The 46,475-nt window shown below is 33.9% G+C and carries 37 protein-coding genes and 1 other RNA gene; 28 read left to right on the forward strand and 10 right to left on the reverse strand.

The features are described 5' to 3' along the window. The first annotated feature begins 125 nt into the window (after positions 1-125). The 6 genes from CP368_RS02395 to CP368_RS02420 are packed head-to-tail and all read left to right on the forward strand — an operon-like array spanning position 126 to position 5,094. Positions 126-491 (forward strand): GntR family transcriptional regulator, encoded by a 366-nt coding sequence (locus CP368_RS02395; protein WP_025005650.1) that lies wholly within the window; start codon positions 126-128, stop codon positions 489-491. Between the two features lies 1 nt (position 492). Next, the gene (locus tag CP368_RS02400; protein ID WP_098043994.1) at positions 493-1,200 is read left to right on the forward strand and encodes an ATP-binding cassette domain-containing protein; all 708 of its coding nucleotides are present in this window, start codon (positions 493-495) and stop codon (positions 1,198-1,200) included. Continuing rightward, positions 1,200-2,045, forward strand: coding sequence for a hypothetical protein (locus CP368_RS02405; RefSeq protein WP_025005652.1), 846 nt, complete (start codon positions 1,200-1,202; stop codon positions 2,043-2,045). Before CP368_RS02400 ends, CP368_RS02405 begins: the two co-directional genes overlap by 1 nt. Before the next feature lie 10 nt (positions 2,046-2,055). Further along, positions 2,056-2,883: an ABC transporter permease gene (locus CP368_RS02410; protein WP_087176067.1), complete on the forward strand. Its 828-nt coding sequence runs from the start codon at positions 2,056-2,058 to the stop codon at positions 2,881-2,883. Positions 2,884-2,896: 13 nt separating this feature from the next. Beyond that, the gene (locus tag CP368_RS02415; protein WP_233185788.1) at positions 2,897-3,709 is read left to right on the forward strand and encodes a hypothetical protein; all 813 of its coding nucleotides are present in this window, start codon (positions 2,897-2,899) and stop codon (positions 3,707-3,709) included. 59 nt (positions 3,710-3,768) lie between these two features. Next, positions 3,769-5,094 (forward strand): replication-associated recombination protein A, encoded by a 1,326-nt coding sequence (locus tag CP368_RS02420; protein ID WP_098045725.1) that lies wholly within the window; start codon positions 3,769-3,771, stop codon positions 5,092-5,094. A 48-nt stretch (positions 5,095-5,142) separates the two neighbouring features. Here CP368_RS02420 and CP368_RS02425 read toward each other — a convergent pair whose 3' ends face one another. Both CP368_RS02425 and lepB read right to left on the reverse strand, forming a co-directional pair. Further along, a complete protein-coding gene (locus CP368_RS02425) occupies positions 5,143-5,334 on the reverse strand; it encodes an LBP_cg2779 family protein (protein ID WP_003627439.1) in 192 nt (63 codons plus the stop codon). Between the two features lie 62 nt (positions 5,335-5,396). Further along, positions 5,397-5,966 carry a signal peptidase I gene (gene lepB, locus CP368_RS02430; protein ID WP_025005655.1) on the reverse strand — a complete coding sequence of 190 codons (570 nt, stop codon included), beginning with the start codon at positions 5,964-5,966 and terminating at the stop codon, positions 5,397-5,399. 85 nt (positions 5,967-6,051) lie between these two features. Here lepB and CP368_RS02435 point away from each other — a divergent pair, with 85 nt between their 5' ends. From CP368_RS02435 to CP368_RS02445, 3 genes are read left to right on the forward strand one after another with little or no spacing between them, the layout of a single operon-like run. Then, positions 6,052-6,804 carry an SAM-dependent methyltransferase gene (locus CP368_RS02435; protein ID WP_098045726.1) on the forward strand — a complete coding sequence of 251 codons (753 nt, stop codon included), beginning with the start codon at positions 6,052-6,054 and terminating at the stop codon, positions 6,802-6,804. Next, on the forward strand, positions 6,794-7,771 hold the full coding sequence (locus CP368_RS02440) for a hypothetical protein (protein WP_098045727.1): 978 nt from the start codon (positions 6,794-6,796) through the stop codon (positions 7,769-7,771). Before CP368_RS02435 ends, CP368_RS02440 begins: the two co-directional genes overlap by 11 nt. After that, complete coding sequence (locus CP368_RS02445) at positions 7,752-9,134, forward strand: RsmB/NOP family class I SAM-dependent RNA methyltransferase (RefSeq protein ID WP_098043968.1); 1,383 nt, start codon at positions 7,752-7,754, stop codon at positions 9,132-9,134. Before CP368_RS02440 ends, CP368_RS02445 begins: the two co-directional genes overlap by 20 nt. A gap of 234 nt (positions 9,135-9,368) precedes the next feature. Here CP368_RS02445 and fni read toward each other — a convergent pair whose 3' ends face one another. The 4 genes from fni to mvk are packed head-to-tail and all read right to left on the reverse strand — an operon-like array spanning position 9,369 to position 13,395. After that, positions 9,369-10,385: a type 2 isopentenyl-diphosphate Delta-isomerase gene (gene fni, locus CP368_RS02450; RefSeq protein WP_098045728.1), complete on the reverse strand. Its 1,017-nt coding sequence runs from the start codon at positions 10,383-10,385 to the stop codon at positions 9,369-9,371. 13 nt (positions 10,386-10,398) lie between these two features. Further along, positions 10,399-11,481, reverse strand: a complete 1,083-nt coding sequence (locus CP368_RS02455) for a phosphomevalonate kinase (RefSeq protein WP_098045729.1) — start codon at positions 11,479-11,481, stop codon at positions 10,399-10,401. Positions 11,482-11,524: 43 nt separating this feature from the next. After that, positions 11,525-12,487: a diphosphomevalonate decarboxylase gene (gene mvaD / locus CP368_RS02460; protein ID WP_025005660.1), complete on the reverse strand. Its 963-nt coding sequence runs from the start codon at positions 12,485-12,487 to the stop codon at positions 11,525-11,527. Then, positions 12,487-13,395, reverse strand: a complete 909-nt coding sequence (mvk, locus tag CP368_RS02465; RefSeq protein ID WP_098045730.1) for a mevalonate kinase — start codon at positions 13,393-13,395, stop codon at positions 12,487-12,489. Before mvk ends, mvaD begins: the two co-directional genes overlap by 1 nt. Positions 13,396-13,476: 81 nt before the next feature. On the opposite strand from mvk, the gene CP368_RS02470 reads away from it, so the two are divergent. The 7 genes from CP368_RS02470 (at position 13,477) to nth (ending at position 26,579) form a co-directional block, all read left to right on the forward strand. Beyond that, positions 13,477-16,959, forward strand: coding sequence for a PD-(D/E)XK nuclease family protein (locus CP368_RS02470; protein WP_098045731.1), 3,483 nt, complete (start codon positions 13,477-13,479; stop codon positions 16,957-16,959). Positions 16,960-16,961: 2 nt separating this feature from the next. After that, positions 16,962-20,576, forward strand: coding sequence for a helicase-exonuclease AddAB subunit AddA (addA, locus tag CP368_RS02475; RefSeq protein ID WP_098045732.1), 3,615 nt, complete (start codon positions 16,962-16,964; stop codon positions 20,574-20,576). 18 nt (positions 20,577-20,594) lie between these two features. Further along, positions 20,595-23,378 (forward strand): helicase C-terminal domain-containing protein, encoded by a 2,784-nt coding sequence (locus tag CP368_RS02480; protein ID WP_098043973.1) that lies wholly within the window; start codon positions 20,595-20,597, stop codon positions 23,376-23,378. Further along, the gene (locus CP368_RS02485; RefSeq protein WP_098043980.1) at positions 23,378-23,875 is read left to right on the forward strand and encodes a hypothetical protein; all 498 of its coding nucleotides are present in this window, start codon (positions 23,378-23,380) and stop codon (positions 23,873-23,875) included. The genes CP368_RS02480 and CP368_RS02485 overlap by 1 nt, the downstream gene beginning before the upstream one ends. Positions 23,876-23,928: 53 nt before the next feature. Then, positions 23,929-25,227, forward strand: a complete 1,299-nt coding sequence (gene asnS, locus CP368_RS02490) for an asparagine--tRNA ligase (RefSeq protein WP_098043974.1) — start codon at positions 23,929-23,931, stop codon at positions 25,225-25,227. A gap of 85 nt (positions 25,228-25,312) precedes the next feature. Next, a complete protein-coding gene (locus CP368_RS02495) occupies positions 25,313-25,957 on the forward strand; it encodes a DnaD domain protein (RefSeq protein ID WP_025005665.1) in 645 nt (214 codons plus the stop codon). Position 25,958: 1 nt separating this feature from the next. Further along, positions 25,959-26,579, forward strand: a complete 621-nt coding sequence (gene nth / locus CP368_RS02500; RefSeq protein ID WP_056945515.1) for an endonuclease III — start codon at positions 25,959-25,961, stop codon at positions 26,577-26,579. Positions 26,580-26,760: 181 nt separating this feature from the next. On the opposite strand, the gene CP368_RS02505 is transcribed toward nth, so the two are convergent. Beyond that, positions 26,761-29,034 carry a PBP1A family penicillin-binding protein gene (locus tag CP368_RS02505; RefSeq protein ID WP_087235527.1) on the reverse strand — a complete coding sequence of 758 codons (2,274 nt, stop codon included), beginning with the start codon at positions 29,032-29,034 and terminating at the stop codon, positions 26,761-26,763. Between the two features lie 2 nt (positions 29,035-29,036). Then, entirely contained in the window at positions 29,037-29,663 is a 627-nt protein-coding gene (gene recU, locus CP368_RS02510) for a Holliday junction resolvase RecU (protein WP_025005667.1), read from the reverse strand. A gap of 63 nt (positions 29,664-29,726) precedes the next feature. Between recU and CP368_RS02515 the strand changes: the two genes are divergently transcribed. From CP368_RS02515 to CP368_RS02565, 10 genes are all read left to right on the forward strand, one after another. Next, positions 29,727-30,296 carry a DUF1273 domain-containing protein gene (locus tag CP368_RS02515; RefSeq protein ID WP_087235528.1) on the forward strand — a complete coding sequence of 190 codons (570 nt, stop codon included), beginning with the start codon at positions 29,727-29,729 and terminating at the stop codon, positions 30,294-30,296. Between the two features lie 90 nt (positions 30,297-30,386). Then, the gene (locus CP368_RS02520) at positions 30,387-30,794 is read left to right on the forward strand and encodes a DivIVA domain-containing protein (RefSeq protein ID WP_098043975.1); all 408 of its coding nucleotides are present in this window, start codon (positions 30,387-30,389) and stop codon (positions 30,792-30,794) included. Positions 30,795-30,820: 26 nt separating this feature from the next. Then, an RNA gene (gene rnpB / locus CP368_RS02525) (RNase P RNA component class B) lies at positions 30,821-31,190 on the forward strand. Positions 31,191-31,257: 67 nt separating this feature from the next. After that, positions 31,258-32,382: a class I SAM-dependent RNA methyltransferase gene (locus tag CP368_RS02530; RefSeq protein WP_025005670.1), complete on the forward strand. Its 1,125-nt coding sequence runs from the start codon at positions 31,258-31,260 to the stop codon at positions 32,380-32,382. Positions 32,383-32,385: 3 nt separating this feature from the next. Beyond that, positions 32,386-33,618: a metallophosphoesterase gene (locus CP368_RS02535; protein WP_098043976.1), complete on the forward strand. Its 1,233-nt coding sequence runs from the start codon at positions 32,386-32,388 to the stop codon at positions 33,616-33,618. Between the two features lie 455 nt (positions 33,619-34,073). Continuing rightward, complete coding sequence (locus tag CP368_RS02545; RefSeq protein WP_025005673.1) at positions 34,074-35,750, forward strand: formate--tetrahydrofolate ligase; 1,677 nt, start codon at positions 34,074-34,076, stop codon at positions 35,748-35,750. 6 nt (positions 35,751-35,756) lie between these two features. Next, entirely contained in the window at positions 35,757-36,221 is a 465-nt protein-coding gene (gene lspA / locus CP368_RS02550) for a signal peptidase II (RefSeq protein WP_025005674.1), read from the forward strand. Further along, positions 36,214-37,125, forward strand: a complete 912-nt coding sequence (locus tag CP368_RS02555) for an RluA family pseudouridine synthase (protein ID WP_098043977.1) — start codon at positions 36,214-36,216, stop codon at positions 37,123-37,125. The genes lspA and CP368_RS02555 overlap by 8 nt, the downstream gene beginning before the upstream one ends. A gap of 2 nt (positions 37,126-37,127) precedes the next feature. Continuing rightward, complete coding sequence (locus tag CP368_RS02560; protein WP_098043978.1) at positions 37,128-38,183, forward strand: carbamoyl phosphate synthase small subunit; 1,056 nt, start codon at positions 37,128-37,130, stop codon at positions 38,181-38,183. 3 nt (positions 38,184-38,186) lie between these two features. Further along, positions 38,187-41,378: a carbamoyl phosphate synthase large subunit gene (locus tag CP368_RS02565; RefSeq protein WP_098045733.1), complete on the forward strand. Its 3,192-nt coding sequence runs from the start codon at positions 38,187-38,189 to the stop codon at positions 41,376-41,378. Positions 41,379-41,442: 64 nt separating this feature from the next. On the opposite strand, the gene CP368_RS02570 is transcribed toward CP368_RS02565, so the two are convergent. Beyond that, positions 41,443-43,137 carry an NFACT family protein gene (locus CP368_RS02570; RefSeq protein WP_025005678.1) on the reverse strand — a complete coding sequence of 565 codons (1,695 nt, stop codon included), beginning with the start codon at positions 43,135-43,137 and terminating at the stop codon, positions 41,443-41,445. Positions 43,138-43,431: 294 nt separating this feature from the next. On the opposite strand from CP368_RS02570, the gene CP368_RS02575 reads away from it, so the two are divergent. Beyond that, on the forward strand, positions 43,432-43,848 hold the full coding sequence (locus CP368_RS02575) for a MarR family transcriptional regulator (protein ID WP_087176357.1): 417 nt from the start codon (positions 43,432-43,434) through the stop codon (positions 43,846-43,848). 73 nt (positions 43,849-43,921) lie between these two features. Then, positions 43,922-44,803 carry a DegV family protein gene (locus CP368_RS02580; protein WP_098044371.1) on the forward strand — a complete coding sequence of 294 codons (882 nt, stop codon included), beginning with the start codon at positions 43,922-43,924 and terminating at the stop codon, positions 44,801-44,803. A 193-nt stretch (positions 44,804-44,996) separates the two neighbouring features. Here the strand turns inward: CP368_RS02580 and xerS are convergent, their stop codons facing one another. Further along, positions 44,997-46,079: a tyrosine recombinase XerS gene (gene xerS, locus CP368_RS02585; RefSeq protein ID WP_087235533.1), complete on the reverse strand. Its 1,083-nt coding sequence runs from the start codon at positions 46,077-46,079 to the stop codon at positions 44,997-44,999. Positions 46,080-46,475: the final 396 nt, after the last annotated feature.

The following is a 46,475-nucleotide window of genomic DNA, read 5'->3' on the forward strand; positions in this document are numbered from 1 at the left end:
GTGTAAGCTTTTTTTATTATTTTTCTAAATTGTGAAACAAATTTAATACTTGCATAAAGGCAAAAAGATAGTTATATTATTAGTGTAATAGATATGTAATACAGCTAAAAACAGAAGGTGAGTAAATGGAATTTAAAGATAATATTCCCATTTATCTTCAAATTGAACAATATTTATATCGTCAAATTGCTTTGGGAAAGATGAAAGCAGGAGAGAAAATCCCATCTGTAAGAAAGTTAGCACTTGAATTGACAGTTAACGTTAATACAGTTCAACGTGCTTTGCAACAGATGAACGATCAGGGCATTCTTTACACTAAGAGAGGCGAAGGTAATTTTGTTACTGAAGATATAGAATTATTAGCCAAAACTAAGCAAACATTGATTGATAATCAATTAGATGAGTTTGTTCAGAATATGGCTAAGTTAGGTGTTGAAAGAGATAGTTTAGTGACAGTTTTGGAAAAGTATTTAAAGGAAAGTGAGGAGTAAAATGTCAGATTTATTACAGGTCAAAGATTTATCTTATAAAAAGAATCAGAAGATGATTTTAAAAGATGTAAATTTAAATCTATCTTCAGGTAAAATCGTTGCTTTATTAGGTGAAAATGGTGCTGGTAAGACGACTCTGATGCGAATTATTGCCGGCGTCGCAAAGAATTATCGCGGTGAAGTCAATCTTGAAGGTTCAACTAAAGAAGCCGAGAGAAAGGCTAAATTGTCCTTTACTGATGGCTTAACTGGTTTCAGTGACTCCACTAAGATTAAGGACGTGGTTAAGTTTTATGCCATCATTTTTCAAGATTTTGATGAAAATGAATTTACTGAATTACGTAAGTTCATGAAGCTTGATCCAGAAATGAAACTCAGTCAATTATCACGTGGTATGAGAGAAAAGTTGATTATTGCATTGACCTTTGCACGCAAAGCTGATTTGTACTTACTTGATGAACCTTTTGGTGGAATTGATGCGATGGCACGTAAGAAGATCATCAACTCTATTATTCTTTGGAAAGAAGAAAAGGCCACAATTTTAATTTCAGATCACTTTGTCAACGAAATTTCATCATTGCTTGATGAAGTAGTTGTTGTAAAAGATCATACAGTTCTAGAACATAAATCAGCTGATGATATCCGTCAAAATCATAAGAGCATTGAACAATACTATGAAAGTTTTTATGCAGATGAGGATGATGAATAATGACTAGTTTCAATACTTTGTTCAACAGGATGTTTCAAGAAAAAAGTAGGGCAGTTTATCTAATTTATTTGATTCAAGCATTTTCAAGTTTGTGCTTTTCGCTTTGGATGATTTTTTCCATGAGAGGCGAACCCAATGTCATGATGATTAATGGTCATCGTGAGGTAACTAACCATTTGATTGCTTACTTATTGATCTTTGGTGTCATGATGTTTATCACATCATTTTTTGCAAACTTTGTCTACTGGATTATTTCATCCGTTAAGAATGAAAAGATTAACCGTAGTCAAACTTGGCGACTGATTCCTATTAATGATACTGAATTTTTGCTAAGTAATTTTGGGACTGCTTTTATTTCTTATCTGTGGTTAATCATCTTGGAAGGAATTACCGTAGCAGTTACTTGTTTACCTGTCTTAACGGTGAATGAAGTTAGAAAGAATTTGTCTGGTTTCTTTGAGGAAAGTCACCGCTTAGCTGTACAAGACTGGTGGAGTCTGCTTGGAGCTTTAGTTTTAGTAATATTACTCGGTTATGCTTGGTATGCCATTGTTAGCCTTATTAACTTAAGCAGCCGCAGTATTATGGACTTTTTGCCTAACGGTTCTAGCAAATTTATTATGTTTATCGTTAGAGTAGTAATTATTATTGCGATTATTTGGTTATTAAGTAAAGCAACTACAGTTGTTTTTGGTGCAATTAGTAATTTTATTCCATTCTTAGCTGATGGTAATAATGATTTGCAAATGAGTGGTACATTAGTAGCATTTTTACTCTTTGATGTGGTAGTAACCTTGATTGATATTTTGCTCTTGAACAAATTTGTCGAAGCAAAGCAAAATTAAGGAGGTACTTATGACTAGTTTTTCAGCCTTATTTAGGCAAATGTTTGTCCAGAAACGACGCTATGCTCATCTAGTATTATTGGTACAAACCTTTGCAGTGATTTTTATTTTTTTAATGGATCTGATCACTAGCAACAATTTTGCTAAAGGCTATTTGGTGTTTGGTCAAGGTTCACATCCTAGGTTTTGGGATGTTATTTTGGCCTTAGGAATAATGACTACTGCTATTGGTGATGTTGTTTTTCTTGGCTTACTTTGCTGGCAAAATGAAAAGATTAATTTGAGTCAGACTTGGCAGTTGATACCAGTATCAAGTATTAAGCTTTGGTGGATCAATATTTTTACCAGTTTGGTTGAATGCGCATATATCTTTGTCATTCAAGTTGTGCTGGGGATCATTGTCTTTGTAATTGATTGCCTTAGCTATGGCTATAATATAGTCAAAATTTTCAATCAAACCTCCGGCTTCAATTCATGGTCTGATTATGCAGGCTTTTTTGAATTGATCTTTTGGCTAATTGGATTGGTTTTAATCATCTTTTGTTTTGTTAGTTTTGCCAATTTTTTGACCAGAACTATTACAGATCAATTACTTGGTAAGAACTCAACTGTGATCAAGATTTTTGTTATGGCAATCTTGGTAATCGTAGGTGTCACCATTGCCTTTAGAATTAATGATCAAATAACTACGATGTATATCAATCATATGATGAAAAATCGAGCATACAGTGGTGATACATTCCCAATGATTACTATTGAATACTTTGTTGGTTCACTAATTTTAGGGATAGTTAACTCTTACTTAGTACAAAAATTCGTTGAACCCAAGATAAGATAGGAAAGTGAGAAACTTGACTAGTTTTTGGAATTTATTTAAACAGATGTGGTCACAAAAACAGCGTTATATTTATTTGCTGTTTGTAGTTAACATTTTTACAGTCATTTTTATGACCGTATTGAGAATAACCATGCCCAGTAACTTTTCAGTTAATTCAGGTTTAACAGGATACTGGGAAGATACTTACATGTGGCTGACCATCTATTTTGACATTGCCTTTTGTGCAGCGACCTGCTGGCAAAATGAAAAGATTAACTTGAGTCAGAGCTGGCATTTAGTAGCTGCTGATGAAAGAAAGACTTATCTAGCCAATGTGTCTACAAGCATGGTTGCCTGTGCTTTGTTCTTTTTCTTGCAACAAATTATTAATGGGATCTTGTTGCTGCCAGGTTACGGATTAAACAGTTTTATTCAAGTCTATCGAGATTTTCAGCTTTGGCCAGCACACTATGATTTAATGAGAGATGTTTTATTACATTGGCTCTTTATCATTATGATCATTTTACTTATTTATCTTTTTGTTAGTTTTGCTAACTTTGCTTCAAGGATGATCACAGATTTTCTTCCATTTAAAAGCACGTTGTGGATTAGATTACTAGTAATCGCAATCTTAGTAGTTGTTGCTGTGTATTCAGGTTTAATTATTTTCTCTCATTTAGAAACTTTGATCGATATTAAGCGCATGTCGCCTCACGCTAATATAATTTGGCAGTATGATCCAATGTGGTTGGACACATTGATTTTATTTATTGTTAATCTTATATTTGACAGTATTGATCTCTGGTTTGTTCATAGCTTTGTGGAACCTAAAATCGCAAATTATTAAAAAAGCAGTCATCATTAAGATGGCTGTTTTTCTTGTTATAATGATTTTGAGGTAAAGTTATGAAAGAAGAATCATTATTTTCTTTAGCAAATCAAAATAAAAATACGCCATTGGCAGACCGCGTGCGTCCACAATCCTTAGCAGATTTCGTTGGTCAAGATGATTTAATCGGTCCAGATAAGATCTTGCGTGAATTAATTGAGAAGGATGAGGTGCCCTCATTAATTCTATGTGGACCACCTGGCACAGGCAAGACAACTCTTGCTGAAATCATCGCTAAACGCACGAAGGCGCATTTTATCACCTTTAGTGCGGTTACTTCTTCAATCAAAGATATTCGGAAAATTATGGAAGAGGCAGAGCAAAATCGCCAATTTGGTGAGAGGACAATTGTCTTTATTGATGAAATTCACCGTTTTAATAAAGCTCAACAGGATGCTTTTTTGCCGTTTGTGGAGCAGGGGAGTATCACATTGATTGGTGCTACAACTGAAAATCCTTCTTTTGAAGTAAATTCGGCGCTTTTAAGTAGAGCGAAGGTATTCGTGTTGCACTCTTTGACTACCGATAATATCATTCAACTTTTAAAACAAGCGTTAAAGAATCCAAATGCTTTTCCTGAATTTAATATAAAAATCTCAGATGAGGCTTTACGTAAGATTGCAATCTTTGGTAATGGGGATGCACGTAGCAGTCTAAATACTCTTGAAATTGCCGTTTTGAATGGTAAAAAATCTGGTAAGACCGTTGTAGTTGATGATGATATTTTAAGTCAGTTAATTGATACTAAATCTTTACGTTATGACAAACATGGTGAAGAGCACTATAATTTAATTTCAGCTTTGCATAAATCAATGCGTAACAGTGATGTTGATGCAGCTGTTTACTGGATTAACCGTATGATTGAGGGCGGAGAGGATCCTTTATATATTGCTAGAAGACTAGTTCGTTTTGCTAGTGAAGATGTGGGTTTAGCAGATACCAATAGTTTAAATGTCGCAATTAATACTTTTCAAGCATGTAAATACATCGGTTTGCCAGAATGTGGAGTTCATTTAACAGAATGTGTGATTTACTTGGCCTCTACACCAAAATCTAATTCAGTTTATGTAGCACAAAAAAAGGCAAAGAAATTAATTAAGAAGACAGGGAATCTCCCAGTTCCATTGCAGATTAGGAATGCACCAACTAAGTTGATGAAGGATTTGCATTATGGTGAAGATTATCAATATGCTCAAGACAGTCCGGATAAATTGACCAATATGAAAACTATGCCGCCAGAGATAGAAGACGAGGTATTCTATCATCCTAGTGATCAGGGAAATGAGATTCGATTTAAGAAGAGGCTAGCTCAAATTAAGGCTTGGCATGAAAAACACGGATAAAAAAGGCTTCACTCAAATTAAGAGTGAAGCCTTTTTTATGATTACTAATTAAGCATTAGCAGACATATAGTCATAAAGTTGATTAATTTCTTCGTTGGTGAATTCCCCATCACCAGTTTTCATTGCATGCACCTTTTCAACAGATAGGTGACTAGCAAAAGCTAAATCAGTATCATTAACATGGTGTTTAACTTGAAAATCAATAATTGCGTTCGATAATTCTTCTTGTTGCTCATTCATAATAATCTCTCCTTACACTTTAATTTTAATCAAATTATATACAAAATAAAACTTTTAAATAATTAAAATGTTTTCCACTGAGTAAATGGCCAGTAGCGGAAGACAACTTTCCCAATAAGTGCACTCCGTTTAACAAAGCCAAAGTAACGAGAATCTTTAGAAACATCTCTATGATCACCCATGACGAAGTAGTGATTCTTAGGTACTTTTTCTTTTAATGTAAAATTGTTAGTATATAGTTCTCCTAAACGATGAGCTTGCTTTTCATACTTGTTATTCAAATATGGTTCAGCGATTTGCTTACCGTTAATGTAAAGCTTATCATTTTTTGAAGTAACCATATCGCCAGGTGTGCCAATTACACGCTTGATATATAAAGCGCCTTTTTGATCAGGAGCTTTTAAAATCACAATATCATTGCGCTTAGGCGTAAAATGACGAACGGCAATTAAACGATCACCATTTTCAAATGTTGGCTGCATTGAGGGGCCAGAAACTGTTTCATTTGAAAGGAAAAAGCTAAATACAAAATAGTAAATCCCCATCAAAATCGCAAACATAATGATTATATCGAGAACAAAATGACCTATGCTTTCTTCGTCTTCATTTTTCTTCTTAGTTTTTTCTCCCATAAACAATCTCCTTTTATTTGCTATTTTTATTATAACTGATTTCTATGACTTTGAATGGTAAAATCATTAGGTAAGGTAGGAAGATATGACGAATTATTTGCACAAATTAACCATGTTAGATGATGAAATTAATCATCCTCTGATACATGGTCAAGTAGAAGAAATAAAACAAATTGATCATTACGTTGGTAATGGTAAGCCGTTAAAAGCCGCACCAGATAAATTGGGATTATTACCAGATCAATTTGAAGATGTTTTAAAAGAAATCGGAAATAATCAAAAAAGAAAATTAACCGATATTAATAACTTATTTAATAATTTTCGGCAATACTTATCTTTGAAATATGGCATTTGGTCAATAGCCAATTTGAAAACGGCAGCTTTGATAAAAGATAAGATGCAGATTGATACTGCTTTGGAAATTATGGCTGGCAATGCTTATTGGTCAAGTACACTAGCAAATGTTGGAATTCAAACAATAAGTACGGATTCCTTAGAATGGGCTAAGACTTCATCAACAGGTGCGAAGCCATTTCATCCAGTTATTAATTTAGAAGCAGCGCAAGCAATAAAAAAGTATTCCGATGTGGATTTGATTCTTTGCTCTTGGTCACCCAATTTCGGTCAAAGTGATCTTGCGGCAATTGATGCATGGCAAAAATATAGTAATGCAAAGCATTTTATCTTCATTGGTGAAGAAGATGGGGCAACTAATTCGCCAGAATTCTGGCAACGTAATTGGTTTAAACGTACAGCAGCTTTGAATGAAATTAATAGTTCATTTCAAAGTTTTGATTTTATTGATGAACGGATATTTGAGATAGATAATGAATTTTAAAAGAATTTTTTTACTTTTAGTACCGTTAATTATGTTTTTGGGAATAGGCACCATGATTTCTAATATTCAATCTGATTATGCAGATGAAGTATTAGAAGCCCATGGGCTGACTAACAATACACGCTATTTTAGAACAGATAGCGATGAAAGCATTAGTTCTTTTTTACGTTACCTAAATAAGAACTATAAAAATCATCAGATTCAATTACACTTCGATAGTAATTATGAAAAAAAGCAAGTCTTAGTCTGGAGTAATCATGTGGTAAAAAGTTTGCCGACAGAAACAGGACGCTATTTTTCTCCAGATGATTTTGAAGGGAAAGTCTCATTTGCTGTATTAGGTCCTACCGCTAAGATCAATGTTTTAGAAGCACAAAATAATAAATATGTTGTTTTAGGACGAAATTATTATTCTGTAATTGGCACGTTTAAAAATTATCCTCAAGTTGAAATGGATAAATATTATCTGAGCACAGGAGTAAATCAGCCTACAGCACGAGATCAGTTAAGAAATTATAGGATAGTGATTGATAGTACTCCGTATGTAATTAGTAAGATAGCTAAACATTATCACGCTAAGCTTCATATTCCTCCATTTGTACAGGAACATCACCGTGACCGCTTGTCAGTATTGCCTAATATTTTAATGTTAGTAACTTACATGATACTAGGTGTGGTAACTAATATAGTACTTGCAATTTTAATGATGCGACAAGCTAAATTAACCCACCTTCATGGCGATTTATTCCGCAATTGGGTAATTAATCGTAGTGCTCGTACTTTAATGGTAGAAGGCGTTTGTGGACTTTTAGCATATATCTTTTTAAGATGGCATGCATTTTATTCAGTGGCTAGTGTGTTGAGCATAGTTTTACTTATGGCATGGCTAATGAATGTAGTGGCATTTTGTATCACGTTATATCACTTAATAAGAAAGGATAAAAAAGTTGTTAAAGCTACCCGTTGAATTTAAAGAAAAATACGAAAAATTATTAGGCGATAAAGAAGCGACAGCACTTTTTACGGCAATGAATGAAGAAAGCAAAAAAGCTTTTAGAATTAATACGTTAAAGAATCCGATCAAATTATCTTATGACTTAAATAAACCAATTCCTGATCTTAGGGATGCATATTATGGCGAAATAAGCGGTGAAGATCCTGAATGGGTAAGTGGATACGTTTATTCGCAAGATCCTGCTGCGATGTTTCCTGCTGCGTTGAGCGGTGTTAAGCCTGGAGACAGGGTATTAGATCTTTGTGCTGCTCCTGGTGGGAAAACAACTGAATTAGGAGAGCAGCTAGAAAACGAAGGACTGTTAGTTGCTAATGAAATCTCAGGTACTAGAGCTAAAGCCTTGAGAGAAAATATTGAGCGTTGGGGAATAAGCAATGCACTGATTACTAATGAAAGTCCAGAAGCATTATCACCAGTTTTTCCAGGATTTTTTGACGTAATTTTAGTTGATGCTCCATGTAGTGGGGAAGGGATGTTTAGAAAGAATCCTGAAGCAATTGATTATTGGTCTCAAGATTATGTTTTGACATGTCAAAGAAGACAAAAAGATATCTTGAACGAAGCAGTTAAGATGCTCAAGCCAAATGGACGCTTGATCTATTCGACTTGTACGTTTGCTCCAGAAGAAGATGAACAAATTGTTAGCTGGTTAGTTAATGAACACGATTTTAGTATTTTAGATACTGGAATCAAAGATGAAAGAATAAGTCTAGGTCATCCTGAGTGGAGTGATAATAATCCAGAATTAACCAAAACGCTTAGATTTTGGCCACAAGATGGAGTCGGTGAAGGTCAGTTTGCTGCTGTATTGCAGAAAAATGGTGGCAATGTAGAAGTTGTAACCAAAAAGAGTAAAAAGAAAAAGCAAAAAAAGAATCCATTGCGTTTGACTAAGAACGAGCAAGAACTAGTTGCAGAGGTGATTAATCAATTTAATTTGCCTACTAGTTTGAGTGATTGGTCTAAAAAAACAATGGTTAGAAATGATCATGTCTTTATTCCTGCGATTGTTTTACCTGAAAGGACTAAGCTGCACATTGTTAATAATGGTGTCGAATTAGGAATTCTAAAGAAAAAGAGATTCGAACCGGGTCATCAACTTGCAGAAGTATTAGGTCAATTGGAGCAGACATGTGTAGTTGATTTGGCAACCTTGGATGATTACCAAAAGTACTTACATGGAGAAACGATTAAGGTCCAAAGTGATTTGCGTGGTTTTGTGCTGGTTAGTTATAGTCAAATGATTTTTAGTTTTGGCAAAATTACTGGTAATGGAATTTTGAAAAATTTCTATCCTAAAGGACTTAGAAAATAATCGCGGCAGTTGCGGCTATAAAAGAAATTTTTCGACTGTTTCTCAATCTTCGGCTTGGACCGTAAGAAAAAGAACTAAATAAATATTAAAAGGATTAAGCGTTAGATCCGGGGATCAGGAATGCTTAATCCTTTTTCTTTCTACAATAAAAATAAAAGTAAGAAAGATATAGAGGCCAAAATAATAAAAATTATGTAAAATAAAAGCACTAGATTGTCTAGTGCTTTTTTGATATTAAATTAATTGATCTATTTGGTTCTTTAGTTGTAGATCATAGTATTTTTTTATTTGGGGTAGGGATGTCAAATCGTTTTTACCATAAATCGCAATTAAAGCAGCTAATTCATCTTTCCAATCGCTGATTAAGGTTTGAAGTCCCTCAAAACCATTCTTGTTGAATTCTTGCAAGAATACATTAGAAATACCAACAAATTGTCCACCTAAAGCTAGCCCTTTTAAAATATCTAGCGGGTTACATACACCACCTGAAACAATAAAATTAACGTTTTCTTTTTGTGCCATTAAGGCTGAAACAACAGTAGGTAATCCGATGTCTTCTAGATAAGAAACATCCCGTGAATTACGTGCATTTTCAATTTGAGCGAAATTTGTTCCCCCAGCACCTGCAATGTCAAAGTACTTAATGCCATTTTCTTTAAGCAGGTGAATGCTGTTTTGATCAAGACCAAATCCTACTTCCTTAATAATCACGGGGATGGAAATTTGATCGAGGATATTCTTGATTTTATTGAGCCAAATAAAGTCACGATCACCTTCTGGCATTGCAATTTCTTGGACTGTATTAAGGTGAATCTGTAATGCATCAGCTTGCAATTCATTTATTGTTTGTTTAATCGCACTAATGGGAGTTTCTGGATTAACATTGACAATTAAAACGCCATTTGGATCTTCATTGCGAGCAACATAAAAACTTTCTAATTGATCCTTTTCCTTAGCTAAAATGCTAGCAGAACCAAGAGCTAGAGCAATCTTTTCTTGATGTGCGATCTTTCCCAGAGCCTGATTAATTATTAAGGATTGCTTTGATCCACCTGTCATTGCATTGATAAAAAAAGGAGCAGAAACGCTTTTATTAAACATTTCTGTTGCCAAAACAGATTGATCAACCTTACTTTCTGGTAGAGCAGGGCGTAACAGATGCATTTGATCAAAACTATTATATTTTTCTTCATTAAAAAACATCTGAGCTAATTTCAGATGTTCTTCTTTTCTTTCAGATCTAATTGACATATTGATTCTCCAATTAGTGAGCAAGGCTAATTTGGTGAACTCTAAAGTTCAAAGGTAAAATCCCATTGCGGCGCCATTCACTCTCTAATGCATCAACATCAGTGTCAGCACCAGTAATTACAATACCGCAGTCACCATTACCAGCACCAGAAGTTTTAGCGGCACCACCAAAGTCTTCAGCAATTTTGATTAATTGAGTCAAACGTGGAATTTCAATGGCAATTTGGTTAATTTTAGCAAAATGTTGTAATAAATGACGATTAGCACGAATTTGCTTCTTTATTAATGGAATATCATTTGCCTCAAAGCCGGCAATCATCTTTAATACGCATTCTCTAGAAGCAGCTAAGAAGTTTTTGTATTCCATATTTAAAGCTGCCTTATTAGCGTTGGTTTCATCAACTAAACGAGAAGTTGATGCTGGCTTTTGACTCCAACCAATCATTAATTTCATATCGTGAGGTGGGGTTAGCAACTCAATCTTAAGTCCTGGCCAAGCTTCATTTATGACTTCTGATAAGGTTTTATTAGCTAATTCATATTGTAGCCATTTTTTATCGAAAGTTTGGTAGGCTAGCCAACCACCATAAACACTAGCTGCAATGTCACCAGCAGAACCATTACCTTGGACAGAATAATGGGAAATGGCAGATAATTTATATACTAGTTCATTGCTCATTTTGACACCATAGAAGTGTAAAATAGCTTTAACCGTAGCTACAGTGACAGCGGCACTTGAACCTAAACCATACTTTTTACCATCAGCAGAATCTAGATCTGAATTAACATGCAGATCGTAGACTTTCATCTTAATGTTTTGTTCAATACAATATTGTTCTGTGTAAGAAATTGCAGATAAAATGTATTCAAATGGGTTATCACGATTATCGATTACCATCTTAGAACCTTGACGGATCCAGTGAATAGAATCTTGTGAATATTGTTTAGAGTGGATTAAGCCCGTAGAAGTCTTGCTTTTAGTAATTGAAACACGTACAAATTGATTTACGGCAACTAAAACAGCAGGACAGTTTTGTTCTAAAACGGCGTATTCTCCAGCGATATATAATTTTCCGGGTGCTTTTTCTGTTATCAAAAGAATTAAATCCTCGAATCTAATTAACTTTCTATTACAACGATTAATCCAAGTAGGTAATACCAGGACCAAAATTTGCAATCACTATATTAACATTATTAAATACTGACTTAAAGCGTTCAACAATTTCTTTGCTATTTCTTAACCGGCAAAGAACTTTAATGTTTGGACCAGCATCTATAGTATAGTAGCATTCAATTCCTTCCTTGCGAAGATCTTCAGCTAATTTAATGGCGCGAATTGTATCTGGTTCAAAGTACGTAAATTCAGGTTGAGCGGTTAAATTGATGGCATGCATTTCATTAGCATTTAATTCTGCTAGTTCACCTAATGCGGTAAAGTCATTATTTTTAATGGCCGTAATCATTTGCTTTAGTTCACTTTCATTGCGTTCAAGCCAAGGCTTAAAGAAAGGAGAAGATTGTGCTTCTTTCATGCCGCTAGTAGAAGAAATCTTCTTTTGCTTAGTGTTTAATTCTACAGCCAAAAGGTGTAGATCCATTTGAGGATGTTCATCTAAAGCATATGCATAAGAACTTTCGTCGGAATCTCCCTTTTGCCAAACCGAGAACCCACCAAAAATAGAGCGACATGCGGAACCAGAACCGATTCGTGCTAAACGTGACAACTCTTTTTTGTCAACTTGGATATTATAGCATTGGCAAAAAGCAGCTGCCAATGCGGCGAAGGCTGAACTAGAAGAGGCGAGTCCAGCAGAGGTTGGAACATGATTAACAGATTTAACGATTAAGTTGTCATGAAAACCAAATTTATTTTGAAGTTTGGCCAAATATGAAAAAACTCGTTGGCTTTGTTTAGAATCTTGCTTTTTTCCATTTAAATAAAAAGCAGGATCATCGTTTGTTTTTTCGATTGTAGTATCGGTATAAAAAGCATCTAGCGTCATTGAGAGACTAGACATTAAGGGAAGTCTTAATTCCGCATTTGCTTTACCCCAATATTTAATTAAAGCGATATTTGTATGAGCACGTACTATTTTTGACATTAAATTTTCTCCACCCAGTAGTTACTAATTAGATCTTGACATTTATCCGCAATGTTTTTGGCGATTTCTTGGCTCTCGCATAGAGCAATAGTAATTCCGCCTAAGCCACCACCAGATAATTTGAAGCCAAGGGCACCATTATCTAGAGCAATTTTTTGTAATTGATCAATTTTGGTAGTTGAAATATTAAAAGAATGCAAAATCGTTTGTGCTTCATTAAAAATATTACCTACAGTTTTGATATCATGATCAATCCAGGCTTTTTTTGTCAGATCAGCTAATTCGCCTAAGCGTTTCATATTAACATTTGCCTCTTTTGATTCACTTAAAAGTTGACTTACTTGAGTAACAGCCTTCTTAGTATTGCCTAATTCTCCAGTGTCCATAATTAAAAGTGTAGCACCTAATTCAACTTGTAAAACTTTGGGTCCCATTTTTTTGTTAAAAAATACTAAGTAGTTGGAATTAACTGTGGCGGCATCAAGACCAGAAGCCTTGCCGTGATTAATCATTTCTGCCTGATTGGTAACTGCCATAATTTCAGATTCAGATAAATTTAAAGAAAAGAATTCGTTTAAAGCCTTTGTAGTACCTAGAGCAACTGTAGCGCTGGAGCCAAATCCTCGTTCCATAGGGATTTCTCCAGTATATGTGATCTTTAATGGCTCATCGTTGTTTGCCTTTTTTTGCATAGCTTTGACAACATACTTCAGACCATCATATTCACTCGGAGCATCATAAAAAGAGCCATGGTAGCGTGCGGTATCCATCCACATTTTAGAATTGTTTTCGACAGTAGTTTTAATATGCAAAGCTTTGATAGGCATCGCTAAAGCATCATAGCCGTAAACAACAGAATGTTCACCAATAATAATTACTTTCCCATGAGCTAAAAAACTAGTTTTCATTTTTTAATCATCCTTAAAATAGATTTAATAAAAGATATCAACCTTGCTATGATAAAATAATAAACAAGGAAGTGCGAACAAATGATCAAAATTTTAACAGGACGACAAACTGACCCATTACAAGAAAAAATTCTGGCCTCAGCAATTGAAAATTATCAAAAGCACCCAGAAAACAAAACTTTTATCATCGTTCCTAATCATATTAAGTTTACCACAGAAGTTAGAGCGATTAATAAACTTGCATCTAAGAAAAAGCAAACGGAGACAGCAGTCAAAAATCTGTACGTGTTATCGTTCTCGCGTTTAGCGTGGTTTTTCTTAAAAGATGCTGAACAGGGATTGCCTACACAATTAGATGATGCTGCTAGTGCGATGTTGCTAACCCATATTATTGAGGAAAAGCAAGACGAGCTGATTATCTTTGAACAGAGTAATTCAGGGATGGTACGTCAACTTTATAATACGATTTTACAAGTGTATGACGGCAATTTGGATTTGGATAACATAGATGAAACTAATTTAGATCAAGAAACTAAAAGTAAAATTCATGATTTACGGATTATTTATAATGCTTTTATTGAGGAAATAGCGGGCAAATTTTCAACTAAAAACGAAGTACAAGTACAGTTGAATGAAATTTTAGCTAAAAATTCTGATTTAAAACATGCTAGTTTTTATTTCTGTGATTTCTCTCATTTTTCTCTGCAGGAAATGTTAACTATTCAAATCTTAATGAGAAAAGCTAAAGATGTAACACTGGCTTTTAAAACGAGACTAGGAAACATCAATCCTAAAACCGAAGAAGGAGATTATGATTACGTCATTCAACAAACTATCCAGCGATTAGTTTCGTTTTTGCAAGAGAGAGATATGGATTATGTAGCAAATGAATTTCCGATTGCTGCTGAGCCTACTTCACGTGAAATCCTAAACAGCCTTTGGACAGAAACGATTCCTAAAGTTGATGAATTAAATCAAGTACAACTTGTTAAAGCTGATTCTCGGTATGCGGAAGCATATTTTGTTGCGCGAACAATTTATCAACAAGTGGCTCTGAATAATTATCGCTATCGTGATTTTCTAATTTTGGCACCAGATTTGAAAGAATATGAGACATATTTAACGCCAATTTTGCGGCAAAATAATATTCCTTTCTTTAATGATTTGCAGCAGGAAATGAAATATCACCCTCTAGTTGTATTGATTGAAAATCTGTTCAATTTACGTGACTTAAAGGATAGTCCATTTCAGACGCAGAGTATGCTTGCCATATTAAAGACGCATTTGCTCATCCCATCTTGGTATAAAGAAGAAGCTGAGTATATTCATGATGTAGATGAATTAGAAAATTTTGTTTTAGCTCACGGAATTAATCATAATTTGTGGAAAAAACATTTTGCAGATTTTGTAAGTGCAGAAGTTATCAGATTAGACAAAATTGATGAAGAAGTGGTCAAAATTGATCGATTACGTGGTTATTTGGTAGATAAAGTTACAAATTTGTTTACTAAATTAGAGCAAGAAAAGGATAGTCAAAAAGCTCTAACCATATTCTTTGATTTTTTGACTAAGAACGGAATTGCTGAGCGTTTAGAACAATGGCGCGATGATGCGAATGAATCTGGTGATTTGCAACAAGCACAGCAACCTGAACAATTATGGGACTTGCTGATTCAATTATTGAAAGATTATCTGGCAATTAACCCAGAGCAATTTGATTTAGATGAATTTTTTAATATGATGATTAGCGCATTCAAGGAAGCTGCTTTCTCGCAAATCCCTTCAACTCTTGATGCTGTCAACTTATCAGAAATGGGAATGGTTCAAGCCAGTGGGTATAAGCAAGTCTTTATTATTGGTGCGACAAGCGGAAATTTACCTGCAATTGAAAAAAAGCCAGGTTTTTTGACGACAGAAAATTTAAATCAATTGCAAAGTAGTTTTGAATCTGATGCATATTTGGAAGATAATCAGCGACTAAATAATTTAGATCAAAATTATCAGTTTGGCTTGTCTTTAGCCTTAGCGCAGGACAGAGTGTATATTTCTTATCCTGTGTTAAATGCATCAAATGAGAAATTAGATCCGTCAATTTATTATCAGCGTCTACAAAATTATGGTGCGCCTGAATTTAGTCAACATGATCTACCAGAAAAGATGCAGGATCTTTTATCTTTCATAACTAATCCTGATGCGAGCCTAGGTTACTTAGCCTATATGAATTCTAATGCTTCATCTGATGCAATAAATGAACTTCTAAGAATTACACAGAAATATTTACCACAAAAAGTAAAAGTTGTGCTTGACGCAAGCGACTTTGATAATCAGCCTGAAGATATCGGAGAAGATTTAGCAGCGGAACTATATGGTAAGAATTTGTATTCATCAGTTTCACAGTTGGAGACTTTTTATGAAAATTCTTATGAGTATTTCTTGACCTACGGGTTAAAATTACGGCGCCGCTTTGAAAATGAATTTGATGTTATTCAAGCCGGAAATTATTTCCATGAGACATTTGATCGGTTAGTTAAGCGATTGAATGAACAGCATCTTGATTTGGCCGATTTAAGTAGTGTAGAGCTTGAGCAGCAACTTAATCAGGTTAGAGATGTTATCAAGGATGAAAGTAAATATGCTCAATTGATGAATGACCCGTTTAACCAGTATTTATTCCACTGTTTAGATCATACGACTTCCAAGGTAGCTCGAAATTGGCGTAAATCACTAACTGAAACACCGCTGCGAGCCAAATATTCTGAATTAAGTTTTGGTTTAGATCAAAAAATTAAAGGTATCAGTTTAGATATTCCGGATTTAGCTGGTAATCATCAAGTTAATTTACGCGGGAAAATAGACCGAGTAGATTTAGCTAATTTTGCTAATAAAGATCAAGTTTTAGCGCAAGTGATCGATTACAAATCTTCTGCTAAAAAATTTGATTTAGGGATGTTTTATAACGGTATCGCCCTTCAGATGGTTTCTTACTTGGATGTTTTAACTAATAATAATCATTTCTTTGCGGAAGAGGACAAGCTTTCGCTATTAGGTGCTTTTTATCAAACAGTTACTAGACAGCTAGAAAGGCTAAATAGTAATAAGTTAATTGATAGCAGCTTAAACTTACGTGAAAATGCAATGGATAGTAAGCCTAAGTTGATGTATACGGGCCTAATTAGTAATAATCCGGAAATTTTGTTAGAAGCTGAGCCATTATTAGATGGTAAGCCTAGTCAAGCTTCTCAACTTTATACAGGAGTAGGAACCAAGGCAAAAGGCGGCTTTAAATTGCCAGCAGATCGTAACTTTAGCGAAGAAGAAATTCAGTTGCTATTGGAATATGATGAATATCTTATTAAAGAAGCTTCTAGACAGATTTTATCTGGTCAAATTGAATTAAATCCATATCGTTATGGCAGGAGCAAAAATGCTCTAACATATTCAGACTTTAAAGATATTTTCTTCTTTGACGCCATGCTTAGACATAATCAATATCACGAGATTAGCAACATGAGTAAGAAAGATTTGTTAGCTAAAATTAAGGAAAAACTAGGAAAGAAGGATTAGTTTTGCCACAATTTACAAAAGAACAAGAAAAAGCAATTAATGATCAAGGGCATGATATTTTAGTTTCCGCATCTGCCGGTAGTGGTAAAACTACTGTTTTAGTTGAGCGTGTTTTAAAAGAAATTTTAGCAGGTACGCGAGTAGATGAATTATTAGTTGTGACTTTTACCAAAGCCGCAGCCGAAGAAATGAAGATCAGAATTAAAGCCGCTTTAACTAAAGAATTAGCCAAACCTGGAGTTAATCATAGATATTTGCGTGAGCAGTTAAATCAGGTAGATACCGCTAATATTTCAACTATTGATGCATTTTGTTTGGATGTAATTCATCGCTTTTATTATTCAATTGAGTTAGATCCTAGTTTTACGATCTTAACTGATGATACGCAAGCTGCCTTGTTGAAAGAACGTGCTTTGCGTGAGATCGAAGGGGAAATGTTAACTAATAAGGATCAAGCTTTTAGACATTTCTATGATAATTTCGCTGGTGATCGGGATGCAGATAGTCCTCGTGATTTGCTATTAGATTTATACAATTTTGCTATGGCAAAACCAGAATATCGCGCTTGGCTTAAACAATTGCCACAGATTTATGATATTGAAGACAGCGTTGTGGAATCAAAGATTTGGCAAAAACAAATTAAGCCGTATATTGTGGCTAAATTCTCGGAATTACAGGACAAGATAGCATCTTATTTATCACAAGCTGTGATGGAAACTAAGGAATTGGCTAAGGTAAAAGAGTCATTCACGCTGTTTGCACAGAATATAGATAATTTTGTCCAAGCGGTTAAAGAAGATGCTGATTATGATAAGCAGAGGGAGTTATTAAGAAGCTGCGTATTTACAGTTAGTTTTCGTAAATCGAAAAAATGGGATGAAGACCTGGTAGAGTTTTATGAAGAAATCCAAGCTTTAAAAGATGAATCGAAGAGTCAGGTATTCGATACCTTTACTTCATTTTTTGCGGTAGCTGAAAAAGAGCAGATCAAGATTATGCAAGATGGGCAAAAGATTGTCAGTGCTATTTCAGCTGCTGAAATTAAATTAATTGAACGCTTTAATCAATTAAAACGTAATGAAAATTTGCTTGATTATAGTGATATGGAGCAATTAGCTTATCAAATCTTAAGTCAAGATACGTCTAGTTCCCAAATGGCGCGCGATTTTTATCAAAATAAGTTTAAGGAAATTCTGATTGATGAATATCAGGATATTAATGCTCTGCAGGAAAGAATTATTCAGCAAATTAAAAATGAGGAAAAGAACACTCTTTTCATGGTGGGGGATGTAAAACAGTCAATTTATGGATTTAGACAAGCTGAACCAAGTCTGTTTTTACAAAAATATCATCAATTTGCCCAAGAACAGAATGAACATGAAGAACGGATTTTGTTGTCAGATAATTTTAGATCAACCGAGCCAGTAACAGAAACAGTTAACCTAGTGTTTAAGAGCATTTTAAGTACTGATTTTGGTGGGATTGATTATCAAAAAGAAGGGCAGCTAGTTTTTGGGGCGAAATATTATCCCAAATCACTGCCTCAAGCAAGTGAAGTGATTATTCATGAAAAGAAAAATGGCACTAATAAAGATGAAAGTGAGATAGACTTTTCTGAAATTCAAATGGTACTTGCTCGGATTAAGCAGTTAGAAGAAGAACACGTTCAGGTTTTTGACAGTAATACTGGTAAAATGCGAGATATGCAATATAGTGATATTGCTATTTTAACTAGAAGTCGTAGTGATAATCTGGAAATTATGCAAGAATTTGCTAAGCAAGATATTCCATTATTTGTTACTGATGCAGAAAACTATTTTCAAACTTTTGAATTAACTGTCATGATGAATTATTTAAAAATAATTGATAATCCTGACCAGGATATTCCATTAGTAACAGTATTACGTTCTCCACTGTTCAATTTTGATGAAAAAGAGCTAGCCAGAATTAGAATTAAGAGTAAAAATAGCAACTTTTATAGTGCACTTACTTCATATGTAGGTACTAACGATGAGTTAAGTAAAAAGTGTAAAAACTTTTTAAATCAGTTAGCAGAATTGCGTAGTTTTGCCACGACCCATAGAATATCGGAATTAATTTGGAGCATATATGAGCGTACTAATTTATTAGAGATAATGACGGCATTGCCTAATGGTGAGCAGCGGCGAGTTAACTTAGAAGCACTATATGAAAGAGCTTCTTCATATGAAAGTGCAGGCTTTAAAGGACTATATCAATTTATTAACTTCATTGATCGAATGAGACGTAGTCAAAAAGATTTAGCACAGCCACTTTTAACTAAAGAAGCTGGTAATGCTGTTAGATTAATGACGATTCATGGTTCTAAGGGATTAGAGTTTCCAATCGTTTTCTATGTAGGGATGCAGCACCATTATCAGATGCGCGATTTAAATGGTAATTATATTATTAACTCTGATAGTATGGGGATTACCTTAAGAGAAAAGCATTATCGTGTAGACTCACTAGTTAAGGCAATGGGGAACATTATTAAAAAACAGCAATTGCTTGAAGAAGAAGCACGTATTCTTTATGTGGCTTTAACTAGAGCAAAGCAAAAATTGATTTTGGTAGGTGATGTTCCTAGCTTTAACAAAAAGGTAAAAGAATGGTCGACGGAATTGAATCACGCTGGTCAACTGCCATTAATTAATAAATTATCAGCTACTAGTCCTTTAAGTTTTATCGGACCTTCATTAAGATTTGATCGACATGTGGCTATTAAATTGAGTGATGTTACTAAGTCAATCGATCAAAGTCAAAAGATCTTGTTTATTGATTATCAGGATGAAGATATTAAATTTACTGAAAAAGAAGAAACTGATAATAAGCAGCAGGAAAATACAAGTAAGCTTAATTTGCTAACGCAGACAGTCAACCAGCTTTATCAATTTGATTATCCTTTCAAAGATGCAAGTGAAACTACGGCTTATCAAGCGGTTTCTGAAATCAAAAAAGCATTTAATGATCCAATAGATGCTGAATTAGAGAATTCACATTTATTAACTTCTACTAATCGTTATTTGCAACCAATTGATACCAAGCCTAATTTTTTGTATCAAACAAAATTTACAGGAGCAGAAATCGGTACGGCTACTCACTTAATCCTGCAGTATTATGATTACACGAATGATAGTGCAGATAATTTAGATCAAGAGATAGAAACGTTGATTGAACAAAAGAAATTGAATCCAGATATTGTTTCGAGCTTAAAGAAGGACCAAATTGACTGGTTTGTTCATAGTGATTTTGCCAAAGCTTTTTGGAAAGAGCCAGATAATTTAAAGCGAGAAGTTGATTTTTCTAGTTTGCTTTCAGCTAGAACTTTATTTAAGGATTTTAGTGATCCAGATGCTGAAATTTTGGTTCATGGTACAATTGATGGTTATTTTGTAGCAAAGAATGGTATCATTTTGTTTGATTACAAAACTGATCATGTGAATAAATCTAATATTGATAAATCAATTGAATTAATTAAAGAAAAATATACTGGTCAGCTTCGTTTGTATGAACAAGCGTTAAATGAATTTAGTGAAAAGAAAGTTATTGGCAAATATTTAATTCTGCTTGATGCAAAACAAGTAGTTGAGGTTAAGTAGTTAGAAAGAAGGAAAAAGATGGCAAAGATTTTTGCAAAAGATACCTTTGCTGTTGTTGACTTAGAAACTACAGGAACGCAGCGAGAAAAAGGCCATCATATTATTCAGTTCGGATGTGCAATTATCAAAAATATGAGGGTGGTTAAGACATATTCATTTATGATTAATCCTCATCGTGAAATTCCCCAGTCTGTAGTTAATCTGACTGGTATTCATAATGAAGATGTACAAGGGAAAGATGATTTCTCTGTTTATGCACCGAAGATAGTAGAGATTTTAAAAGATACGGTTTTCGTAGCGCATAATGTTGATTTCGATTTACCTTTTCTAAATTATGAATTAGTACAACATGGCTATGAGGCTTTGACTAATAAGGCAATTGATACAGTGGAATTAGCTAAGATTGCTTTTCCTATATTGCCTTCATATAAGTTGAGTGATCTAACTGCTCAACTTAAGATTAAACATCTTAATCCTCATAAGGCTGATTCAGATGCATACGGGACCGCCATTTTATTAATTAAAATTATTTATAAATTAGAGAGTCTTCCTCAGGCAACTTTGAATACGTTGAGCTCTTTATCAGCAAGTTTAATTAGAGATACATCTTGGGTAATTGCGACAATTGCAGATAATCTGCGTAAGCAAAAACGGCCACTGAGCTCAAGCTATATGCAGGTTCGCAATATTATTTTACAAAAACAGAATGATCAATTAGATCGTCATGGAGAGAATGCTCATTTTCCAAAAACTGATGATGAAAAGAAGAATTTGTTTAAAGGTAAATTGCATTTTCGTCGTGCTCAGGTAGATTTAATTAACCATTTACATCAATTTATTAATAATCCCGATAAACGAGCTATGATAATTGAAGCGCCTAATGGAACTGGAAAGACTTTCTCATATTTGTTTTCATATGCGTATCAACTTTATTCGGGTAGAAAACTAGTAGTAGCTACACCAACCAAGGTATTACAAGAGCAGATAATGGAGCATGAGATACCTCAGCTTTTAAAGGTTACTAAATTAGATTTAACAGCTGAGGTCGTTAAATCCAGCAGTCATTATTTAGATTTAGATGGGTTTGTACAAACGATTTTTCAAGGTACGCCGAATAAAGATACTCTTGTATTACAGATGCAGATCTTAGTTTGGCTTACGGAAACTAAAACTGGTGATCTAGATGAGCTAAATTTGACTAACTATAATGCTCCGTTGTTTGCACAGATTCAACACCCGGGGGATGCAAGAGTAGGTAGTCGTTTTGCTAGTGTAGATTTCTGGAATCTTGCACGAAAGCGCCAGGAAGAGGCTGATATATTAGTTACTAACCATGCTTATTTGGCTAATCATTATATGGACACTATTTGGGGGCAAAACCCATATTTAGTAGTTGATGAAGCACATCGCTTTACTGAAAGCGTTATTAGTTCACGTAATGATTCATTACGCTTTGAAGCTTTATGGGGCGTATTAAGTCATTTACGCAACCTGCTTTATTTTTCTAATGATGGTGTAGAAAATCAATTTAATGCTAATGTGCAACTCAACTTTTTATTAAAAAAGCTTGATCCACAGATTCTAGAATTGATTCAATGTATTAATGATTTACAAAAGGATTTATACGCTCAAAACGATAATGCAGTCAATAGGTCATTTTTGGCTAATGGAACTTTAGAATTAAGTTTTCAAGGAAAAGGCTTATTTAATAAAAATAGTCAATTTAAGCAATTATTATCTAAGTTCCAACAAAAATTAGAGGAAGTTAGAGAATTAACCAATCAGGTTTTGTTTGAACTTTATCATGAGCAAGAACAAATTCTGACCAATACTGAGACTCTGCTGAGTGAAATTACTGAACAAATTGATCGTTTAGATTATTATTCTGAAAAGAGTTATCAATTAGCAGATATATTATCTGATTCGCAAAATTTGGATCAAGATGGGTTTATATTGATGGTTACTAATCCGGATGATCCTTTAAGCACTAACTTAGATTGGCTGATGTTAGATGCTGAAGAAGTGCTTAATCAAATTTATAGTTGCTTTGACCATATTGCTTTTATCAGTGCTACATTAACCAGTAACCATAATTTTGATTATGCTGTTAACCAGCTGGCTTTAAAAAATATGGCTGTAGTTGAATACATAGGCAAAAGCACATTTAACATTAAGAAGCATTTGCAAGTAATCTCGGTTAATAACATGCCTAATCCAGATAGTGAAGCGTATGAAGATGATATTGAGCAAATTTTAATTAACGATCTTACAAATAAAAACCACGTCCTAGTGTTAATGACTAATCTAGAAAAAATTCGAACGGTATTCATGGCTATTATGAATTCCCCAGAATTAAAAGATTTCGAAATATTGGCCCAAGGAATATCGGGTTCTAATAATAGAATTGCAAAAAGATTTGTAATTGCTAAAAAAGCGATTATTATTGGTGCTGATAGTTTTTGGGAAGGAATCGATTTTCATGATTGTGGTATTGATACTGTATTTGCAGCACGATTGCCATTTGAATCCCCAGATCAGCCAGAAGTTCGTTTAAGACAGAAAAAACTAGAAGATCAAGGGATTAACGTCTTTGAAAAGGATAGCCTCCCTCGAGCTGTTATTAGATTCAGACAGGGAATGGGGCGCTTAATTCGTGGTGAAAAAGATCATGGACAATATATTATTTTGGATCCTAGATTATGGTCTAAAGAATATGGCAAGGCGTTCTTACAGGCAATTCCTGTTAAGGTAGAAAGAGTTACAAAAGAGAAATTAAAAGAATTAGAAAATAAGAAAAAATGATGATACAAGATGATACGAGACAAACGTTAAAATTTATATCATGGGTAATCGGGATTGTTATAATTGCTTTTGTGGCTAGCATTTTAATCTTTTATTATGCGGGGTCTCGCAGTCGAGGTAATGATCAAAAAATTGCAGAAATAGCCCGGACTAAAACTCCAATTAAGAATATTCAAAGCTACTATCATTTAGATAGAGGAACTAGTAGTTATGCTATTACTGGAACCGGGGAAAAAGGCAAACGCTATTATTTTGTTTATTTGCCTAACTCTAAAAAAGCATATTTATATCCAGCAAATAAAGGAGCATCTGAAACCTATATTAAAAATAAGTTTAAATCCTCTCATTCTGATGCTACAATTAATCATATTAATCTTGGTTGGTATAAAGGCCAAGCAGTTTGGGAAGTAGCCTATAAAAAGCATAATGATAATTTGGGCTATACAATATATGAATTTAAAGATGGAAATGATATTTCAGAAGTCGATAATTTATAGAAACTTTGGTATCATGGAACTGTATAATTGATAAAAAGGTGGACAGGAATTTTATGACAGAATTGATTTCAATTAAAGATTCTTCTAAACATGTTGACGAAGAAGTTAAGATGCATGTTTGGTTAACAGATAAAAGATCAAGCGGAAAAATTATTTTCTTGCAATTGCGTGATGGTACTGCATTCTTCCAAGGTGTAGTTCGTAAAAATGATGTAACAGATGAAGTATTTGAAGCTGCTAAATCACTTAGACAAGAATCAAGTTTTTATATCACTGGTACCGTACATGAAGATGCACGTTCTCACTTTGGCTACGAAATCCAAATTACTGATTTAAAGGTTGTTTCAAATAATGAAGGTTACCCTATTGGTAATAAGGAACATGGTGTTGATTTCTTGCTTGATCACCGTCACTTATGGTTAAGATCAAAGAAGCCATTTGCTATTATGCAAATTAGAAATACTATGTTTAAGGCTACTGTAGACTTCTTTGAAAAGGAAGGCTTCATTAAGTTTGATGCACCAATTTTCATGCACTCAGCTCCAGAAGGTACTACTCAATTATTCCACGTTGAATACTTTGACCATGATGCTTACTTATCACAATCTGGTCAATTATACGGTGAAGCTGGTGCTATGGCTTATGGCAAGATCTTTACTTTTGGTCCAACATTTAGAGCGGAAGAATCAAAGGGTCGCCGTCACATGACTGAATTCTGGATGATGGAACCCGAAATGGCTTGGATGCACCAAGATGAATCATTAGACTTACAAGAAAGATACTTAGCTTACATGGTTAAGCAAGTATTAGACAAGAATGAATACGAATTGAAGATTTTAGGTAGAGATCCTGAAAAGCTTCGTCCAACTACCGAAGGTAACTTTGTTCGTCTTCCATATGATGATGCTGTTAAGATGCTTCAAGAGGCAGGTCGTGACTTTAAGTGGGGCGATGACTTTGGTGCACCTGATGAAGGTTACATTTCTGAACAATATGACCGTCCAGTATTTATCGTAAACTACCCAACCTCAATTAAGCCATTCTACATGAAGAAGAATCCTGATAATCCAAAGGAATACTTATGTGCTGATGTTATTGCACCAGAAGGTTACGGTGAAATCTTTGGTGGATCAGAACGTGAAGGTAACTACGAAGTGTTGAAGCAACAAATTATTGATGCTGGTCTTAACCTTGAAGATTATCAATGGTACCTTGACTTACGTCAATTTGGTGGTGTTCCTCACTCAGGCTTCGGTATGGGCTTTGAACGTACTATTGCTTGGGTATGTCACCTTGACCATATTCGTGAAGCAATTCCATTCCCAAGATTGATTAACAGAATGCAACCTTAATAATTGCATCGACAATTATGAATATATAAACCGAAAGTTGGACTATTTATTAGTTCAACTTTTATTTTTGGAAAGGAAATCTGCCTTGCAATTTAATGATTATCGCGCTTTAGGTTTTACCACCTTACAAAATGGCTTAATTGCGTACTATTCTAAACTTAATATTAGTGATGCGGAGTTATTGTTAATTATTCAACTGGAAGCTTTTAGTCAGCGTGGAGAGTCGTTCCCCTCGAACGAAAAAATAGCGGCTAATACTAATTTGACGGTAGCAGATGTTGGCAATATTATTCAAAGACTAATTGATCGAGATTATTTAACTATTGAGCAAGTAAAAGATAATCAAGATAAAATTGGTAATAGATATAGCTTAAATAAATTGTATGATGCTATAGATCAATATATAGATCAGAATGTATTAATCAAAGATAAGAAGAGAGAAAAGACTGTATCCGTTGTAGATGATTTAGATAATAATCCGTTAAATTATCTTTCTCGTAAAGTTGAGGTAGAGTTTGGACGTTATCTGAGCCCAATTGAGAGGGAAGAGATCGCTCAATGGCTAAGTGTGGATCATTATACTCCTGAAGTGATAGAATTGGCTCTGAGAGAAGCTGTGTTGTCTCAGGCTTATTCTTTGAAATATATTGATCGAGTTTTACTTAATTGGCAGCGGCATAACTTAAAAACCGTTGATGAAATTGAGAGATTTTTAAAGAGGAACAGATAGGATGGCAGAAGATTTATTAAGCGATGATAAAGCACGTAGTGTTTTAAAAAGAATTTTAGCAATGTACCCTGATGCTAAAGGCGAATTGCAATGGGATAATACTTTTCATTTGTTGTGTGCAGTAATGATGAGTGCACAGACGACCGATAAAATGGTTAATCGGGTTATGCCTGATTTTATTAAAAAATTTCCTACTCCTGAAATTTTAGCCAATGCTCCAATTGAAGAGATTGAAAATACAATTAAGACTATTGGATTGTATCGCTCAAAGGCCAAACACTTAAAAGCTACTGCACAAATTTTAGTTGAAAAGTATAATAGTGAAATTCCTGAAGATAAGAAGACTTTGATGACGTTACCTGGAGTAGGAGAGAAAACTGCTAATGTAGTTTTAGCTGAAGGTTACGGAGTTCCAGCAATTGCGGTAGATACGCATGTATCAAGAATATCGAAGGTGTTTCATATTGTTGATCAAAAGGCAACACCACATGAAGTTGAACAACGGTTGGAATCAATTTTACCTAAGAATGAATGGATTAAAACGCATCATGCTATGATTCTATTTGGAAGATATACAATGCCAGCCAGAGCCAAAGGTGATCCATATTCATATTTGAATTAATTAAGATGAAAAAGGTTTATTTCTATTTGCAAAAATGCTTAGAGAAATAAACCTTTTTCATCTTAATAATATAATTATAGTGAGTTGTTACTAAATTTAAAATGCATAAAACAAAGTCTGCCTTCACTACGTTTCGGCAGACAAATAAAAAGAGTAGACACGCCAGTCTACTCTTAAACAATTAATCTTTATCAGAGTCATCATGATTTTGTTCATGATCTTCGTTATCTTCATTTCTTGTCGGCCTACTACTTTGAGTATGTGAAGCGGAAGATGATGATTGTTCACGACTACTTTGACTAGATTGAGATCTTTCAACTCTGCTTGATTGATGAGCAGTACCAGCTTCACTAGAAGAAGACTGAGTATTGTTTGTATTAACAGAATTGTTGGTCTCATTATTTGTATCAGTTTCTTCATCATCTTCATCGTAACTGGCCGCGCTATCACTGACACCAGCAGGGGCATGACCTCTAACATATAGTTGCCAAGTGCCGCCAGTTTTTGCACGAATGACAGATTTAGGCTGTTCCCAATTCAAGTTTGGTTTATTTCTCATTAAGTAAGACATCATGCTCTTATACATTAGTTGAGCTGATTGTTGTCCAATACCTGAAATAGTACCATCCTTTAAATTATCATAACCTGTCCATATACCAATTGTATAAGATCTAGTGTAACCAACAAACCAGGAGTCCTTAGGAGTTGAATTATAACCAGGGTATTTTGCTAAATCTTCATCAGAATATTTAACAGTACCAGTTTTACCAGCTTGATAAAGATCTGGAATCTTTGCATTAGTACCTGAACCATGTTTGATGACGCCTTTCAGCATATCAGTAATCATGTATGCTGTTGACTTCTTCATAACACGAACACCGTTAGAGTCATAATTTCTAGTTAAACCATCAGGTGTTTCAATTTTAGAGACAAATTGAGGCTTATGGTAAATGCCCATTGTTGCGAATGCACTGTAAGCACCTGTCATTTGCAAACTAGAGGCATTAGCACCAATAGCAACTGATAATCCGGAATTGGCTGGGACATTAACGCCCAATCGACGAGCAAAAGCAGAAGCACGTTTAACACCAACATCAGCTAATGTCTTAACAGCGGGAACATTACGTGATTGTTCCAAAGCTTTACGCATAGTCATCATGCCATCATATTTATTATCCCAATCATAGAGTTGGATATTAGTACCTGGGTAAACATATTTGCTATCGTCAAGCATCTTTGCAGTTGACCAATTCAAATATTGAATTGCAGGAGCGTAATCTAATACTGGCTTAATTGATGAACCTGTCGATCGTCCAGTTTGAACAGCACGATCTAAGCCTAATTGAACTGAAGGCAAGTGTCGACCACCTAAAATTGCTACAACATGACCATTATTAGGATCGATCACTGTAGCACCAATTTGCATTTTATTGTTTGTGAATGGGACAGAGCCATTATTTGCCAATTCATAGAGTTTGTTTTGAGCATTTTGATCAATATTAATAGTGATTTTCAAATTATCATTATAAGGATCAAAACCTTTGCTCTTAACTTCAGAAATAACTTCTTTGATGTATGGATCATCGATCTTTCGAATCTTCGATTCGTTATCTGCTCGACGCTTTTTTAGCCCCTTAGTAATTGGTTCATTAATTGCCTGGTTATACTCATCTTTAGTGATCTTTTCGTTTTGTAGCATAGTTTTTAAAACAATGTTACGACGATATTGGGCCTTTTGAGGATAAAGGTAAGGATCATAGGCAACGGGAGCATTAGGCATCCCTGCGATTAAAGCAGTTTGAGCTAAATCAAGCTTTTTCAGTGGCTTGCCATAGTAATAGTTAGCAGCAGTTCCCATACCATAATTTCCATAATTCATGAAGACTTTGTTAATATAGAATTCTAAAATTTGGTCTTTACTGAACTCATGTTGTACTTTAACTGCTAGCCAAGCTTCTTGAGCCTTTCTCTTTAAGGTACGTTGTGATGCTGCAGTAGAAAATACTGTTAACTTAACTAGTTGTTGAGTAATAGTAGAACCACCAGCAGCAATACTATTGCTTTTGGCATTAGTAAGCATAGAACCGACGATTCTAATTGGATCTACGCCAAGCTTATCTTTATAAAAACGCTTGTCTTCAACGGAAACTACGGCATCTTTTAATAATTGTGGTATATCTTTATTTTTTACGTAAATTCGTTTTTCAGAACCAAGTGACAACAAAAACTTACCATCATTATTATATAAACTAGACGTACCGCCACTTTGCAATTGATCTTGACTGATATTAGGTGCATCTTTTGCATAAAAAGCAAATAGCCCAATACCTGAAACAATCAATAGCAAAACTATTAGAAAAAACCATTTAATGATTTTGATACCTAAACTATTCTTAATCGACCTTCGTTTATGATAATTTCTACGTGATTCACGTTTCATATTATTTTCTGTCATGATTATCTTTCCCTATCTGCAATAAATTTATCAACTGCTTTTAAATAAGGTAGTGTAGGACGAAAACCGCTTTTGATTTCATAGGAATTGTCCACGATTTCTTTTAAAGTCATAGAACTTTTATCCTTTTCTCTCCAAGCATTAATTACAAAGCTAGCTGGAGTGACAAAATATCGTTCCAAACTAGCGAATCTAATAATTGTAAAGCAAATTCCTTTTTGCTTCAAACATGCGCTCAAATGAAAAATCTGGTGCTCATGAAAGTTCTTTAAAGGAAAGTTGGTTTTATTTCTGGTTTCTTTAGCTTCGAAATCAAGATAATATCCTTTATAAACGCCGTTATAGTCAGTAGTTGAAGCTTGTCTAAAATAAGCTTTACGAATAACAGCTTTAGAGCGTTTAGGATAATCAACCTTAACAATTTGAATGGGGGTAGGCTTCTTATGAACTACGGCGATACCCTCAGTCAAATAGTATTTATTAGATTCATTAATTTGTTGTTCAAGTGTCATTCCACGATCAGAAAAGTTAACGCCTTTCCGGTGAGTATATGGACGACGAGTACTATTTTCTTTCTTTTTAATAGGTTTTCTAAATGCAGCTAAACTGCCGCTTGGATATTTGACCATTGACTTCACTCCTGTTAGCATTATAGCAATAAAGACTAGATTTTTGAATATAGGGGGCTTTTAATGCAGCGTTTATGGGTAACTGGTTATCGTAGTTATGAATTAAATGTTTTTGGTGATAAAGACCCTAAAATTACTGTTATTAAGTACGCTTTAAGAAATTATTTTAAGAGTTTGCTTGAAGAGGACCAGTTGGACTGGATTATTACGGGAGCAAATTTAGGAATCGAGCAATGGGCGGCAGAAGTAGGACTAGAATTGGGTCAAAAGTTTCCTGTGCGAACTTCTATTATGATCCCGTATGAGAAGTTTGCTGATCGCTGGAATGAAAATAATCAGTCTAAGTTTTTAAACTTAAAAGAACGCGTCGACTTTTTTGCTTCAACTTCTAATCTACCTTATCAAAATTCGGTGCAATTACGTAATTATCAAAATTTTATGGTTCAACATACTGATAGAGCTTTGATGATTTATGACCCAGAGCATCCCGGCAAACCAAAATATGATTATAATTTAATTCAAAAGTACCAAGAAACTAAAGAATATCCATTAGATTTAATTGATTTTTATGATTTACAAGATGCAGCGGAAGAATATCAAGAGACTCATCGACAGAATTATTTCTCCGAATAATTTTAAAGTTTTATAAAAATGGAAATCTTGGTTTTACCTAGGCTATCTTTTTGCTAAAATAAAAATGAATGTAAAGGAGTTGTCAGTAGAATGGCAAATTTAAATGATATTAAACTATCTGCACAAGACATACTAAAAAAGCAATTTAGAAGTAAAGTAAAAGGTTATGATCCAGACGAAGTAGATGCTTATTTGGATGAAGTTATTTCAGATTATGAGAATTTTCAACAAATTATTGAAGATTTATATGGACAAATTGGCACACTTCAACGTCAAATAATGGACGAAAGACAAAAGGAAAAGAAGACAGTTGAAACAGAGAAGGAAGATAAAGTAAAAACTTACACCCCAACTCATAGAAGAACTGCCTCAGTTCCTAATTTTGCGGATGATAATCAGGGCGAAATTTCAACTAACATGGCCATTATTCAACGAATTTCAACTTTAGAAAGAAAAGTTTATAATCTTGAACAACATGTTTATGGTGTAAAGCATTAATTTTTGCTATAATGGTTAACGGTGTGGATCTTGAGTAGGCGCGGCTAGCTATATGCTAGCTGAGGAAAGTCCACGCACGCACAGGCTGCGATGCTTGTAGTGATCGTATTCAGCTCAATAAGCTGGAGAAGAGTTTTTAACTCTTACGGCGGAAAAAATGCTAAATCTTTAAGACATGCATGACTATCCTGAAAAGTGCCACAGTGACGAAGCAAAATTAGAAATGATTTTGGTGGAACGAGGTAAACCCTGCGAGCGTGAAACCCAAATTTGGTGGGGGAGTCTTGGTCTAAGAAAATGAACTAAAGACCAGGTTATTGTCTTTGACAATAAAGATAGATGACTACTGAAGGTGATTTTTGCCAGAATTACTGGAACAAAACGTGGCTTATAGAGATTCACATTGGCAGAGTTGGGCTTGAGTCCAGCTCTTTTTTTATTTTTAATTAACGAAAGAGAAATAATGAAAGAATATCAACTATACGCAACTATGGGCGCTGGTTTTGAAAGCGTTGTAAACAAAGAATTACAAAGTATGGGTTACAAGACCAAAGTCGAAAATGGACGTGTGTTTTTTAAGGGAACCCAAGAAGATATTGTAAAGACTAACTTGTGGTTAAGAACTGCAGATAGAATCAAAATCTTGTTAAAAGAATTTAGAGCAACCGATTTTGATACTCTATTTAATGAAGTTTATGATTACAACTGGGCAGATTTGTTGCCAGTAGATGCTAAGTTTCCTGTGCAAGGTCGTGCAGTCAAGTCGAAGCTTCACTCTGAACCAGATGTACAATCGATCGTAAAGAAAGCTATCGTCAATAAGATGATTGATCAATATCATAGACGTGGCTTCTTGCCAGAAACTGGTAGTGAATATCCATTGGATGTTCACATTTATAAAAATATTGCTCGTATTTCCTTGGATACTACTGGAGCAAGTCTTTTTAAGCGTGGATATAGAGTAGAACATGGTGGCGCACCATTAAAGGAAAACTTTGCGGCAGGTTTATTAAAATTGACCCCGTATAATGGAACGCATCCCCTGATTGATCCAATGACAGGTTCTGGTACTTTAGCAATTGAAGCGGCTTTAATTGCTAAAAATATTGCACCAGGAACATGGCGAAAATTTGCTTTTGATAATTTCGATTGGTTTAATCACGATTTACATAAATCTGCATTAGAAAAAGCTAAGGCAGAGGTCAAAACATTAGACGCTCCTATTTGGGCTAGTGATATTGATCAATCTGTACTTGAGGTTGCTAAGTTAAACGCTCATAATGCAGGGGTTTTACAAGATATTCGTTTTAAGCAAGTAGCGGTCAAAGACTTTACTACTGACTTAGAAAATGGAATTATTATTGCCAACCCGCCTTATGGTAAACGTCTTAAGGATCGAGAATCTGCTGAAGAATTATATAAGCAAATGGGTGAAGTTTTACGTCCACTAGACTCATTTAGTCAATATTATTTAACAGCTGATCCTAATTTTGAAAAATGTTTTGGAGCAAGGGCTACTAAGAAGCGTAAGCTGTTTAATGGTAATTTAAGAGTAGATTTCTATCAATATTGGGCAAACAGAAGATAAAAAATGATTACGAAGGATCTTAATACTGAATTTTGGGTAATTTCTGATACGCATTTGATTGCAAACAGTTTGCATGATGAAGGACAAGCTTTTTCACAAATGCAAAAAACTAGTCAAGGTAAGGACTTATATTATCAAGAGACTGCTCTAACAGCTTTTATGCGAATGGCACAAAGAAAAAAGCCTGCAGCAATTATTGTCACAGGCGATATTACTTTTAATGGTGAAAGAGTATCAGCTGAAAAATTTGCCGAAATCTTTCGACCATTAAAACATACGAAAGTATTAGTTATACCAGGAAATCACGATATTTTTGATGGTTGGGCTAGAGAATTTCGTGGTAAAAAGCAATTTTATGCAGGTGAAATTAGCCCAATGTTTTGGCGTTCAATTTTTGCTAAATCCTATCGTCAAGCAGTTGATACGGATGATAGTTCTTTGGCATATAGTGTGCAATTAAATCCACAATATTTTTTGATATTGGCAGATTCCAACTTATATGGTAAAGAAGAAACGACGGCTGCTCCGCATACGCGAGGAATGATCGGCAAATCCCAACTTAAATGGATTAAAAAACAGCTGCAGTATGCGGAGAAAAAGCAACTTCGTCCGATTTTATTTATGCATCATAATTTATATGCTCATAATCCTGCTGTAAATAAAGGATATGTGGTTGATGATGCAGTTGAATTAAGGCGGCTTTGCAGTCAATATAATGTTAAACTAGCTTTCAGTGGTCACATTCATGCTCAAAATATTATGGGTCCCCAAGAAACAACTCCTACAACTGAAGTAGTAACTTCAAGTTTTTGCTCTAATGATCAAGGATATGGGGTTGTGCGCGTTCATTCACGTCATATTACATATGTAAGACGTGATTTTGATATGACAAGATACCTGACAGACCAAGAAAAAGAAAATTATACCTTAGAACATTTTCATAAGTATTTAAAGAATCTACAATTAGGCAGTATCTCTGCGGATATGATGCAGAGTGAATTGAATAAATATCATGACGATATAGATTTAGTTCGAGCAATGGGTAAATTGTTTGGCTGGATGAATTATCACTTTTTCACTGGGCATAATCATATTAAGGCGAGTGAATTGAATAAAATTCATTCTTCAAAGGCCTATCAAGTGTTAATTAAACATCATCCTGAATATAGGCTATATTTAGAGACTCTGTATGACACCAGTGATCATAGTAATTTACAAGTAAAAATAAAATATTGATAAATAAAGAGAGTATGATTTATTTCGTACTCTCTTATTTTGATGGTTTTTGATACAATAAGAAAAGGAATAAATGATATGTAGGGTGTGATCTAAATTCTAAAATCTAAACGGCATTTTATATTTTTAGGAACAATTGGAGTAATTTATTACTCATGGCTTTTAATCGTTCTGTTGACAGCTTTTATTTTGGGTTATGAAGGAAATAAAGCAATTAATATTCCTGGAATGGTAGTCGGATTCATTTTTATTGTTTTGTTAGTGTATACATGGTTGTATTCATTTTTCGAAAATAGTAAAAATAAATATTTACTTAAATTGCCATACAGAACTCAAATTAAGGTAAGTAAACCAGTTTTAATTGCAAAATGGCGTATATTTGAAATTTATCGATTAAAAAGTGAATTTCAAAGCTATTCTGTTTTAGTTTTTTCAAGAAAGAAGAATAAGCATAGATGAAATCAGATATTGAAATTGCACAAGAAACTAAAGAGTTACCAATTAATGAAATTGCCGCAAAGGTTAATTTAAAAGAAGATGATCTAGAACCATATGGTTATGATAAGGCTAAGATCAATTGGCAAGCTATTAATCGCATTTCCCAAAACAAAAAATTAGGAAAGTTAATTTTAGTAACTTCTATCTCGCCAACACCAGCTGGAGAAGGAAAATCTACTATTACTATTGGTTTAGGTGATGCTATCAATAATCAATTGCATAAAAATACAATGATTGCTCTGCGTGAACCATCAATGGGTCCTGTTTTTGGACTTAAAGGTGGTGCAACCGGTGGTGGTATGGCACAAATTATTCCGATGGAAGACATTAATTTACACTTTACTGGTGATATGCACGCTTTAACTGCAGCGATTGATACATTAGCTGCATTAGTAGATAACTATATTTATCAGGATAATAGTTTAAATATTGATCCAGAACGAATTCTTTTGAAACGCGGTTTAGATGTTAATGATCGTGCTTTGAGAAATATTACAGTTGGGCAAGGCTCTAAGTTTAATGGCGTTGAGCATAAATCAAGTTTTGCAATCACTGTAGCCAATGAATTGATGGCTATTTTATGTTTAGCAACAGATATTGATGATTTGAAAGCTAGAATTGGTGATATGCTTGTTGGTTATACCAAAGATGATCAACCAGTTTATGTTAAACAACTCGGTTTTCAAGGTGCAATTGCTGCATTACTTTCTAATGCATTAAAGCCAAATTTAGTTCAAACGCTTGAGCATACTCCTGCACTAGTTCATGGTGGCCCGTTTGCAAATATTGCACATGGGGCTAACTCGGTTATTGCTACTAATCTTGCCCTACATTTAAGCGATTATGTTTTAACTGAGGCAGGCTTTGGTAGTGATCTCGGTGGTCAAAAGTTTATGGATTTTGTATCTAACCACTTGGACAAAAAGCCAGATGCAGCGGTTGTTGTTGCAACTGTTCGTGCGCTTAAATATCAAGCTTTAGGAAAGACCGACAATCTGGATGAAGAAAATCTTGCTGCTTTGAAGGCTGGATTTAAGAATTTAGAGCGTCATATGAATAATATGCGTTCATATAATGTGCCGGTGGTTGTGTTAATTAATCAATTTGCAACAGATACTGAGGCAGAACTTGATTTGCTTAAAAAGTTAGTTGAAGAACAAGATATTCCAGCTGAGGTAGTTACTTACCATGATGATGGCTCTAAAGGCGGAATTGAAGCTGCACAAACAGTAATTGATTTAGCCGATTCTGGTAAGGCTAAAGTAGTATCAACTTATGATGAAGATGACGATGTCAAAACCAAAATTGAAAAGGTAGCTACTAAAATTTATCATGCTAGCGGAGTGGAATATACAGAAAAGGCTGATAAACAAATTAATGAGCTAACCAAGTTAGGCAAGGAAAAGTTGCCAGTAATTATTGCTAAGACACAATATTCGTTTAGCGATGATAAGAAACAATTAGGTGCTCCAACTGATTTCAAGTTGCATGTGAAAGGAATCAGTTTGAAAAATGGAGCTCGTTTTATTGTTGTAACTACGGGACATGTATTGGATATGCCAGGCTTGCCTAAGCATCCTGCAGCTTTGGATATCGATGTTGATAATAATGGCAAGATTAGTGGGTTATTTTAATAAAAGATGCAATTTTTATATTTATTTATTTCATTATTTGTAGTTTTAGCAGATCAAGGATTAAAAAATTATATTGTAAGCAATTATACCGTTGGTGAAGTTCATCAGATTATTCCGGGAATTTTATCATTTAATTATTTACAAAATGATGGTGCAGCTTGGAATATTTTAACTGGTCAAATGTGGCTATTTTACGCTATCAGCGTTATTGCCATTGCAGTTTGTTTATATTTTTTGTTCAATAAAAAGTATAAAAATGCATTGTTTGACGTGGGATTAGCCTTAGTATTAGGTGGTATTATCGGTAATTTCATTGATCGACTTCATTTAAAGTATGTAGTTGATATGCTTCAACTTGATTTCATTAATTTTAACATCTTTAATATTGCTGATTCTGCTATTACCACTGGTGTGCTCATTATATTTATTTACTTAATTTTCTTTGCAGATAAGGATGATAAAAATGCCTAAAAAATATTTATTACAAGTTAAAGATGAGCACGGACGTTTAGATAAATTTATCTCAGAGCAAGTACCTGATTTGTCTAGAACTAGAGTAAAAGAATTAGTTAAAGAAAAAGAAATCCTAGTTAATCAAAAAGCAGAGAAAGTATCTTATAAAATTCAAGCAGGCGACAAAATTGAAATTAATGTTCCAGCGGTAAAACCAATGGATGTTGTTCCAGAAAATATTCCACTTGATATTGTTTATGAAGATGACGATGTAATTGTAGTAAATAAACCACAGGGCATGGTGGTGCATCCCGCACCAGGACATCTTGATCATACTTTGGTGAATGCACTTCTTTATCACACAAAAGATTTGGCACAATCTCCCGAAGGTTTTAGACCTGGGATTGTACATCGAATTGATAAGGATACTTCAGGTTTGTTGATGATTGCTAAGAATGCTCAAGCAAGAGAATCACTTGAAGATCAGTTAGCTCATAAGACAAACAAAAGAATATATTGGGCCATTGTTCATGGTAATTTTAGTGAAGAAAATGGTGTCATTGATGCTCCAATTGGCCGCAATCCATATGATCGCAAGAAGATGGCAGTGGTAGAAAATGGTAAAAAAGCTATTACACATTTTAAGGTACTCAAACAATTCAAAGGCTATAGTTTAATTCAATGTCAACTCGAGACAGGACGAACTCATCAAATCAGAGTACATTTAGATTATATTGGACATGCAGTTGCGGGAGATCCATTATATGGTCCACGCAAAACTTTAAAAGGGAACGGCCAGTTTTTGCATGCTAAAGTTTTAGGCTTTAAACATCCCCGGACAGGAGAATGGCTAGAATTCGCTGTTGAACCACCTAAGATATTTCAGGATATGTTAGCCCAATTAGAAAAAGCAAGTGAATAAAAATGAAACGTTATTTGATATTAGAAGATGGCAGCTCTTTTGCTGGTGAAGGTATTGGCGCAAGTATTATTTCCACCGGAGAATTAGCAATTCAAACTACTAATTTTGGCTATCAAGAAGCATTAACTGATCCTACTAATGCTGGAAAAATTCTAGTTTTCACATCGCCAATGATCGGCAATAATGGGATCAATGCAATTGACTATGAAAGTATTGATCCTACTGTTAAGGGAATAATTGCTAATGATATTGCTTTGAATATTTCTGATAGTGAAAATTTTGAAGATTTTAGTTCGTTTTTAAAAGAAAAAAAGATACCTGCCATTTTTAAGGTAGACACCCGTGCGCTTGTTCATCGTTTGATGGAAGAAGGAACTATTAAGGCCTCAATCATGGATACTAATGATGAACACGCTTTTGATCAAATTAAAGCATTAGTTCTGCCTAAAAATAAATCGGCAATGGTTTCAACTAAAAATGCTTATGCATCCCCAAATGTAGGTAAAACAGTTGCAGTTTTAGATTTAGGATTAAAGCACTCTATGCTCAGAGCTTTGTCTCTTAGAAAAGTAAACACAACCGTTTTACCTTATAATGTTAGTCCGCTGGATGTTGAGAACTTACGTCCTGAAGGAATCATTATTTCAAATGGACCAGGTAAACCGGAGGAAATAGTTGATAAAATTGCTCCGATTTTAGATCATTTTTATGGCAAATATCCAATCTTAGGAATTGGATTAGGTTTCTTAGTGTTAAGTGATTATTTAGACTTTGAATTGGTTCAGTTACCTCAGGAATTCAATGGAATTAATTATCCAGTAATTGAGCAAAATACTAATGCAATTTGGCAGACTTCAATGAATATTGATCAATTAGTATTACCTGATAGCGTAAAAATGAATATGAATCGTGAATATTTTGATCTTCATAGTGAATTAAATGCAGGATTTTGGAATATCAAAGACAAGATAGTAGCAACCGCTTTTAATCCAGAGGGAGCCCCAGGATCCCATGATGCAGATGAAATTTTCGATTATTTTTTACAAATGATGGAGTAAATTATGCCGTTAGAAAATGATTTAGATAAAGTATTAATTATCGGATCAGGTCCTACTTTGATTGGTAGCGTAGCTGAGATGGACTTAATGGCTACAGAAGCTATTGATGCCTTAACCGAAGAAGGAATACAAGTTATATTGGTTAATCCTAATCCAGCAACTATCTCCACGGATAAAAAGTCCAATGTTACCGTATATCTAGAGCCGATGACATTAGATTTTCTTAAGCGAATTTTACGTATGGAAGAACCAGATGCGATTATTACTGCGTACGGTTCAACTAATGGATTAAAAGTTGCTCATAAATTATTGCAAGATGGAATTTTAGAGCAAATGGGCATTCAGTTGCTAACTTTGAATTCTCGTATCTTGCAGATGGGTAATCAGCAAAAAAGAACAGAGCTTTTAAATAAATTAGGAATTGATACTAGTGAGTCTTGGGAATTAAATCAAAATGCTCAAGACAATATGAATGGTGCTATGGATAATTTACTTTCCAAAGTTACTTTTCCAGTATTAGTTACTAAGTATAATCGTTATGTTCATAATGAACATTTACGATTTAAGACTAAAGAAGCTTTAGTGACCTATTTTAAAGAAGAAAGACAAACTGATAATTTTACATGGAAAAATTATCGATTAACGGAGGATCTTTCAGCTTGGGAAGAAGTTATTGTTGATGTAATACGTGATAAGGATGGCAATTTAGTATTTACTAATTTTGCTGGTTCGATAGAGCCAGTGGGAATAAATTCTGGTGATTCAGCTATAGTAATGCCGTCTTTAACTTTAAATAATGATCATATTCAAGAATTGAGAGAATCAGTTAGACGAATTGTAGATAATTTGGAAATTGTTGGTTTTACTAGTTTTCATTTTGCTATTAAACATCATGGCACCCAAATTAAGTCAAAATTATTGACGATCCGTCCTCGTTTAACTCGTAGTTCTGTTTGGGCTCAACGAATTGGCATGTATGATGTGGGTTATGTAGTAAGTAAAGTAGCTATTGGTTATCGACTAAATGAAATAACCGATCCATTATCAGGATTAAATACTTCTATTGAACCTACTTTAGATGCAATAGCGATTAAAATACCTTATTGGTCATTTACTGGTTCAGGTTATAACCATTATCAGTTGAATAATCGAATGCAAGCCAGTGGCGAAGCAATGGGCGTAGGACGTAATTTTGAAACAGCGTTTTTGAAAGGTTTAGATGCAACTACTAATCTTGACTTGGGCTGGGCTGCTTTTGTAGAAGAGAGCCGGAAAACATATGAAGAAATAATTGAAGATCTTAAGCATCCCGATGAATTACATCTAATTAAATTACTAGCAGCTATTAAAGAAAATATTCCTTTTAGTGAATTACAAGAAATTACAGGCCTTCATCCAATTTATTATCAAAAGCTTCTTCATATTGTCACAATCATTAATAAACTAGTGCAAAATAAGGAGCATTTAACTTTAGATTTAGTAAGAGAAGCTAAAGATTACGGCTTTTTTAATCCATTGCTTGCTAAGGTATTAAATATTTCTGTAGAGGAAGTACGATCATTAATTAGTAAATATAATTTAGAACCATCATTTTTAAAGATAGACGGTTCGGCTGGAGTTTATCGGCCTAATGTGTGTGCTTACTATGGCGCATATGATGTTCAAAATGAAGCTAAAGATTTAGCGGCAGATAAAAAGATATTAATTTTAGGTATGTTGCCTTTACAAGTATCTGTGACTAGTGAATTTGACTATATGATTGCTCATGCAGCAAAGACTTTACATAATAATGGCTATGTTACAGTTTTGCTTTCAAATAATGATGAATCTGTTTCTTCTAGATATAAGGATATCGATCGAGTATATTTTGAATCAATTACATTAGAAAATATTTTAACTATTGCTAAAAGAGAAAATATTAAAGATGTACTTTTACAATTTTCAGGTAAAAGAGTAAGTGCATTAAGTAAGCAATTGGAAGAAAATGGTCTTCATATAATAGGTCAATGGGAGACTAAAGATCCTCGTGATATGATTACGGAATTATTAAATCATCCCCTGACCGATTTAAAACGAGTACCATCTCTGAAAACTACAAATCCTAATGCTGTATTTGAATTTGTTGATCAATATGATTTTCCAATTTTAATTGGGGGCATGAATAAAGAGAATAAATTAAAATCCGCTGTAGTTTATGATATTCCAGCAATTAAAAGATATTTAGCTGAAAATCAGGTAGATCAAATCACCGTGTCTCAGTTTATTGAAGGGAATAAGTATGAAGTAACAGCTATTTCGGATGGTAAGAATGTCACTTTACCTGGTATTATTGAACATTTAGAGCAAACAGGTTCACATGCATCAGATTCAATAGCGGTTATTAAACCTCAAAATTTATCATTAGAACAACAAAAAAAGATTGAACAACAATCGATTAAATTGATAAAAGTATTACAAACAAGAGGAATCTTTAACTTACATTATTTGTTGGTAAATGATGAATTATATTTATTACAAATTAAGCCATATGCAGGTCATAACGTAGCGTTTTTGTCTAAGTCTTTGAATAAAGATATTACTGCCTGCGCTACGGAAGTCTTGATAGGTCATAACCTTCAAGATTTGGGCTATCCCAATGGACTATGGCATACAAGTAACTTTATTCATATTAAAATGCCAGTATTTTCTTTCCTTAATTATAGTAGTGGCAATACATTTGATTCTAATATGAAATCATCTGGTTCAGTAATGGGGCGAGATACTCATTTAGCTAAGGCATTATACAAAGGATACGAAGCTAGTGATTTACACATCCCTAGTTATGGGACAATTTTTATTTCAGTTAGAGATGAAGATAAAAATCGAGTGACAGAATTGGCTCGTCGATTTGATAGATTGGGCTTTAAGTTAATTGCAACCGAAGGAACTGCGAATATGTTTGCGGAAGCTGGGATTACTACAGGAGTTGTAGAAAAAGTCCATAATAATCCTCGCAATTTACTAGAAAAAATCCGACAACATAAAATTGTAATGGTAGTAAATATTACTAATCTTTCTGATGCGGCTAGTGAAGATGCATTACGAATAAGAGATGAGGCTTTGTATACTCATATTCCGGTATTTTCAAGTATTGAAACCGCTGAATTAATTTTAGATGTATTAGAATCACTAGCGTTAACTACACAACCAATTTAAAATAAAAAAGCTAAGTTTATTCAAATAACTTAGCTTTCGCAATAAGCATGTTTAAGAGGCATGCTTATTTTTTATTGACTTTCATTGCCATAATTTCTTTCTCTACTGGAGTGACTTCAATAGAGTTTTGACCAGTATAAATTACAAATCCGGGTTTAGCACCATTAGGCTTTTTAACACGTTTGTCTTGTACATAATCTACTTGAACATGGGCAGAGTCTTTGCCCTTAGAAAAGAATGCTGCGATTTCAGCTGCTTCTTTAATATCGTCTTCAGATGGTTGATCATCTCGTAAAATCACGTGAGATCCTGGCATATTTTTAACATGGAACCAGTAATCAGATTTGTTAGCCTTTTTTAAAGTTAACCAATCATTTTGATAATTGTTTTTACCAACTAAAACATGTTTACCAGAAGAAAGTTTAAATTCATTCAGATTACGTTCTGTAATTTTATTTTTTCGTTTATTCTTCTTTTGTTTTCGAATATATCCTTGATTGATTAACTCATCATTAATTTGATCAATATCCTGCGGATCCGCATTATCGATAGCAGTTTGAATAGAATCAAAATAGCGCAAATTTTCTTCGGCTATTTTGATTTGCTGATTAACATGTTTAATGGAATCGCGCAATTTTTTATATCGAGTAAAATATTTTTGAGCATTGCGTGCTGGTGAAAGGGCAGGGTCTAATTTTATTGCAATAGGTGCATTGTTTTCATAGTAGTTAGGCAGGGAAACTGTAGTCATTCCTGGCTTCACTTGATTTAAATTTGCGTTTAAAATTTCACCCTTAATACGATATCCTTCTGAGTTTTCAGCAAGATCGAGTTGTTTCTTTAATTTCTTGATTTTCTTGCTTAGCTTTTTTTGCTCATTCTTAACCACGCGTTCTACTTGACTAGCGCGTTGTTTTACCCAATCACGATTAGCTTGATATTCATAAAATTCATCAAGTCCTTTGTTAAGGTCAGGATTAGAGCTTTCCTTTTCAAGATCTAGATGATAAGGCAAATAACAAAAGATTTTTCTCTTATTATTAGGAGTCTTTAAAACAAATGCGCGTGGATTGTCGAACTGATTGAAAAACGTTTTAAAGGAAGAATAGCTGTATTCATCTTCTAAGTACCCCAATAGTTCACTTCGATCATCTTTATCTAAACCATCCATTTGCTTAGCTAAACTTTTAGCATCATTTTCATTGCTAAGTTGTTTAAATTCAGTTTCAGACAAAGTTAATCCATTTATTCCTGGCTTCAATGGAGGTAACTCATATTTTGCTTTTGGTAATAAAATACGAGCTCTATTTTCATCAGGATTAATTCTCTTTAATAAGTCGATGATATGATTATCTTTTTGATTGTAGAGAATCACGTTACTGTGACGACCCATTAATTCTACGGAAAGAACTAATTCGATTTCATCACCCAATTCATTGCGATTACTAAAATGGAAATTAGTAATTCGATCTAAACCTACTTGATCAATAGATTGTAAAACAGAGCCCTCTAAGTATTTACGTAATACCATTACAAAAATAGGAGCTTTATCAGGGTTGTTAATTGTTTGTTCAGTTAAATACATCCTTGGATATTGTGCATTAGCTGAAATTAAAAATTGGTAGTTTTTTCGATTTTTTCTAAAGATTAAAACTAAGTCTTGATCAAAGGGTTGGTAAATTTTTGATAAACGACTTCCTACTAGAGTAGGGGTTAAATCTTGTAATAAACTATGGATAAATGATCCATCAAATGCCATAATACATCACCTCAAAATACGTTTAATATTATAACAATAAAATTCAATATTCTAAAATTATTAGAGTTATCAACTATAAGCTAAAAATAATACACATTAATAATTAGGTAAAACTAATATAAATACAAAATGACATATTAAAGTTATAATTAACATTAGTATTAAAGTTTTAATATTTAATGTTTCACACAACACTATATATCTAATATAGTTTGGAAACGGTATTATCAAATAGATTATTAAATGATAAAATACAGTTATAGTAATCTAATTTGGAGAAAAAGGACTTTGTATATGGATGTATTATTTTTTAGCACTGTTGCAGATCAAATAAAAAAAGAAATAAATCACAAGTGTGGCCTGAATATTTCACAAACTAGAATTTTGCTTTTTTTTGATGACACAAATAATAAAGCTTTAGCCATGGGGAAATTAGCTAAAGCACTTAATATTTCTTTATCTACCTTAAGTCGTCAGCTTCAACAAAAAAAGACAAAGAGCCTTATAGAAATTACACGATCTGAAAAAGATTCAAGTAAGATTGTGAAATTAAGTTTAGAAGGTATAAAGAAAGCAGAAGAACTAAAGAATACACTTAGTAAAATTGAAAGTCTTCTTTTTATATCTTTGGATTCTGATGCTTCTAGTCTGTTTGTTAAGCAACTTTACGAAATTGCACAAGCTTCTTCCTCATTAAACGACTTGCAATAGGTGTGTAATTAATGGTTTTATGCTATAATTCTTCTGTATTATATAATTAAAGAAATTGGGAAGGGGAAATAAATTGAAAATCGCATTAGTTACTGACAGTACTAGTGTCTTAACTGAACAAGAAGTTAAGGACAATAATATTAATGTGGTTCCGATTCCCGTCATCGTTGGCGACAAGGAATACTTAGAAGGAGTTAATATTACTTCTGCGCAACTTTTTGAACTACAAAAGCAAGGCGCAGCTTTTCCTAAGACTTCACAACCAAGCATGGGTCAAATGATTGAATTATGCAATAAGCTTCATGGAGAAGGCTATGAGGCTATCATTGCTATTACTTTATCGAGTGGTATTTCTGGATTTTATCAAAACATGGTAAACATGGCTCATAATAATCCGGAATATAATCTATATCCTTATGATTCTAAAATGACCGTAAGATTACAAGGTTATTTGGTATTAGCTGCTGCTAGAATGATTAAGAATGGCATGGAACCAGAAGCTATTTTAAAGAAACTGGACGAAATTCGAAAGACAATCGATGAATATTTTGTAGTTGATGATCTTAAGAATTTAAGCAGAGGCGGTCGTTTAAGCAACGCAGGTGCGTTTATTGGTACTATGCTGCAAATAAAACCATTATTAACATTTAATGATGATGGTAAAATTGTTGCTTTTGATAAAATCAGATCTTTAAAGCGTGCTGTTGCCAAGGTTAAGAAACTTACTTTAGAAAAAACTGCAGAATTACCTTATAAGGATAGATTACGTTTATTCGTATTTCATTCTAATGACCTCAAACAAGCAGAAGACATAAAAGAGTTTATTAATACTAACTTCCCAGATAAGCCGGTGGATGTGGCTGAATTCAGTCCTGTAATTGCTACACACTTAGGTGAAAAGTCTATTGCGATTGCATGGATGATAGACATTGATAAATTAGATTTAACTAAATAATAAAAGAGGCGCTGTTAAACTAAAAAACAGTGTCTTTTTTATTATTTAATATTAATAGTAAAATTGTTATAGTTGCAGTTATGGATATAATAATAAATTTACTATTATTTATGGAGCAATCAGCAATAACACTTTTGTTATTGCTGAACATATTAAAAACAGCACCATTTTTATATAGTTTGGTGCTGTTTTATTATTTAGTTTCATTTAAATTTTGATGATCATTAGAAATTGCATCTAATGCTGCTCGCTGCTTCTTTTGATCTACGTGAGTATATAAATCTGTGGCAGTTGTTCCTTTTTGACCTAATTGCTGTGCTACTAAAACTTGATCTTTAGTAACAGCATACAATTCAGAAGCTAATGTATGGCGCAATTTATGAGGGGTAAGAGGATGACCAAAGCTGGCTGAATATTTGCTAACCATTTTTTCAATTGCATTAGTAGTCATGCGTTTTGTTTTATTGTGCCATCTTGTTAGAAAGAAAGCCGTTTGCTTAGAATCGGCCATATAACGCTCAGTTCGGATTTTTTTATAATTTTTAATATAGTTTAGAGTCCATTCAGCAATAGGGACACTATCCTTTTGTCCGCCTTTACGCGTGACATCTAAAACTGCGTCCTTTATATTCAAATCTTGCATATCTACGCCAGCACACTCAGAAACTCGAATTCCTGTCCCTAAAATTAAAGCAATAATGGCCATATCTCTTTCTTTATTCATCTTGAAACCAGGTTTAGCTTGCTTATTGCATTTATTTTCATAGTCATGATTAATAAATTTAAGAAATTCGAATTTGAGGTTTCCAGTGTACATGTGTGATTCTAAAACGTGAGCACGATAATTTAATGTTTTAGTATCATTTAAAGACTCAATTTTGAGCATTACGTTGCGCTCAAAATAGGGCTCACCATTATTATTATCTGATGTAATGGTCAAAAATTTAAATAAAGAGCGTAGGGCATTAATAGAACGATTAATAGTAGTGGGGGAGTTCAAGTGTCCTTGCTTATTCTTAGTGTGGCCTAAGTTATCAATGTACAACATGATATCATTTCGCCGTAAATTTGCTAAAGTATCTGGTAAGATATGTTGATTATCTTTTGCAGTAGAGATGCCTTCTTGACGTAACCAATTAAAAAAACGACGTATCTCGGTTAAATATTGATAGGTGGTTGTTAATGAGTGATTAGTACCTAAATTATATTGTTTAACAAAGTCTGGCATATTATCTAGTTCAGTTTTAATTAAGCTAAGATACTTAGTAGATTCCATATTTTCTCCTTACTCGAACAAGTGTTTAAATAATTGTATCATAGAAAAAGGCAATAAAAAACACCTATCTTTGGAGATAGGTGAATATTAAAAATCCCAGCTTTAATTACTTTTCCCAACTCAAACGATAATATCTATAGTATTATTGTAAAAAATTGTTCATAAGTATTTAAAGAATGGAATAAACCACGTCACTATAACTGGAATACTAGCAACGCCGGTAGCAACCCTTCAGCATTCCAGTTATAGTAACTTTGATTATGTTTATCTATATAATATAGGCATTTAACATCAAGCTAAACAATCTGTATTATTAGACGGTGTTGTTTGTATGGTACAACTTACCTTTCAAGTATTTATTTTAAGATGATTAAATCTAATGATCAAGTCTTAAAC

The sequence above is a fragment of the Lactobacillus sp. UMNPBX17 genome (assembly GCF_002553735.1).
GTDB classification, from domain to species: Bacteria; Bacillota; Bacilli; order Lactobacillales; family Lactobacillaceae; genus Lactobacillus; species Lactobacillus gallinarum.

Bases quoted from the DNA above. Each gene is read 5' to 3' on its own strand.
- CP368_RS02530 (WP_025005670.1), top strand. From the start codon at position 31,258: ATGAAAGAATATCAACTATACGCAACTATGGGCGCTGGTTTTGAAAGC.
- CP368_RS02560 (WP_098043978.1), top strand. From the start codon at position 37,128: ATGAAACGTTATTTGATATTAGAAGATGGCAGCTCTTTTGCTGGTGAA.
- CP368_RS02420 (WP_098045725.1), top strand. From the start codon at position 3,769: ATGAAAGAAGAATCATTATTTTCTTTAGCAAATCAAAATAAAAATACG.
- CP368_RS02570 (WP_025005678.1), bottom strand. From the start codon at position 43,137: ATGGCATTTGATGGATCATTTATCCATAGTTTATTACAAGATTTAACC.
- CP368_RS02480 (WP_098043973.1), top strand. From the start codon at position 20,595: ATGGCAAAGATTTTTGCAAAAGATACCTTTGCTGTTGTTGACTTAGAA.
- lepB (WP_025005655.1), bottom strand. From the start codon at position 5,966: ATGGGAGAAAAAACTAAGAAGAAAAATGAAGACGAAGAAAGCATAGGT.
- mvk (WP_098045730.1), bottom strand. From the start codon at position 13,395: ATGAAAACTAGTTTTTTAGCTCATGGGAAAGTAATTATTATTGGTGAA.
- recU (WP_025005667.1), bottom strand. From the start codon at position 29,663: ATGGTCAAATATCCAAGCGGCAGTTTAGCTGCATTTAGAAAACCTATT.
- CP368_RS02485 (WP_098043980.1), top strand. From the start codon at position 23,378: ATGATACAAGATGATACGAGACAAACGTTAAAATTTATATCATGGGTA.
- CP368_RS02555 (WP_098043977.1), top strand. From the start codon at position 36,214: ATGCCTAAAAAATATTTATTACAAGTTAAAGATGAGCACGGACGTTTA.
- CP368_RS02505 (WP_087235527.1), bottom strand. From the start codon at position 29,034: ATGACAGAAAATAATATGAAACGTGAATCACGTAGAAATTATCATAAA.
- CP368_RS02470 (WP_098045731.1), top strand. From the start codon at position 13,477: ATGATCAAAATTTTAACAGGACGACAAACTGACCCATTACAAGAAAAA.
- CP368_RS02405 (WP_025005652.1), top strand. From the start codon at position 1,200: ATGACTAGTTTCAATACTTTGTTCAACAGGATGTTTCAAGAAAAAAGT.
- CP368_RS02440 (WP_098045727.1), top strand. From the start codon at position 6,794: ATGAATTTTAAAAGAATTTTTTTACTTTTAGTACCGTTAATTATGTTT.
- CP368_RS02435 (WP_098045726.1), top strand. From the start codon at position 6,052: ATGACGAATTATTTGCACAAATTAACCATGTTAGATGATGAAATTAAT.
- lspA (WP_025005674.1), top strand. From the start codon at position 35,757: ATGCAATTTTTATATTTATTTATTTCATTATTTGTAGTTTTAGCAGAT.
- CP368_RS02565 (WP_098045733.1), top strand. From the start codon at position 38,187: ATGCCGTTAGAAAATGATTTAGATAAAGTATTAATTATCGGATCAGGT.
- CP368_RS02425 (WP_003627439.1), bottom strand. From the start codon at position 5,334: ATGAATGAGCAACAAGAAGAATTATCGAACGCAATTATTGATTTTCAA.
- xerS (WP_087235533.1), bottom strand. From the start codon at position 46,079: ATGGAATCTACTAAGTATCTTAGCTTAATTAAAACTGAACTAGATAAT.
- asnS (WP_098043974.1), top strand. From the start codon at position 23,929: ATGACAGAATTGATTTCAATTAAAGATTCTTCTAAACATGTTGACGAA.
- CP368_RS02545 (WP_025005673.1), top strand. From the start codon at position 34,074: ATGAAATCAGATATTGAAATTGCACAAGAAACTAAAGAGTTACCAATT.
- CP368_RS02575 (WP_087176357.1), top strand. From the start codon at position 43,432: ATGGATGTATTATTTTTTAGCACTGTTGCAGATCAAATAAAAAAAGAA.
- CP368_RS02515 (WP_087235528.1), top strand. From the start codon at position 29,727: ATGCAGCGTTTATGGGTAACTGGTTATCGTAGTTATGAATTAAATGTT.
- CP368_RS02410 (WP_087176067.1), top strand. From the start codon at position 2,056: ATGACTAGTTTTTCAGCCTTATTTAGGCAAATGTTTGTCCAGAAACGA.
- fni (WP_098045728.1), bottom strand. From the start codon at position 10,385: ATGTCAATTAGATCTGAAAGAAAAGAAGAACATCTGAAATTAGCTCAG.
- CP368_RS02535 (WP_098043976.1), top strand. From the start codon at position 32,386: ATGATTACGAAGGATCTTAATACTGAATTTTGGGTAATTTCTGATACG.
- nth (WP_056945515.1), top strand. From the start codon at position 25,959: ATGGCAGAAGATTTATTAAGCGATGATAAAGCACGTAGTGTTTTAAAA.
- CP368_RS02400 (WP_098043994.1), top strand. From the start codon at position 493: ATGTCAGATTTATTACAGGTCAAAGATTTATCTTATAAAAAGAATCAG.
- CP368_RS02520 (WP_098043975.1), top strand. From the start codon at position 30,387: ATGGCAAATTTAAATGATATTAAACTATCTGCACAAGACATACTAAAA.
- CP368_RS02395 (WP_025005650.1), top strand. From the start codon at position 126: ATGGAATTTAAAGATAATATTCCCATTTATCTTCAAATTGAACAATAT.
- mvaD (WP_025005660.1), bottom strand. From the start codon at position 12,487: ATGTCAAAAATAGTACGTGCTCATACAAATATCGCTTTAATTAAATAT.